Consider the following 57671-nt stretch of genomic DNA (forward strand, 5'->3'; position numbering starts at 1 on the left):
GTTAACGCCTTAGCGACCGGAAATAGAAATGATCATTTAAACTAAAAGCTTGCGACCCTTGCGTTAAAAACCAAAACAAAACTAATCAAATGAAAAAAAGAAGCAACATTTAGCTCCATGTTCTCTTAGTGTTCAAAAGAATATCCATTGCTATCATTCGCTGAGTGTTAACGCCTTAGCGACCGGAAATAGAAATGATCATTTAAACTAAAAGCTTGCGACCCTTGCGTTAAAAACCAAAACCAAACTAATCAAATGAAAAAAAGAAGCAACATTTAGCTCCGTGTTCTCTTAGTGTTCAAAAGAATATCCATTGCTATCATTCGCCGAGTGTTAACGCCTTAGCGACCGAAAAATATACGCAATCATTAAACTAAAACCTAGCGACCCTTGCGTTAAAATCCAAACCAAACTAATCAAATGAAAAAAGAAGACCCCTTCGCACGTTACAGCCGACAGATCTTTATTGAAGAAATAGGTCTTGAAGGTCAGCGGAAAATACTAAATGCTAAAGTACTCGTAATAGGAGCGGGTGGTCTGGGTAGCCCGGTAATTCAATATCTTGCCGGCGCCGGGGTCGGTACTTTAGGCGTGGCAGATTTCGATGAGGTTGAGCTTCATAATCTCAACCGCCAGGTAATACACCGCGAAGGCTCGGTAGGAAAATCAAAAGTAAAAAGTGCAGAAAAATTTGTTAAGAAATTAAACCATCAGGTAAACTTTATCGGGATCGACAAGAAAATCGATCATTCCAATGCAGTGGAAATCATTTCACAATTCGATATCATTGTCGATGGCTCGGATAATTTTGCGACCAGATATTTGATTAATGATATCTGCTCAGATTTGCAGAAGCCGCTTGTGTATGGAAGTATTTTGGGGTTTCAAGGACAGGTTGCCATCTTCAGCTGTAAAGGAAGTAAAGGGCTTAGAGCTGTTTTTCCTGAGCCACCCTCTGAAGATCATATTCCTGATTGCGATAGCTTAGGAGTGTTAGGGCCACTGCCTGGAATGGTAGGAAGCATGATGGCTGGCCAGGTTCTGAAGATCATTGCTGACTTGCCTTTGCAGCTTAACCAGATGACATTGGTTGATATGCTGAAATGGCAATTTTTTACCGTTGATTTTTAGGTGATTATGTTGGATTTATTGTAAATGTAATGCATTTCTCTATCTAATTTATAGGCTTTCATTTGGAAATAACAATAATTTGTTTACATTTGTGCCGGAAAAATAGTCTGATACAGGCAATTTTTTAACACAAATGACTGCACCTATGATGAAAAAATTTCGTCTTAATACCTTTTTGCATCCCTATGCAAGATTGCTAAACTTGCATGTAACGACCCTGCAAAACTTAATATATTTACAGAATTACTTTTTACATCATACCATTTTCAAAAGATTTTTTCCGTGTTCATCAAGCGTTAGAAATAATTTCAGAGCTTCGGATGTTACGTCAGAGTTCTTCAGCCGTCCTCCGCCATGATACTAGCTGTTAATTCAGCTCTTAATTAATTTTCATTATAATATTTTAACGTGATTAAATAGTAAGAAATACATCAATAATGAAGTTAAACAATCTTAGATAATTATTTTTTAGGTTTAGAGTTACTCTCAAGGAGTTAATCATAAACATTATTCAAATACAAACAATGAAAAAAATTATTACAATTGCTGTTTCATTATACAGCTTATCACTTATTGCTCAAGTTGGGGTTAATACAACTACGCCAAAAGCAACCCTTGACGTAACCGCCAGGACTACAAACGGCAGCAGACCTGAAGGGTTTATTGCACCTCGTCTTACAGGAGATCAAATTAAGGCAGCAGATGCACAATACGAAACTGCACAAACGGGTACTATTGCCTATGCAACATCGGCAGCTACTATGCCAAGAACTACTAAAACGGCGGGCATCACAGCACCCGGATACTATTATTTTGATGGTGCAGTATGGAAGAGCTTGAGTATGGGAGGTACTACTGCTTCAGTAGTGTCAGATTGTAACATAAATGGTTTTACAGGAAGCTATATCAACGGAACGGCGATAACGGCATCAAACAAATTTTCTGTAACTATTACTAACAATTCATTCTCAACTGCAAATATTGCCTTTCAAGCCTCTGATTTGGTATTGAGTGGCGTTTCAGGAATTACGGTAACTTCTGTAACGCCGCCAACTGCGTCTTTAACTTCTGGGCAGTCGCAGCTGGTTGAATACATGCTTAGCGGTACACCATCCTCTTCAGGGACTTTAATGGGAACCTGGGCAAAATTATCGTTAAACTGTTCAAAAACAGTTACTGTCATTCAACCTCCTATTACCTCACTGGATTGTGCAGGAGCTACCCAAAATGGAATTTTAACAGGAGGAATTGCGGCAAATAATGTTTCTGCGGTGATTAACTACGGTGGAGGGGATGGTTCTGCTTATGATGGTCAGACAATTTCATCTACAGGAGTTACCGGATTAACCGCTACTTTGGTAGCTGGTAATTTTGCTATCGGGTCAGGCTCCTTAACTTATACAATTACAGGGACTCCATCTGGCGGAGGAACAGCAGCTTTTCCAATCAGTATTGGAGGGAAAAGCTGTACGCTTAATATTACTGTTCACAACACACCAGCTATTACCTGTGGCAATACAATACAATCTCCTGCAGGTACTTTAATAAACAATACTGCTTATACAGGCTCTTATACGATGTCTTATACCGGTGCCACGGTTGGTGCAAGCTATCCTGCACAAACATTTACCGTAAATGGGTTAACATTACAGAGGAGTGCAGGAACCTTCACCTCTGCAAGTGGTACGATCACCTATACGCTTAGTGGTACCTACACAGGTGCGAGTAACCAGATCGTTACTTTTAATCCGTCATTGATTGCAGGCTCTACCTGTAACGTTGTATATGGAGATGCTATACGGGGCGCCCTTGCAGCAGCAGGATGCGCAAGCTGTACTACTTATGATGCCGCATCGGTAAATGATTGGATACCGGTCACAGCGAATGAATACGCTGCCGTTTACAATACTGCCAATATTGCCGGAGCTACTATAGTGGGTCAGGCAAATGCGCAAATGAATACTTCATCCGTAATTGACCCTACTGGTGGTTATACCTATGTAAGCAATGATAATGATGCTCCTGTACCTGCAAATAGTTATGTGATCGGTTTTTCTGCTATTATAGCTTCGAGCCAAAATAATGGTGGTAACAATGTAAAAGTGTCAGCCTCCCAAACATCTGGTTTTGTCAATATGGGGAATGCGTTCAACATCACTGGTAGTGGAAGAGTATATTTTGTTTGTAAGCGACCAAACACAACCACACCAAACACTTCGGGAAATGGTTATTTTGGAGCTTATTATTCGGTTACGGGATACTCTAAAGTAGTAGGATCTAATTCTAATACTTATTATTTTAACTATCCAAGTGGAGGTAATGTGAGTTCTGTTGGTTTTAGACAAGGTCAATGGGGTGGTGGTCCTTATGGCGTCCGCCTTCACCAAGGTATCACAACAACCATAAAATCTTGGTAATATGCTTTTAATGAGAAATAGTCCCCTATATCTAAAAGCTCGATATGTGGGTATATTGGTAATTAAGTTTTAATCTGTATATTTATATACATATATTTTAACTTTTACATTTATCAAGTAATAAATCCTAACCCCAAAGGCTTCAAAACCTTTGGGGTTAATATTTTGTCACTCGCTCGAATGTTTTGTTCGCAGTACGTGGGTTATTTAGTACTAAAAGAAATACTCATTTCAATTTGACTATAGTCCTTTGCCCCGACGAAAGCGCCTCTCATCGGGCGTGATAAGGATCTTATATCGGGCGTCATAAAGTATTCTCATCGACCGATGAGACCGATTCTCGAAATTACACCTCTAAATAATACTTTTTGGAAGAAGGTCACACTTTTATAATTTAAAAGAACATATTATCAGCAATATACCAACTACCTCTTGCTTAAGCAGCGCTACGGTTGGGATTGGAAATGCATATCTTTTCACTTTTGTTTGAAGAATTTGTATTTATATTATATATAATTTAATGTTTGTGGAGTATTTAACATGTAAATTGTCATTTTTTTTGGATGTTATTATATTTTATGTAAATTTGTAGCCATAAAGCAGTTTCATACGATACGCTTTTTACACACAGAATGATGAAAATAACACAACAAATGAGAAGAACCAAAAGAAAGACGGCGTCCCATTATATCGGGAAGCTTTTCTATTTTTTCATTATTGTTGGTTTTCATCTGCATGCACAATCATTCTCCGGAGACGATACCGGAATCTACATTGAAAAAGGAACTTCCGTATACCTAAAAGACGGAGTCACAGTATCCGGTCTGGAATATGACGGATACATTACTGAAAATTCATTCAAAACAGTTCCTGAAAATAAAAATCTTCTCTCAGATAAGAAGAAAAGCAATAGGAAATATGCTGAACTGAAGAAGCCTGCAAAAGCTCAGAATGTTCGTAAACCGGTAGACCCAGCCACTTCTAAAACCATTACTTTACCTTCTTCCGAGAACAGGTATAGATTGGGACTAGCAAGTGGTAACGGTGATATAGCCGTCGTTACAGGCAATCCTTCTGTAAAATATGCTGCAGTATACGAAAGGTTCAGCTTTGAAAAATACATCATAGTCAGGGAAGACGAGCGTATGTCTTATGCTACCACGCCCAGCCCTGTCTCAGGAATATTAACGATTCATTTCTCGCGCCCTCCTCCTTTTAAGAGTATTGTATAAACAGTAGTGTATTCAAAAGAATATAACACAATACTTTTAAAATCTTATAATGAAAAACAAAATTTATTTAATGACAATATTCTGCATATTGACAGGATATTGTGGCAACTTGCTCAGGGCGCAGACCGGGCCCGGCGGGGTGGCGGGAGCATCACTGTGGCTCAAGGCAGATGCCGGGCTAAGCAGCAGCGTGACGTACTTCAACGTACCTGCGGCCAACCGGACGGCGAGCAGCACTTATAGTGATTCCTCACTGACACCGGCGTATTCTACGCTGTCTTCATCCAGTGCATGGGCAGCCAGCTCGGCAGTGACCGGGCAATACCTCACCCTTGACCTGGGATCAGTTCAATCCGTCTATGGCATTGTAACGAAGGGACGCGGAAATTATTCGCAATGGGTGAAAAAATATACCGTAAGTTATTCGAATGATAATGTTACTTATACTCCGTTAGGAATAACATTTCCGGCGAATATAGATCAGAATACGGAAGCTACCAATATATTTCCGTCGGCAATTACAGCCCGGTACGTACGGATTACGGAAACGGATTATAGTGGGCACCCCTCTATGCGGGTGGATCTGATTAAAAATGTAAATCCGTTTTCGGCAGGGGATTCCTCGGTGCATCTCTGGCAGGATCAGAGCAGCAACGGCATGAATTTTATGAGAAGAGGAGCCGTTGCACCTGTATATCAAAATTCCGGTTCGGCAGGAACCAACTTCAATCCGGTGATCCAGTTTAACGGAAGCAATTATTTCGAGAACTATGTCTCTGTTCCTTCGGCAAACAATACCAATTATACAAAGTTTGCGGTATTTAACACGACGGGAGCCACAGGAAATATTATCTCCGCTGCAGATCCCGGAAATTCAGCCTTCTACTTAAGTGGCGGGAGCTTATATTTATACCATAATGGAAATTTGAGCAATCCTGTACCGGTAAGCAATAATGTTCCGGTCATTGGTACGGGCGTATGGAGTAATGGGACGTCCAACGGAACATACATCAAGACCAACGGTAAATCAGGGACCGCATTTACGAGTTCTACAGGGTATACTGCAGGAGGCCTGCAGATTGGTGCCTTTCAATCGGGTACAAATATTCCGGCTTCTTCTACCATAGCAGAGAGTATTGTATTCAGCTCGGCGTTATCACCTGCTCAGATCAATAAGGTAGAAAGTTATCTGGCGATGAAATATGGGGTTACACTCGATCCGCAGAATTATGTAGCGGGTGATGGTACCATTATATGGAACTCAGTAACGAATTCCGGTTACAACAACAACATCGCCGGGATAGGCTGGGATTATGACTCCGGATTAATCCAGAAGCAGTCGCAGTCGGTGAATGCCGGTTTTCAGCCGGTCATCGGAAATGGAAACATTGCCGCTACCAATGCCGGCAACAGCAACAGCTTCAATGAAGACGGTACCTTTATGGTATGGGGCTCCGATACAGGCAGCACCACTTTTTCTACGGCTTTTTCTTATGGCGGGCTAAACTACAGGATGGCCCGTACCTGGAAAGTGCAGAAAACGAAAACAATAGCAACGGTGAAGATCGCGGTACCCGTAAGCTTATGGCCGGGTGCAGTGACAAAACCTGCTTTACTGGTCGGCAGTACCACGGCCTTTGATGGGACAAGCATAATGTCGATGACAAAGGAAAACATCGGCGGAACAGATTATTACACCGTAACGGTGGACCCAAGCTCGGTTCAGTACTTCAGCTTTGCAGGATTAGTTACGGCTCCAGGGGGGATTGCAGGAGCTTCATTATGGTTAAAGGCTGATAATGGAGTTTCTTATAATGCAAGTAATCAGGTTTCTGTATGGAACGATCAGATAGGAAATCCTGCAATTACAAGTCAGGCAACAAAGGTTGGCTCAGGGGCTATTACTTATGCCGGTGCAGGAATGAATTTTAATCCTGCAATTAATTTTGATGGTACATCAGGTACTGAAATGACAGCTGCAACAAGTTCTTCTTCTACATGGAGTGGGGCTTTAACGATTTATGGGGTAGCCAAAATGAATAATGCAGGCAATCTTAATGCTGTTTTTGCATCTCAAAATAAAAGTTTACAGTACTTCAACAATCAATATTATGTCGATGGTGATGGTTGTCAAACGGCTGCCACATCTGTGGTGCCTGTAGGTACATCAAATTTAGCAATTGTTTCCTATAATGCTAATACGGTTACCACAGCATCACAATCATTTTTGAACGGGCAGTATCAGGCAAGTGCTTCTACATCAAATTGTACAGCCAGTCCCACTAATGGTTTTGAAATAGGAGGGCGTACTTCAGGAAATCAATCTGCTCGTGTGATTAATGGCTCATTGGCAGAGGTGATTGTTTACAACACACAGCATACAGGAAATAACCTTTCACGTTTGGCAATAGAATCTTATTTAGGTCTGAAATATGGAATCTCACTGTCACGTAATAACAATGGAAATGGTACTTCAGGAGAAGTAATTTCCGGAAGTATTAACGAAGGGGATTATGTAGCGTCTGATGGGACGACTAAATTCTGGAATTCTGATATTACTTATCAGAACAACATCGCCGGGATCGGAAGAGACGATGCCTCTGCATTAAGTCAGAAGCAGGCGCAGTCGGCGAGCAGCGGTATTCAGCCGGTCATCGGAAATATAGCTATTGCCGATACTAATGCCAATAACAGCAATGACTTCGCGGCCGATAAAACCTTTATGGTTTGGGGCTCCGATACAGGCAGTGCCAATTTTGTGACATCCTTTGCCTTTGGCGGTTTGAACAACAGAATGGCCAGGATCTGGAAAATACAGGAAACCGGAACCGTAGGGAAGGTAAGAGTAGCCTTAAAAGTGAGCGACCTTCCGGGAAGTATCACGAAACCTACACTTTTGGTCAGTGGTGACACGACCTTTGATGCTTCGGATTCTACGTTTTTAATGACCAAAGAAACCATTGGTGGAGTAGATTATTATGTAACAGATATTAACGCCAATATTGACTTCTCTTCAGGGCAATACTTCAGCTTTGCCGCTTTTGTAACGGCACCGGGTGGAGTTGCCGGAACGAGTTTATGGTTAAAGTCGGATTTAGGAACAGGAACAACTACGGATAATACAGCAGTCTCACAGTGGACTGATTTAAGTGGTAACGGAAATAATGCGACTCAGGGAACGTCTGGAAATCAGCCATCATACAAGAATAATCTCACTAGTAATATGAACTTTAATTCTGTTATGAGTTTTGATGGAGGTAATGACTATTTTAAATTGAATCCTGCTTCACAACCGTTAGGATCTGCTCCAAGAAGTATAATACTGCCTTTAAGAAGTAATGGATCTACAACAGCAATATCATGGGGTTCTAATGGAACAAATACTTTATATAGTATCAGAGTAAATCCTTTACTGACAGATTTTGGAAGTGCAAATGCCCAGAATTCAGGGGGAGGATCAATTACAAATACAAATATTCTTGCCGCCATCTACACCGGTAGTGGAGGTAATAATGAACTATATCAATATGGTAAAAGACTTGGAACTACTACCATTAACTTAAATACAAGTACAGGTCTTGCAGCATTAGGAGCTGAAGTCTGGACAGGAAATTATGATAATTTCTTTTGGGGTCAAATACCGGAAGTTATTATGTACAATAAAGCATTAAGTGCTGTAGAGCAGTCACGAATCTATAGTTATGTTGCCTTAAAGTATGGTGCAACCCTTGACCAAAGTACAGCACAAAGTTATGTATTAAGTGATAATACTGTTGTCTGGAATGCCACTTCAAACGTTGCTTACAGCAATAACATCGCCGGAATCGGCAGAGACGACGCCTCGGCATTGTCTCAAAAGCAGTCTCAATCGGTAAATGGAGGCATTCAACCGGTCATCGGAAATGGGGATATTGCTGATACCAATGCCAATAACAGCAATGCTTTCGCAACAGATAAAAGCTTTATGGTATGGGGCTCTGATACGGGAAGCAGTTCTTTTGCTACACCATTTGCTTACGGAAGCTCCAATTTTAGAATGACCCGAATCTGGAAAGTGCAGGAAACCGGAACCGTGAGTAATGTAAAAGTGGCTATACCGGCTTCACAGTTGCCAACAAGTGTGAGTAATCCTTCAATATTAATCAGTGGTGATGTAAACTTCGATGGTAATGATACCCGTATTGAAATGGAACAGAAAACAATTGGTGGTATACTATATTATGTAGCGAAGAATAGCGTGGACCTTGCTTCAGGGCAGTTCTTCAGTTTTGCCGGATACGTTACAGCACCGGGCGGAGTTGCAGGTGTTTCATTATGGTTAAAGGCAGATACCGGTACCAATACAACAGCCAACGACGGAACCATTACAAGCTGGATTGATCAGAGTGGAAATGGACGAAACTTTGGAGTAGGTAGTGGAACAGTGGTGTACAAAACTCCTGTAGGTACTCCAGGATTTAATTTTAACCCATCAATAAACTTTAACAGTACGTCGGCTGCACTATATAGTGGTAGTTCACTATTTCCTTCTTCGCCCACTTCGAGTGCGACACTATTTGGAGTGAGTAATGCTAACGGACTTTCACTGCTTAAAGTTAATAATAGTGGTGAAACCAATGCGTATGCATATTATGATTATCCTCATTTCGAAAGTAATAATTTATTTGCTAGACCTTCTTCATCGTCAGGGGTAGCTGTGAGCAATAACAATTTTACTAGCAGCATTAGTCGTATATCTATCGGAACCATGTCGAGTGGTTCATCTGTTGGAATTGCGATTAATGGAGGTACTTTCAGTACTGCTAACGGTAGTTATAGTACCAATACTGGAGCTATGATTATTGGATCTAATGCTTGGACGGGAGGTGATGATTATAATCCTGCCATTGGAAACACACCTGAAATAATTGCATATACAAGCTTGTTAAGTGGAACCGATCAGCAGCGGATCAACTCTTATCTTGGAATTAAATATGGTGTTACTTTGGACCAAGGAACAGCTGGACAAAATTACCTGAATTCCGGCTCTAATGTGATTTGGGACGCATCCGCAAATTCAGTGTATGGCAACAACATCGCCGGGATCGGAAGAGACGACGCTTCCGCTTTATTGCAAAAGCAGTCTCAGTCAGTAAATGCGGGATACCAGCTGATCGCGGGGATTTCCACGGTGGCAGCGACCAATGCAGCCAATACGGGAACCCTTAATAACCTGCAATTCCTGGTGTGGGGCGATAACAATGCTGCCAATACCGCTCCGTTTACGGCGGTTAGCGGCTACAACAGCAGGCTGAACAGGGTATGGAAAGTACAGAATACCAATACGGTGAACCAAAGTGTTCAGGTACTGGTTCCTGTGACTACCAGTACGGTTCCTGGCCTGGTGCCGGCTACCAGCAGCTTGCTTTGCGGTACCGATGCTACCTTTGCAGGCAGCTACCAGGTGTATAACCCTGCCGGAACCGTAACGGTAAATTCGGTAAGCTATCTTGCATTCAACGTGCCGGCATCTATGGTCAGCAAGCCTTCGTTCTATATGACGCTTGCCTTCTACGAGCAGTCGCCGGGCGGTGTCAGGGATGAGCTGCTATGGTTACGTGGTGATAAAGACCTTACCAGTACTATACTTTGGAAGGACCAGAGTTCAAATCACAATGACCTACAGTTCAGTACTTATGCCTGTAACGAAGCGCCAAGAGGGCAGATGGTGTTGGGGGAAACCCTTAACTTTAACCCGGTGTCCAGCTTTGGAGACAATAATAACTGGGTTTGGGGATATACACCTGCCAATGTTGCTACTCAAAGCAAAGCAGATGTAGCCGTTGTTTATAAAACTGATGGAGCTTATGCTCAGGATGTATGGGGTACCGATTGGGGAGGCCCGTTAGATGAACGTTCGTTAGCGACAGCACAGGTTGCTAATGGTAATACTGGCATTTCTTATAGTGGAGGTAATTCAGGTGCTGCAACCATCAATGTAGCTTCCTTTAACGGAGTAGCTTCCAATGGATCGAATGTACTGATTAACGGAAATAATGTTCTTAATTTTACAGGGTCTACAAATTATGTTGGTTGCCAAAGTATCCGTTTAGGAGACATAAAAGGCGCAGGTAATGTGTTCAAAGGCGTAATAGGTGACATGGTCGTGTACAACAAGAACATGAGTGCCATCGAGCGCATCCAGCTCAACAGCTACCTGGCATTGAAATACGGGATTACGTTGGGAAGAGACAATGACGGAGACAATACGCCGGGTGAGCAGATCTCAGCATCTCCGGCAGTATATGAAGGCGACTACCTGGCGAGTGACGGCATCACCAGGACCTGGTTGTCCGATGCGGTGTACCAGAACAATGTGGCGGGGATCGGAAGAGATGACATCTCAGCTTTCCATCAGCGCATCACCATGAGCCAGTCGGCAACACCGGACATCATTACCTTAAGTACCGACAGCAACTTCACCAATGTGAACCAGAGCGGTGCCAGCGGACATACCGATGTTGCCAATGACAAGTATTTCTTTGTTACCGGAAACAACAACGGGGCTCTTACTTACACCATAAAATCAGGATTAAGCAATGATCTGAATGCTTTGATGAACCGCATCTGGAAAGTGAAGCAAACCGGAACGCTTCAGGATGTGTACGTTAAAACCAGCAATACCAAAGCGACCTACCTGGTGTATAGTGCCGATGCTACCTTCTCCACGGGCGTTACTTATGTACCGCTATCGGGAGGGGCTACCGTATCCGGAACACAGATTCCGAACGGCAATTACTTTACCTTTGCAACATTTTTAGAAGCTCCGGGAGGGGTTTACACAGGCCTTAAGATTTGGCATAAAGCCGATGCCGGAGTGACTGCGACTTCAGGGGCAGTAACAGCATGGGTAAACCAGGCAGACGAAAAGCAAATCACCAATAGCACTTCTTATGAGCAACCGACATGGGTTGGAGGAAGTGGCAATGCCTTTAATTTCAATCCTTATCTGTCATTTGCCGGTTCAAGAAACAGCCTGCGAAATACAACGGCAAATCTATTCAGCCAGGATTCGGATATCACCAACTTTTTTGCCTCTAACGTTCTTCCTACAGCTAACGGCGGGCAGTTCTGGGGTATTCAGTGGATTGGAAAAACAGGAGGGGCGATTTATGATAATTTCGAATGGTTTAACGATAGTATATATACCGGGGTAGAATCAAAATATTATACAACCTCGCTGAAAGGTGCCGGGCAAAACATATTCACTTTCGCTCACAGCGGAGTTAATGACCGAACGAATGCTTATATTAATACCACTACGGTAATGAATAATATCAGCAATACGGGAAGGATTGGTGATGGCGGATATGTAATAGGAGATGATACCACTTTAGGAGGGGATAATTATTCCAACCTCTTCAATATGTCCGAATTGGTGGCATACAACAGGGTCTTAAATGCAACCGAATTAAATCAGGTGCAGAGCTACCTTGCCATAAAAAACGGGACATCTCTGGCACAGAACTATCTTGCCTCGGATGCTACATCAGTGTGGACCGCTGGTGCAGGCTACGACAACAGCATCATCGGTCTTGCGAAGGACAAAACCTCTACGCTTCACCAGCGTATTGCTAAGAGCCAGATGCCGGTGACGGATATTATTACGCTGAGCACCGATACCAACTTTACAAACGCCAACCAGAGCGGATCAGCGGGCCATACGGATATTGCCAATGATCGCTATTTTATGATTACGGGCCACAACGGGAAAACGACAACCTTTACGTTAAAGTCAGGGTTAAGCAACAGCCTGAACGCCATCATGAACCGCGTATGGAAGGTACAGCAGACCGGAACGGCTCAGAACATCTTTATTAAGGTAGACAATATAAGAGCGACGTACCTGATCTACAGTGCGGATCCTACGTTCTCTTCAGGCATTACCTATAAAGCGCTTACCGCCGGCGTTACACCGGGCGTTCAGATTCCTTCAGGAAACTACTTCACCTTTGCAGCGCCGCTTAACGGTCCGGGTGGAGTCACCGATAACCTGGTGAGATGGTACCGTGCCGACAGGGATGTAGTCACCGGCTCTACCCTTACCTGGAAAGACCAGACGGTTAACAGGGATGCGACCCAGGGTACGGCGGCCAACCAGCCGGCGTACAATACCTCCGGATCTTCCCTGCTGAATTTCAACCCGTCACTGACCTTCAATTCGTCACAGTCGAACTATATGTCGTTTAACGATTCGGGGATGGCCAGCGGAAGTGCGGCAAGATCCGTGTTCGGCGTGGGAAGAACTTCCATGCCGGGAGGTACGTTTGAGTGGGTGAGCAGCTACGGGACCAGTGCTTCCGCTCAGAACTTCGGATTGATGAGAACGGGCAACAATGTATTGGTAACGACCTATGGAAATGACTTTGTTCCATACAGCACCATCAATCCATATGCTTCCAATACACCGGTGATTTCCTATGGAGCTGCCGCGGGAAGTACCCTGTACGGAACCTATAATGCACTTCCGGTACAAGGCGGAACCTATACCGTTAATACCGTGTTGAATACCGGTAGAATCGGGACAAGACAAAGCCTTGGTGAATACTGGAACGGGGTTATCGGGGAAGTGGTACACTACAACAAGATCCCTTCCGCCGCTGAAAAAGCGCGCATTGACTCCTATTTAGGACTGAAATACGGGGTTTCCCTCGGAACGAACGCATCTCCGTTCTCCTATGTGGGATCAGACAGCAATACGTTCTGGACCGGTAGCACGACTTATCAGAATAATATAGCGGGAATCGGCAGGGATGATATCAGTGACCTCATCCAGAAACAGAGCCAGAGTGTGAATGCCGGCAGACAGGTCATCATCAGTCTTGCTAATGTTGCCGCCACCAATGAAGCCAACACAGGAAGCTTTGACACCAATCTTCAGTTCCTGGTATGGGGAGACAACAACACCGATATGGTGGGCAACACCTCTGCATTCACTGCGGTGTATCCTTACCAGGAGAGACTCAGCAGGGTATGGAAGGTGCAGAATACCAACAGCCTTGCCAAAGACCTCCAGGTACTGATCCCGGCTTCTTACATTAAAGATCTGAAGGTATCTTCACTGCTGTACAGTACGGATGCCGGATTTGCCAGTGGCAACCAGATCATCAGCAGTACCGCGACAAGCGTGGTAACGGTGAACTCCGTAGACTATAAAGCGTTTACGATTCCTGCGGCGCAGGTCAACCAACCGGTGTTCTACTTCACCATGGCGTACTATAAAAGGTCGCCGGGAGGAGTAATCGGTGAAAACCTCTGGCTGCGTGCCGACGATGGCGTTTCCGCGACCACCGATAATACGGCGGTATCCCAGTGGAATGACCAGAGTGCCAACAACAGCCACGGAACACAGGCCACCGCAGCCAGACAGCCATTGTACAAAAATAATGCGACGGATAATATGAACTTCAATCCGGTGCTGGCTTTCAATGCCACAAGCTCGCAGAACTTTGATATCGCAGGTGACCTGGGAATCGGTAGCCAGCAAGGCGTAGCCGTATTCGGGGTTTCCGATGCTGCTTCAGGAGCCCGTTATTTCCTTGAGCCTAAAACGACAGGAAACAACCTGTTGCAGTTCAGGTCTTCTTCACCGGGAAGTTCGACACTGACCCTGAGCAATGGTACTTCCGTAAGCAATACTTTAGCCGGAACCGGATCTTCGGTATTGTATTCAGGATGGCGTGGCACAGGCAGCCTCTTCAGTGGCGTGAATGCCAATGCAGGAACTTCAGCAGCCAGTTCGACCAACTGGACCGCCGGAAGCCTCAGCCTGGGAGCTGCCTACAACCAGACCGCTTTCACCACCGGGAAGATTCCGGAAGTGGCAGAGTACTCAAAAGCACTCACCGCCACGGAGCTCCAGAAAGTGAACAGCTACCTGGCCCTGAAATACGGAATCACGATGGATCAGACCACGATCCAGGATTACCTGGCCTCAGACGGCAATAAGAGCTGGACGAAAGATGCGACCTATAAGTATAACATCGCAGGGATCGGAAGGGATGACCTTACGGCGCTCAGCCAAAAGCAGAGCCAGAGCGTGAACACCGGCAGCCAGATACTGGTAGCATTAGGATCTGCAGCAGCAAGCAATACGGCTAATGCGAATACTTTCGGCGCAGACATGCAGTACCTGGTTTGGGGAGACGACAACGGATCCTTAACCACAAAGGTGGCCACAGGAAATGTAATGGCCAACGGACTTACCTATACCAAGCGTTTCAGCAGGGTATGGAAGATGCAGAACAAAGGCAGCTTTGCTTCTGACATCAAAGTTTACTTCCCGGTTTCGGCATTCGTGAATGTATGGCCAAGTTCTGTTAGCCTCATCTATGCTTCGACAGCGGCAAAGCTGAGCGATGGTACGGCTTCGGTAATTGCCAGTACCTCTACAGAAACCATTAATGGAGTAAGCTATTATGCTTTCCCTGTAGATGCGTCTACGGTTTCTTCGCTGAATTACCTGTCCTTTACGACAGCGACTTCGGTATGCTATAAGCCTGCGGTGACTGCCGGAACGGCCCTAAGCACCAAAGCCGGAATCACTGCCCTCGGAAGAGCCGGCACCAATGCCGACAACTGGCCGATGGTACGCAAAGGAGGATGGATGGCCCTTGAAGCCAAAACCAAAGGGATGATCATCAACAGGGTGAGGTTTAAGAATTTCGGAACGGATGCCGCACCGGATTTCAGACCGGTAGCCGATGACGACACCACGCCGATTCTTACCAATCCGGTAGAAGGAATGATCGTGATGGATCTTACCAACAGGATGCTGAAAGTCTATACCACCAAAGATGGCGGGACGACTTACGGATGGTATCAGATCGGTCAGCAGACCTGTCCGGATTAGCCTTCAGGAGTATCAGCACTTTACCGCACGGCACCCCGCTGTGCCGTGCGGAAAGGCTGATCTTTTTAATAATTTAAACAATACAAGAAACAATGAAATCAATACTAATTGCAGGAGGCCTGCTGGTATCCTTCACCTGCTTTTCCCAGGTGGCGGTCGGTAAAGCCTCGGTCACCAACACCTCGGTGTCCCTGGAATTCGGGAACAGCGAGAACCGCGGACTCATCCTGCCCTGGGTAAAGGTAGACCCTTCGACCAACACCATCCCCAATATGGTAGATGGGATGGTCATTTTCGATCCTTCGGACAGCAAAGTGAAAGTCGTCGTGGCCGGAACCTGGCAGGCCCTGAGCGCCTATGATCCCAATGCAGGAACACCCGCTTCGGTGGATACTGCACTACAGGATACAAAGACCGAAGTGCCATCAGCCATGGTACGGATTGGGAACACCGTCAATCCAGACCTTAGCGGAATTCTGGTCCTTTCCGACACCAACAAGGCGATGATTCTTCCCAAAGTGGCGAGCCCACACCTGAATATCGTCAATCCCGCTCCGGGACTCGTTGTTTATGACACCACGGCCCACCAGGTCGCCGTCTTCAACGGTCAGGCATGGAGTTTTTGGGGACCCAACTAACCCCGTATAATGTTTATTTTCCGGCCGGGCAGAATGAATCACCTGCCCCCTGCCGGTTTTAAAGAAAATCACAGAATGTTTCTGAATGAGAGATTCAATGAGAGGGAAAAGGTGAAAGACAATACGGATTTGCAGCAATAAAACAATACATCATTGGATGTTGTTTCCATCCTCAGCCCCGGTCTCATCCTCAACCTTAATCTCAACCTCACAACCCTTCGGTCATGTGGATTATCGGCTCTTTCCAAGAGGGTAATTGTGGAAGAGCATCATTTTTTTTCATTTGTGTTTGGCTCCGGCCCGGGTAAGGTAACTTCCCGGCCGGAGTTTTTTTGTGGTTTCGAGAACCTCAGCCACCGGGCATTTTCAAGGATCAGGCACGGGCGTGTTTGAATATCAGCTGCCAATCAATAAAAGTCACCATTTCCATCATCATAATAACCCGGAACTCCAAAAAAAAACTGCCGTAAACATTCCCCTACTATGCAGGGTGTCTAAAATTCAGGGAATTTTTGGTGGGGTTGTTTAAAGGAGATTGCCGTACTGTGGCTTCGAGTCGCCTCAGCCACCGGGCGCCCCAGTATCAGCCGCCATTGGAATTGAGAACAAGAATTAGTCCGAAGATTTTTAGGGTCTTAGAGTATGTGCGTATGGATATTCTACTGGCGACGACAAGCAGCCGGCTGATGGGGCCTGAGGCTCTTGAAGGCCCGCATCCCGGTTGCTGCCTTGTCTCGGAGGATTGGTAATAACAATGAAGACTTACCATGTGCCGAGGACAGTTCTTTTAAGTAAATAATCTGTTGTTTTCTATTTAACATATTATAAAACAACTTATTATTATTGGCAAATAAAGTCTATTTGTTTACATTTGTCGCATAAGAGAAGTCTGGTATCACGGATTCTTGAACACAGAAAGATGAAAAGACCAGTGCCCATATTTGCCAAGCCCCCTCGATTCCCGCTTTTCTGCGTACGGAGGTTGTTCTTTGTGGTGTTTTTCATCTCACTTTCCATCAAGTCGGAAACCCCTTTGCATGATCAGGATTCCGTGATCTTTGTATCTGACGGATCTTTTGTGTTTAGATTATCCCAGGATGGGATTTATACAGGTTCTCAGATTTCCTCTAAACGAAGGGTTCCCGGAAAACAGCAGTATAAGGCAGGACCCAAAGTTTCGGCAGCAACGAACTTGCCAACAGCCTGTAAAAATCCGGTTCATAAGATAAATCCGGCTATGGCCTTCGCTTCTCTTCAATGCCCGCAGTATATCGGAAGTTCAGCGAATACCCTTTCAACAGGGATATTGGGAAACACCCAGCCGAAGAAACATCATAAAATAACAGGCCCGGTTTTCACGGCTTTCTTGGCAGCATCTCTTTCAAAACAAAAACTCCAGTATTTCTATTATGAATCCTTTACTCTCCTGAAGATTACCATTGGGCACTTCAGCCGGCCTCCGCCCGTAGTTTTAAACACAAATGGCACGAATGGTCTTGAACAGATAACCCTAATATTTTCAACCACCCCGTCAAAAATTCGTTGAATTTTCGCCATCCCTCCGGAGGATGGGAATTCCCGGTTTTCGGTACGTTGAGCGGTCATCCATCTTCAATAGTTTACTCGGCGCGCTCTTCTAAGCGAAGCGGCTCTGTGAACTTAAAGCAGCAGGTAGGGAAAAAAAGACTTCGTGTCCTCCGTGTTCAACCCTCCGCAAGCTCTTCTAAGCGAAGCGGCTTTGTGAAACTTGAAGCGGCAGGTAGGGGAAAAAGACTTCGTGTCCTCCGTGTTACACCCTCCGCAAGCTCTTCTAAGCGAAGCGGCTTTGTGAAACTTGAAGCGGCAGGTAGGAGAAAAAGACTTTGTGTCCTTTGTGTTCAAAAGAAACAATACGCAGGAACTGAGTAATAAAATTAAATGATGGATGCATAGATACAACCACCCCGTCAAAAATTCGTTGAATTTTCGCCACCCCTCCGGAGGATGGGAATTCCCGGTTTTCGGTACGTTGAGCGGTCATCCATCTTCAATAGTTTACTCGGCGCGCTCTTCTAAGCGAAGCGGCTCTGTGAACTTAAAGCAGCAGGTAGGGAAAAAAAGACTTCGTGTCCTCCGTGTTCCATCCGCAGCGTGCATCACGACAGATAAAAAGACTTAGCGGCCTTCGCGTTCCAGAACCCGGGGCCCATGATTTAAAATAAAACAATAATCTTAAATACGAGAATAATGAAACAATTATTTACAACGGCGGGAGTGCTTTTCAGTATGACCGTATTCGCCCAGGTGGGGATTAACAATACGTCCCCGAAAGCGACCTTAGACATTACCGCAAAAACTACCGGAAGCAAGCCTGAGGGGCTTATCGTTCCGCAGCTGACCGGAGATCAGATCCGTGCGGCAAGTACAGGTTCGACGCCGGTTTATGGGTCGGCGCAGAAGGGACTTATTCTTTTTGCCTCTGCCGCAGATACAGCCCCCGCAGGAGCCACAGCCAACATTACCGCTCCGGGGTATTATTATTTCGACGGCAGTGTGTGGCAGAAGATCTTAGGAAGCTCTTCAGGAGATACCACCAATGATGCCTTTGTTAATGACACCAGCAATTCGATGGTAAAAATCGGAACAAAATCAGATGGTACGGCAAGAGCAACGGGAACCGATTTCGTCGTGACCGATAACGGCAGCGTAGGGATAGGAACAGCTTCACCAAAAGGGCCCCTAAACATCAGTTATAGTAATGCGACTACTGCTATTACAAATTCAACGCTGTCACCTGGAATTATTTTGACCGGACAGTCAAATGCCTCAGGTGGAGGCCCGGGACTATACTTTGAAGGGCAGAATAACAATACCGGAACCCGGGTTTTCAAGTTCAATTTGATAAAAGATGCTTCAGGAGATGGATTACTCAATGTACGTTCCGTTTCTGACGATGCCGTTTCCGTGATAAGGTCCATCATGTCTATCAATGCGAGAGGCTATGTCGGAATCGGAACAGAAGCCCCAAAATCGTATTTTCATGCTAATACACCTACAGCAGGAGGCCTGGTTGACGCAGGAATTTTTTCCATTAATAATTGTGGAGGATCCTGTGGACAGCCTACGGCAAGAAATATTGTTCTCAATAATTTAAATGGGACTAACGGTTTGTTTGCATCGATTGATTTTGTTCCCAGCCTAGATCCAACGGCACCATCCGGCGCTTCTATACAAGGGATCGACAGAGATGCCACCAATAACTATGCTGGTTTGGTATTTTATACAAGAAATGCTACCGATTATGCTTCAAGGATGATCATAAAATCTTCCGGTAGAGTGGGGATCGGGACAAGTGCAGAAAGCCCACAAGCCACCCTGGATGTTAAAGCAATCAGCTCAGCCGGTACCAGCCCCGAAGGGATTATCGCCCCAAGGCTTTCTTTGACGGCACTCCAGGGATACACGTATGGTACGAATCAAACCGGTGCGATGGTTTATGTGAATTCAGTCTCCGGAACGCCCGCAGGACAGACTGCCAATGTGACCGCAGTAGGTTATTACTATTTTGACGGGACCAATTGGTTGAAAATGACTACCGGAGCCTCAGTAACCGATGCTACGACAACGGCTAAAGGGATTGTGCAGTTGGCAGGAGATTTATCCGGAACCGCAGCATCACCGAGCATTGCCACCAGTGCCGTAACCTCCGCTAAAATAGCAGACGGTACCGTAGCCAATGCAGATTTAGCTTCGGGTACAGGGGGGATTTACAAAGGAGACGGTTCATTATCCGGGAATACTACCGTGACACAGGGGACCAATACTTTAGCTTTTACCTCTACAGCAACTGCGGGAACCAGCCATTTTACGGTAGACGGAACAACCTTAAATGTAGATGCTGTTAATAATAGAGTGGGAATAGGGACAGCTGCTCCAAAAACATATCTTCAGGTACAATCACCGGCGGGCTCTGCTACTCCGGTAGCTGCTTTTTCCAGTGTTAATTGTGGGGCAGGATGTGGTCAAGGGACGGCAAGAAATATTGTCCTTAATAATAATCAGGCCAATAATAGTCTCTTTGCTTCCGTCGATTTTGTTCCGGGGACAGATCCAACGGGTAGTTCCGGCGCAACCATACAGGGAATTGACAGAGATGCCACCAATAACTATGCAGGGCTATCATTTTATACAAGAAATGCTACCGATTTTGCTTCACGTCTGGCGATAAAATCTTCCGGTAGCGTTGGGATAGGAGCAGGAGCGGAAAGTCCGAATGCTACTTTAGATGTTAAAGCGATCACTGCCGGTACCAGCCCCGAAGGGATTATCGCTCCAAGGCTTTCTTTGACGGCACTCCAGGGGTACACGTATGGTACGAATCAAACCGGTGCGATGGTTTATGTGAATTCAGTCTCCGGAACGCCCGCAGGACAGACTGCCAATGTGACCGCAGTAGGTTATTACTATTTTGACGGGACCAATTGGCAGAAAGTGGCTAACGGTGCTTCAGTAACCGATGCAACGACAACGGCTAAAGGGATCGTACAGTTGGCAGGAGATCTAGCCGGAACCGCCGCATCACCGAGTATTGCCACCAGTGCCGTGACTTCCGCTAAAATAGCAGACGGTACCGTAGCCAATGCAGATTTAGCTTCGGGAGCAGGTGGAATTTACAAAGGAAGCGGTTCCTTATCCGGGAATACAACCGTGACACAGGGAACCAATACTTTGGCATTTAGTACCTCTGCCACCAATGGGTTTTCTGTGGCTGGGTCTACGCTTTCTGTAGATGGAGCGAATAATAGAGTGGGGATAGGAACTGCATCACCAAATACAAAACTGCACACCGTAAGCAGCACTGCATATGGGGCATTTCAGATGCAGGATGGTAGTGAAGCCAGCGGGAAGTTTCTGAGCAGTAATGCAACAGGACAGGCCACTTGGGTAAATAGCCCTCTGACACCTGTTGCTTTTGGAGCCTTAAACACTACAACTATGACAGTTTCCCCAAATACGTTTCTTAACAGTAGTGTCACTCTCACGCAAGGCAAATGGCTGGTATATGTGGGATTGCTTTTAACTACTACGGGTACGGCGACTACTACTGATAATGCTTGGATACGACTAACGCTTGGAAGTAATAATTCCGGAACTTCAGCAACCCAATCCGGTTTTAATTTCCTGGCCAGTAGCTTGGTATCCGGTTGGCTTTCAACCGTTAATGCTACAGGAAGTGCATCATCGAAAAAATGGACATTTATAAACGGAGTCATTCCTGTAAATGTAACCAGTTCGAGCCAGACCATTTATCTGTGGACCAGGGAAATTGGTATTACTGGTACCGATCCCGGAGCTACTGTAAACAACGCTGGGGAAAACTATTTCTTCGCGGTACCAGCTAATTAACAAACTCATATAATCCATGCTGTTGATTCAAAATCTACAGATGGTATAAAAGTAAAATAGAACCAAACCTCATAGGTTTCAGAAACCTGTGAGGTTTAAAAACCAACAATCATTTTTAAAATAATAAACGATGTCAAAAATTCTTCACAGAATCAAAGCGTATCTGTATGATAACGTTTTAACGAAAGACAATCCCAATGATTTCACGGCGCGCACGGCGAGCGAGCGCAGCCTTACTGTTCAGCAGATCTGCCACGCAGCTGTATCCCGTGGCGGGGCAGACATCTCCGCCTCTTCCATGGAGCACGCTACTGAGCTGTTCCTTAAGGAAATGGCCTACCAGCTTTGTGATGGCTTTTCGGTCAATACCGGTTACTTTACTGCAAGCACAACTATTAGAGGTGTATTCGACAGCCCTTCAGAGACGTTTAACAAAGACAAGCACAGCATCATTTTCCAGTTCAACCAAGGCGAGAAGCTCCGCGCCGAGATCCCTAACATCGAGGTGAATATCTTAGGCGTCGCCGATTCTTCTGCAGTGATCTTACAGGTAACGGACGTGAAGAGTGGCTCGGTGAATGATCTTCTGACGCCTGGCAGAAACCTTAAGATTATAGGCAGCAAGATCAAAGTAGCAGGTGACGACTCTTTGGTAGGTATCTTTTTCGTAGACACCGCAACACAGGGAAGAACGAAAGTAGAGCAGAGTGATATTGTGACCAATAATCCTTCGGAAGTTATGGTGGTAATTCCTGAATTAGCAGCAGGAACTTATAGAATAGAGATCGTAACACAATATGCAGGCAGTATTATTCTAAAGGAACCTCGCATCGCAACCTTTGACAGAGAATTGGCCGTAGAATAACAAGCGGATTGCATCGGTGCATGCAAGCGGATTGCAAGGGTGCTTGTAAGGGTATTGCAAGGAGGCTTGCAAGATGATTGCAAGGGAGCATGCAACCGGTTTGTTCTAACAAACATATCCTAATCCTAAAATTATATTATACAGTTAAGGTATATATCAGCGCAAAAGCATTCCATCATGAGGGATGGGTATTTTCATCAGTGTGTGCTCCGGTTGGGAAATCTTTTCCGGCCGGAGCTTTTTTGTAGGGTGGCTGAGCGGAAGGACTGGTGGCTTCGTGTGTGGCAGCGTAATAAACCACCCCGTCGCAAATTCCGATGGAATTTCCGCCACCCCTCCGGTGGAGGGGAATTGGGAATTGGGCGGTTTTAGATAACGAATGCTCCTGCTACTGTGGCTTCGGCTCCGCTCAGCCACCGTTGGCCTGGAGAGTTGAGAGTGGAGTACTGAAGGGGGTAAGGCGGTACAAAATTCCCCTCAGTGGAGGGGTGGCAAAAATTCAAAGAATTTTTGGTGGGGTGGTTGGGTTTAAGGAAGATTCCGGGTTGGTGGCTGAGCGGAGTAGAAGCCACCATTCAACGGGGGATCACGCTCCCTTGTCATCCCGTAGGGATCTAAGCCTGAATCTTTCCAGGATAATGTTAACGATGCCGAGATTCCTACGGAAATCACAGATTCGACGTAGTCAATGACAAAGTGTGTGGGGAGTTTTCGGGAGTTTTAGAGTATGAGCGTTTCGGCGTCTTAGGTTTATGGATATTTCTACAGAACGACAGAAAGTGGTCGACTGGCAGACCTTGAGGTTCTCGAAGGGTCATTACACGGTGGCTTTGACTCCGCTCAGCCACCATTGAACAGAGGACATCACGCTCCCTTATCATCCCGTAGGGATCTAAGCCTGAATCTTTCCAGGATAATGTTAACGATGCCGAGATTCCTACGGAAATCACAGATTCGACGTAGTCAATGACAAAGTGTGTGGGTAGTTTTCGGGAGTTTTAGAGTATGAGCGTTCAGCGTCTTAGGTTTATGGATATTTCTACAGAACGACAAAAAGCGTTCAGCTGGCGGACCCCTGAGGTTCTCGAAGGGTCGCGTTACAACTGGTGGCTGAGCGGAGTCGAAGCCAAAAATAACGGCTCCCAAATCGGAGCCGTTTATATATCGATTATTGTCCCTGTTGCAGCACGCCGCTGCTTTCTTCTTTTTTGGTCTGGTTGAGGATGTTGGCATCTTCCTTGGCCAGCTTGTTTTTCGTCGGAATCTTGTAATTGACGGAAAGACCGAAGTTTCTGGTGTCGTATTTACTTTTGATGTAAACCGATTCACCCGTAGGAGGATTTGACCGTACCTGCATCACCTGTCCGTTGAAGATATCATTCGCAAATATGGAAACGGTTAAGCGATTATCCATGAATTTCTTTGTCACCGTGAGATCAAAAGAATTGTTGAACGGTTTCTCGGCCGTGAAATAGAAATATCCCGCTTTTGGGGTAAGGTAACTGTAATTGGCCGTCAGCTTAATATCTTTCGGTAAAATGATCTGCGTCATGATGTTGAAGATCCAGAAGCCTTTGTTATTCAAATTGTCAATATCATGTTTCTGGTACCCGGCGTATAAGTACATGAAATTAATTTTATCGGGATTAAAATTAAACTTCATGATCTCACTCAGCGGTTTGCTGAAGATCATAAACGGAACAGGCAATCCGACATTGAAATTATGAATTCTCATGTCTGAAATATTAATCTGCTCGTTGAATAAATTCCTGCCGTCTTTCCTGATGATCTGTGCCACCTGGTTTTTTGCTGAACTCACACTATAGCCGATGAATGCATAATCGAAAGCTGAAATCTTCAGTTCATAATTATCGAAGATCGTCGGCTGGAGATTCGGGTTACCGGTCACTTGGGTGTTAGGTCCCTGGAAGGTCACGTTATTCGGGTTTAGCGCAGAGATACTGGGTAAGCTTATTTTTTTGTTATAATTGGCTGCTACATAAACCTGGTTCATGAGGTTGTACTGAACACTGGCATTCGGGAATAATTTAAACTTATTGAAAGGAATAAGATCGGCTTCCGTAAGCACATTATTTTTGTCGTAATATCTGGTAATCCCCGAAATGTCATAGTTCTCGGCACGGGTTCCCAGGATGAAATCAAATTTTTTCAGCTTTGCCTGGAATTCAAGATAGGTAGATGTTGTTTGCCTTGTGTAATCGAGATTGGTGATGCCTTTGCTTTCAGTATCAAACTTCTGATGTTCGTACAACCCGCCCAAGCTTACTTTTCCCCCGTCAAGAAGGTTGAGTGGCTGTGAATAATCCACTTTGAAATTGGCAATTCTCATGTCGGATTTATTATCTAAAACATTTCCCAAAGAGATCCGTGGTTCCGGAGTGTTTATATCTTCATAGGTTTTATCTCTGAAAATATTATCCTGCGCAAACTTATTATCGGATTTGGTATATCCAAACTGGAAATCCAGTTTCTGAGCTTTGTCGGTAAAGCGCTTTTGGTAAGTCGCGACGGCTTCCTGTCTTGTGGTAAGGGTATGGGCCGCATCGGATGCGTCAAAACGGAAATTCCGGTACGTATACGCCGCAGGGTCGGATCCGGGGATCTGTTGTTTTTCCTCGCCGATACCGTCGCTTAAGGTATAATTGTCATTGTTGTTATGGTAAATATTATAGTTTAATAACAATCGGTCTTGTCCCAGATCAAAAGTGATCCCCGATTTGGCGAAGTAGCCTCTTCCGAATCTGTCGGTATTGCTGGTCAAGAGATCGTCCTGTTTGCCACTCAGCATACTTTCACGGTAGTTCTGACCAATATTTAATTGCCATCCGAAGATTTTATTTCTTGCATTTAAATTTAACGAGTTGCTCGTTCTGCTTCGGAATTTATCATAGTTCGTGAATGAGTAGTTTCCGGAATACGTAGCCGTTAAATATTTATTGGCGTTCTTATTGGTGATGATGTTCATGATGGCGCCTCCTGAAGTAGCGGGAAATTCGGCCCCCGGCTGGGTAATCACCTCAATTCTGTCTACGGAATTGGCGGGCATTCCTTCAAGGAACGAGTTAAGCTCATTGGAAGTGATATTTAAAGGTCTTCCGTTGAGGTATACATCGAGCACTTTTCCCTGGTACATCATTCCGGCGATATCAGTAGATACCAGCCCCGGCAGTTTCTTAATCCCTTCTAAAACATTACCGTTATTAAGCTGTGGCTGCTCCGAAAAGTCGAAAATCGTACGGTCGGCTTTCTGCTCAACGGCTTTTTTAGTTTTGGTGATGGTGACCCCTTCAATTTCTTTTTCTTTAACCTGGTTATTGGTCTTTTCCTGAGCGTACGTAAAGACTGCACCCAGAAACGATAAAGCAATAATTGTTTTTTTCATAATGTCTTGTCGTATCAGGTTAGACGCATGAAAATGTTTTTTGTTACAGGGGTAACTTATTTTATATACTTTAAAACAGATTCGGGTCTGTATTTGGGGCTTCGTTTCAGAAAATCCACGAAAAATGCGGTATGGGTAGCTCCCATAAGCAGGATGATGCGGTCATTTTCATTAATACTGATCTTATTGAAGTTGGAAAACATCACGAGGTTCCGGTGATACATCTTTGCTGCTTCGTAGGCTCCTTCGTTCCCGTCTTTTGTGGAGACATAAGTGAGCATATCTGCATTGATGTTGATCAACATATCGAGCATCTGCGAATCATTATTGAGTTTAAACAATTGGCGGAAGGTCATTTTATCCTCAGGATATTTTTTCTCGGCAGCGTCTACAAGTTCACCATATTGCTCATAGGTTTTGTCATCCCGTTTGTTTTTGAGATGATAGTAGAGGCTGTAGTCGTAACCTTCCTTATAATCTATACCGAAGATTTTAGATGTATGGGAAAGTCTTCCGATTTCGAAGGCCAGTAATTCTATTTCGCCAGGATTTTCATACTTCTTTTCAGGATCGTCCAGGTATTCTGAATAGGCTTTAAGAAGCTTTTCATTGTTTTCGGGCAATTCTTCCACAACGATAATGGTGGGTCTGAAGGCGGCGATCTCTTTTGCAACCTCATGGATTCTCCGTTTATTTTCTGCGCTGTGCTCATCAAATGCTGTTGTATTGGCATCAGATGTCGTTCCCATATGGAATGTAGCGATATTTAAGACAGGAACAGCGTCATCCAATTTATCTTTAAACGGAAACTGCTGTGCTTGTACGGAAACTGCGAAAGCAAGGGTAAGCAAAGTTATATGTATGGTTTTCATAGTAAATGGTTATAGAAAAGGGAAGGTTTGTGACATAAGCAATAAGTTTGTTTAAACTTTTTATCTAACCACAAAAGCCAGAAAAGATAATCTTAAAGCATTGATTAGAATATGCAAAGTTCTCAAAAGAATAAAATCAAAGATTTTTTTAAAACTATTGTGATCTTTTTCATTTATACTCATCAACAAAGTTGATTCTCAAAAATAATATGCCTTATTTCAGAGCATCGAATTCTACATAATTGAAGTCAGGGGAAGAAGTGAATAGCTGTCTCAAAACGGATGCGTGGCCATTGCCGACAATCACCAGCAATCTATCTTCCGGATTATGCGGAATATTCTGAATATTTCTGAATATCCTCAGGTTCCGGTTATACCAGTATAAGGCCAGCATATCGGCGCCGTCATATTTTCTCAGCTTAAAATCTCCACTCAGATAAGCCCCATATTCATGTTGATGATATTCTTTTCCGTTCATATATTTAAAGAGATCCAGCAGCGATTTGAAGTTTTTGGGTTCTGTGCTTTTAAAGAAAGCATCATATTGTTTCGAAACAGGATCATTACTCAGGAAATCATAGTCTGCACTCAGATTCTTAAAATATAATGAGTCTGTCTTTCCGAATTTTTCCTGCAGATCATCCAGCACCGAATTCGCATCAACGCTATACAGCTCGTTTATTCCAAGATCTTTTGCAATGCGCATGGCAAGCTGATAACGCTCGTCTCTTTTATCGGTATGCTTACCTTCTTTATATTCTTTTAATTTCTGGTTGGCGTTCCAGTCGGGATCTGCTTCGATGGCAATTTTCGTAGGCTTGAACTTTTTAATGTAGTCTACAAGCTCAGTGACTTCTTTTGCCGTTTTAGGGGATAGTACATCCACCTGATCTCCTTTTTCTGTTTTATGGGCATCGAGATCCGGATAATCGAAATGGAAGGATCCTACGACGAGTACTTTTGTTTTAGAACCTGGAAAATATTCTGCGGGCTTTTTCTGTGCGGTAATGATTGTTGATAAGCAAAGCAAAAATGCGCATACTAATGTTTTCATAATTATTGGTTTAATGAATGATTACTCTGTACTGTTCTCTGCAAAATTATCGTTTGCCATTAATAAGAAGTAATGCATTTCGGCCAACCGCAATAAAACAACCACGAAATAGATTGATCGGGAAAAAAGAATAGTTTATCGAAAATGCAGGGTACATTTTCGCAGAAAATCTATTTTTGCTGTATGAAAACCAGTAAACTCCTTTATCTGCATATTTTCTTTTGGGTGATCTATATCATCGGGGCGGTTCTGATTCCCTATTTTGTATTCTATTCCAATGCTACCATATTTAATATAACCTTCTTTATCACCAGTATCATCTGCTTTTACGTTAACTATTTTATTGTCGTTCCCAGATTTTTTGAAGCTGACAAAATTTATAAATCCATTGTTGCTTTTTTCCTGAGCGTAAGTTCTTTTGTGTTGGTAAGATATTTTGCAGAGGAATGGTTTCTGCCTACTTATTTCGGAATCAGGAATTATTCGGAAGATACCGATTTCGGCTTTTATTTCTTCGACAATATTTTTTACAGCAGCACCACGATCTTTATCAGCACTACGTTCTGGTTCTTCAAATATTCCATCATTGCAGAAGAAGAAAAATCTCAGCTCATTGAAGCTAAAAAAACCGCGGAATTACAGGCGCTGAAAACCCAGATCAATCCTCATTTTATCTTTAATTCTTTAAACAATATCTATTCTCTTGTATATCAGAAATCGGATAATGCACTGCCTGCTATTGAAGAGCTGAGCAGGCTGCTCCGGTACAGCACGAAAGATCTCGGTGAAGACCAAATTGCTCTGGAAAAAGAGATTGGCTATATCGAAAGTCTAATGGCGTTGGAAAAACTCAGGATTAAAAATCCGGAACTGCTGGTGTTTGAAAAGAAAATCCTTCATCTGAATCTCAGCATTTCACCGATGATTCTGGTTCCGTTTGTTGAAAATGCTTTTAAACATGGTGACTTCAGGAATAAAGGCTTTACCATGAGAATTTCCGATGAGAATAAGATCTTGCACTTTTATCTTTCAAACTATAAAACAGGAAAGATGAAAGATACCGTATCAGGAATTGGTATTGACAATGTAAGGAAAAGGCTGGAAATTTTATATCCTCAAAGATATACCCTTGATATTAAAGACCTGGAAAAGGAATTTGTAGTAGATTTGAAAATTAATTTAAGAGATGAAAACCATTAAATGTATTATTGTGGATGATGAGCCGCTGGCCATTTCTCTGCTGGAAAATTATATTCAGGAAATTCCTTTTCTTGAGCTGGTCCTCTCCTCTGAAAATTCCATTGAAGCTTTGGAATATATTCAGAATCATGAATGTGATCTTGTATTTCTGGATATCCAGATGCCGGAACTTACCGGGATCAATTTCATGAAAATCCTTGGCAATAGGATGAAGTATATTTTAACAACCGCTTATTCCGAATACGCTTTGGAAGGCTATGAACATCATATTGTCGACTATCTCTTAAAGCCGATCTCCCTTGAACGTTTTCGTAAAAGTGCGGTAAAGGCGCAGGAGCGCTTTTCATTAGGTAAACAGGCGCAGGAGTATTTCTTTGTAAAATCTTCCGGAAAACAGCACCGGATCGGTTTTGAAGATATTTTATATATTGAGAGCATTAGAGATTATGTCAATATAAAAACTGCTGAAGAGGAATTCATCATTTTAGATACTTTAAAGTCAATGGAACAGCAGCTTCCTGAAAGCTCTTTTGTAAGAATTCATAAATCTTTTATCGTTAACATTAATCATATTAAAAACATCGGAACTAAAAAGATCATTATTGGCCCTGACCACGAGATCCCGATCGGTGAGAATTATAAGATGAATTTTTTAAACCGCCTCAAGTAAAAAAGCAACCCCGATCCGGAGTTGCTTTTTCTATCATTAATTAAATCTAACAATTAATTTTTTTCTTGTTGCTTGATAAGGTTTAGTGCAGAACCTGCCTTAAACCATTCGATCTGCTGATCGTTATACGTATGGTTTGCCATAATGATGTCTTTGCTTCCGTCTGCGTGTACGAATTCCAAAGTCAGTTGTTTTCCAGGAGCAAATTGCTCAAGATCTAGGAAATTAACTGTGTCATCTTCCAACACTTTATCATAGTCAGCTTCATTAGCGAAAGTTAACCCAAGCATCCCTTGTTTTTTAAGGTTCGTTTCATGGATTCTCGCGAATGATTTTACCAATACTGCTTTTACGCCAAGGTGTCTTGGTTCCATCGCAGCATGCTCTCTTGAAGAACCTTCACCATAATTCTGGTCTCCTACAACGATTGAAGGAACTCCTGCAGCTTTGTAAGCTCTTTGTACAGCAGGAACTTCACCATATTCACCGGTAAGCTGGTTTTTCACTTTGTTGGTTTCCATGTTGTAAGCGTTTACGGCTCCGATCAGCATGTTGTTGGAAATATTATCTAAGTGACCTCTGTATTTCAACCATGGTCCTGCCATAGAAATGTGGTCGGTTGTACATTTTCCGAATGCTTTGATCAAAACTTTAGCACCTTCAATATTTTTACCGTCCCAAGCCGGGAACTCTTCTAATAATTGAAGTCTGTCTGAAGTAGGACTTACATTTACCACAACGTGAGATCCGTCTTCAGATGGAGCCTGGTATCCGTTGTCTTCTACAGCGAAACCTTTTGATGGCAATTCAGAACCTTTTGGCTCGTCCAACTTGATCTGCTCACCTGATTCGGTCGTTAAAGTATCTGTGATTGGGTTGAAGTCTAATCTTCCGGAGATTGCTACTGCAGCAACCATTTCAGGAGAAGCTACGAATGCATGGGTATTTGGGTTACCGTCTGCTCTTTTAGCAAAGTTTCTGTTGAAAGAGTGAATAATAGAGTTTTTCTCTCCTTTTTCAGCACCTTCTCTGTCCCATTGTCCGATACATGGTCCACAAGCATTGGTAAAGATTCTTGCATTCTCAAATTTTCTGAAAGAATCTAAGAATCCGTCTCTTTCAGCAGTATATTTTACCTGCTCAGAACCTGGGTTGATCCCTAAGATTGCTTTAGGTTTTACGCCTTTGGCAACGGCATCTTCCACGATAGAAGCAGCTCTTGATAAATCTTCGTAAGAAGAGTTGGTACAAGATCCGATCAACGCCCATTCAACTTCAAGTGGCCATCCGTTAGCTTCTGCTTTTGCTCTGAATTCAGAAACAGGTGTCGCCAAATCCGGAGTAAAAGGTCCGTTTAAGTGAGGGGTAAGTTCAGAAAGGTTGATTTCTATTAACTGATCAAAATATTGTTCAGGGTTTGCATATACTTCAGCATCACCTGTCAAGTGTTCTGCAATCTGATCTGCAGCATCCACTACATCCTGTCTTCCGGTAGAAGCAAGATATCTTCTCATGGAATCATCATATCCGAAAGTAGAAGTGGTAGCACCGATTTCAGCACCCATGTTACAGATTGTTCCTTTTCCTGTTGCGGAAAGAGATTCTGCACCTTCTCCGAAATATTCTACGATACATCCGGTACCTCCTTTTACGGTAAGGATACCTGCAACTTTAAGGATAACGTCTTTCGCAGAAGTCCATCCTGACATTTTACCGGTAAGTTTTACCCCGATAAGCTTAGGCATTTTAAGTTCCCATGCCATACCTGCCATTACGTCTACTGCATCAGCACCACCTACACCGATAGCGACCATTCCTAACCCTCCTGCGTTTACCGTGTGAGAGTCAGTTCCGATCATCATACCGCCCGGGAATGCATAGTTTTCCAGTACTACCTGGTGGATGATTCCGGCTCCCGGCTTCCAGAAACCGATTCCGTATTTATCACAAACAGAACTCAGGAAGTTGAAAACCTCCGAGTTTTTATTGATACCTTCTTGTAAATCTTTATCAGCACCAACCTTTGCCTGGATCAGGTGATCTGCGTGAGCAGTTGAAGGAACGGCTACTTTAGATTTTCCAGCCTGCATAAACTGCAGAAGCGCCATCTGTGCAGTTGCATCCTGCATTGCTACTCTGTCCGGTGCGAAGTCTACATAAGAATTTCCTCTTTCATAAGCCTGTGTAGCATTACCTTCCCAAAGGTGAGTGTATAATATTTTTTCTGATAATGTAAGAGGTTTCCCCACGATCTGTCTTGCGGCTGCAATCCTTTCAGGGTAACGCTCGTACACTTTTTTGATCATATCGATATCAAATGTCATATCTCAAAAACGTTTTAAAATTATCAAACAATTATAAATGTTCCCAAAAGTACGAATTTTTAATATTTTATAGGGGTTATATTATTTAGATTCTTTATAAATATGAATTTTATAATTTCTATTTTTCAACGTATTTTTGCAGACAATATGGGTATAAAAAATATAATTCAGGTTTTAAGTTTGTTGATTTCGGTTGCTGTATTTTCTCAAAAATCAACTCCGAAAAAAGCACCTGTAAAAAAGAAAGTGATCGTTGCGAAGGAAAATACTGTTTTACCTGTTATTAATGAAGACCTTCCTCTTTTAATTCCAAAAAAGAAAGATGGTAATTTCGGGTATGTCGATCAGAAAGGAAGATTTGTTATAAAACCAGAGTATCATATCGCGGTTTTCTTTTATGAAGACTGCAACCTGCTGAATGCTCCGGATGAAAAACTGAGGAAATTCGGAACGGCGGATTATGCAACGGTGGAGAAAGACGAAATCTCATACAGAGTAGATAAAAAGGGAAAAAGAGTATACCGTTTCAGGCAGGAAGATCTCGGTAAATGTGTGCACAAAGAATATACACAACAGCTTTATCAGGCTTATGTTTTAAATGGATTCTACGGAATTATTGAGAAAGCTACTTTTAAAGACCCGGCAGATTACAGGCAGTTTCAGATCTATCCTCAATACGATTATCTGTTCATTCTTGAAGGTGATGATGTGGCCAATCCTATGATTATTGCCTCAAAAAACAATATGTTTGGAGTTATTGATGTTCACAATAGAATTATCATCCCTTTTGAGTATGACGACATCAAACGTAACTTCAGCTGGAAGCTCGGAAAAATGTTTGATGTTTCCAAAGATGGCAAAAATTATTATTACATCGACTCAAAAAACAGGACTTATTAGAAAGAGGTACTGAAAAAACAGGGTTACATTAAAAAATAATTCAAAATTCATTCTTAACGGTTGATCTTCTGTGCCAATATTTTTGTACTTTTGCGGCAGATATAAAGGGGTGCTTTAATAAGCTGAGATTATACCCAATGAACCTGGAACGGGTAATGCTGTTTAGGGAATTTAAAAAATGTAACAATAGAACAGTATAACATGTTTATTGTTAGACTGGTAAACTGATACATTTTTACATTAATTTAATCCGCCCCTTTTATTCATTAAATGTTAAAATTTATAGAATGAAAGGATTATTTTTTTTAGGCCTTACCATAGGCTCAGTGGCCTTTATCCAGGCACAGAATACCGATTCCTTAAAAATAAAGGAAATTGAAGCCGTTAACTTTACGAAAAGACTTCCTGTTGCCAAAGAGATCATTAATATTCAAAGAGATTTAGACAGTAAAAATCTTGGGCAGGATCTTCCGATTCTCCTTAAAAATCAAACGTCTGTTATTTCAACTTCCGATGCAGGAAATGGTATTGGCTATACCGGTTTCAGGATCCGTGGGGTTTCGGGAAGTGGCATCAATGTGATGATGAATGGAGTGCCGTACAATGATTCTGAAAGTCAGGGTACTTTCTTTGTGAATGTTCCTGATCTTACAAGCTCTGCGTCGCAAATTGTCATTCAGCGGGGTGTGGGAACATCGAATAATGGAGCTGCGGCTTTCGGAGCAAGCATTAATGTGCTTTCAAAAGATCCTGAAGACAAATTTTATGTAAAAACAGATGATAGTTATGGATCATTTAATACCTATAAATACTCGGCAGAAATAGGTTCCGGGAAATTCTGGGGAAATCGCCTTTCGGTGATGGGAAGATATACGCATATCAATTCTGATGGATATATCGATAGGGCATTTTCAAAGCTAAATTCTTACAACTTTACGGCTTTGTACGAAGAAGGAAATACCAGAATCCGTCTGATGGCTTTTGGTGGTAAAGAGAAAACCTACCAGGCCTGGAACGGAATCGACCGAAAAACTTGGGAAACTGATCCCAAATTCAATTATTCCGGGGCGATATACGATGCCAATTGGGAAAATATTGTAGGCTTTTACGATAATGAAACAGACAATTACCGTCAGAATCACTATCAGTTGCTTTGGCAGCAAAAATTTAATGATAAATGGAATCTTGAAACTACCTTTCACTATACAAAAGGAAAAGGATATTACGAAAATTATAAACAGGGTGATCCATTTGCCAGATATAATTTGCCGGATTTTAATGGGGAAGAATATTCAGATTTTATCAGAAAGAAATGGCTGAATAACGATTTCTACGGAATGGTATCAACTCTTTATGGAAAACTGGGAATTATTGATTTAAATTTTGGGGCAGTGGCAAACCAGTACTACGGAAGGCATTTCGGAAATGTGACCGGCGTTTTCCTTCCGCAAATTGATGAACATGAATATTACAGAAACCGCTCGGTTAAGAACGAAGTGGCAGGTTTTGCAAAAGCATTGGTAAGAGTACATGATTTTGAATTCTTCGGAGATCTTCAGCTGAGAAATGTTGATTACGATACGAAAATCATTACCTCAGGAGATGATGAAGGCGCCAATTTGGATAAAAACTGGCTGTTTTTCAACCCGAAACTGGGAATCAATTATAAAATTGGTAATGGAAAAATCTTTGTTTCCTACGCCCATGCTCACCGTGAACCGAACCGTGACGACCTTTTGGCAAACAATGATGTAAAAGCAGAAAAACTGCATGATTTTGAAGCCGGTCTGGAAAGGCAGTTTGGGCCTGTGTCTTTTACCGCAAACTTATATTATATGTATTATGTTAATCAGCTTGTCCTGAATGGTGAGCTGAATAACGTAGGCGCATTCATCAGAACCAACTCAGGGAAAAGTTTCCGCAGCGGTATCGAGTTGGGTGTCCTTGCCAAAATTTCCAAGCAATGGGAACTTACCGGGAATGTGAGTTTCAGCAACAACCGAAATTTAGACTTTAAAGTGGAAAATGAAAGTGGTGTGCAGGATCTCGGGAATACTCAGATTTCCTTCTCACCAGACGTGATCGCCAATCTCGGGATCAGATTTAATCCTGATAAAAACTTTCAGTTTGCCCTTACCAACCAATATGTCGGAAAGCAGTATCTCGACAATTCTGAAGACCAAAATCTCCAGCTGAAAGATTATTTTCTTACCGATTTTAATGCTCAATACCAATTCAAAATTCATAATAATGACATCGCCCTCAAGCTCTTGGTAAACAATATTTTCAATAAAAAATATGTGAACAACGGCGCTGTGTACGATGGCTCTCCTTACTATTTTTCCCAGGCGGGAACCAACTTTATGTTTGGGATCAGCTGGAAAATTCAGTAATTTATCAGGCTATATTGAAATAATTATAGTAAAAAGTAAAGTTAGATTTTTAAGGCTGCTTCGGCGGCCTTTTTCTTTTTAAGAAGCTGATCCCGCTATCCACTGTATCTTTTGGGTTACGGCCTCCTGAACTGCGTTCGTAAATTTTCAATTTATACTCCGGCCGCAACCCAAAAGGATGCCGTTTCTATCGGGGCTAGGGTAGTGTCGCGATAACAATTCAAAAGTTTAAACCGGACTTCTAGGTGACATCCGTACTCATTGCCACACTGAAATAAAATCTCACAAAAAGTCATGAAAAAGTCATAAATTTGCCACCAAATGAATATTTCAGCTTACATTTTAGAATATTTGAAACAGTTCGGAACCGTTACCGTTCCGGATTTTGGGATATTTTCGTTGGAAAAGTCCAAGGCAATTATCAATTCCGAAAATGGGAGCATTCTTCCTCCTGCAAGTAAAATTGTTTATACACCCGATTACAGGGTAAAATCTGACGATCTGGCTGCTTTTATTGCCAGTCATAAGCAGATGACTCTGGAAGCATCGGGAACAGATCTGCAGATTCAGACCGATTTCTGGAAGAAAAAACTGCAGGCCGATCAGATGCTGGAAATTCAGGGGCTGGGTACGATATTTATTGAAGATGGTGAAACTCATTTTAAAGGAAACCGGTTGCAATCAGATCATCCGGATTTTTATGGGTTGGAGGAAATTAAATTTTCAGATATCAGCAACAAAGAATCTAAAACTGCCACTGCCGGAAAACCAGAAAAAGATTACAAGTTTAATAAGTCTATTCTCTGGATTTTCCTTATCATTATTCCTGTTGCGGGAATTTTGTATGTAGCGTTTACACAGCAGGAACTTCTGTTTGGGAAAAAATCATTTGATCCCGCCACGGTTTCGGTACAGACTACAACGCACAGGATTCCTAAAGATACGCTGAAAGCACAGAAAGTGATTCCACCCATACCAGCGGATTCTTTAAAAAAAGATTCCCTAAGAAAAGATTCTGTAGTAAAACAGAATATTCAGCCCGCATCAGGCCCTGCGGTAAAAACAAAGGCCCCCTTATACAACACTAAAAAGAAATGGCAAAAATAAAAAAAGCGTCAGAATCCCTGACGGTAATGACCAATATTGTCCTTCCCAATGATACCAATCAACTGAGGAATCTATTCGGAGGCGAACTGTTGGCAAGGATGGACCGATGTGCATCTATCTCAGCGACAAGACATTGTGAGCGAAGAGTAGTAACTGCTTCGGTGAACCATGTTTCATTCGATTATCCGATTCCTGAAGGCGGAATCGTCGTAATGGAATCTAAAGTGTCAAGAGCATTCTCTACTTCCATGGAAATTTATGTGGACGTATGGCTCGATGATCCTATCAACCGCAAAAAAATTCAGACCAACAAAGGAATTTACACTTTTGTTGCGGTAGATGAGTTTAACCGTCCTATCCCGATTCCGGAAATGGAACCGGAAACTGATCTCGAAAAAGAAAGATACGCGGCAGCTTTAAGGAGAAAAGAACTGTCTTTGATCCTTTCCGGAAGAATGAAGCCGTCTGAATCGATTGAGCTTAAGAAGCTTTTCCAGGAAGATTCTAAATAATTTCTTTCAGTGAAAGGCCACAAAAAATTAATGTTACAATTACCGATAGAACCGACATAAATGCTTGTCGGTTTTTTATTGCTGATTCCGAAGAGGTTTCCAAATAATTGTTGCTTTTACTAAACATTTTCTCTGGAAAGAATATCGGTACTGCAAAAAGACAAAGAAGTATGAAATTAACTCCTGCTTCAAGCCATAAAAAGTTCTTGCTTCCAAAACCATCCGGCCCATTCCCTGAATAATGAATGGGTATAGTCTCCGGCACAGACGGAAATTTTACACTTAACACAATGACAGATGCTAAAAGCAGCAGTATGGAGATTCCGAAAATAATTTTATGTAGCTTCATGAAAGGGAATTGAAAAAATCTATCCTGCAAAAGCGGTTTCTAAATCCTTGTGACTTACCTTTGCATCACAAATATAACGAATAATGTCTTCCATGAAAATATTACTTCTTGATAAAAATCATCCTCTGATTACGGAACAGCTTTTAGCCAAAAAATTTATTCTTGAAGAAGATTTCACCTCTTCCTACGATCAGGTTTGTGAGAAAATTGGAAATTATGATGGGGTAATTATCCGAAGCAGAATCCCTTTAGACAAAAACTTTTTGGAAAAAGCAAAAAATCTGAAATTCATTGCAAGAGTAGGAGCGGGCATGGAAAATATTGATATTCCTGTAGCGGAAAAACTTGGTATTCAACTGATCAACTCTCCGGAGGGAAACCGTGATTCTGTGGCGGAACATGTTGTCGGTATGCTGCTCATCCTTATGAACCGTCTTTTTATTGCCTCTCAGGAAGTAAAAAGCGGCATCTGGCTTCGTGAGGAAAACAGAGGCGATGAGTTGCTGGGCAAAACAGTTGGCCTTATCGGCTATGGAAATATGGGAAAAGCAACAGCAAAGAGACTTTCCGGTTTTGGATGTAAAGTGATTTTCCATGATATTCTTCCGGGTCTTTCTGACGAATATGCGACACAGGTTTCTCTGGAAGAACTTAAAGAAAAAGCAGAGGTTCTAAGCCTTCATATTCCGCTGACTGACGAATCGTATTATCTGATCGACGGTCCTTTCATTTCAGATATGAAAAATGACTTCTATTTCGTAAATACTGCCAGAGGAAAAAATGTGGAAACAAAAAGTCTGGTTGAGGCCATAAAAGCAGGTAAAGTAAAAGGAGCCTGTCTTGATGTTCTGGAATACGAAAAGTCATCTTTCGAAAAGCTGGAAGCCGAAAATGAAGATCTGCAGTTTCTCCTTGAATCTGAAAAAGTAATTGTTACACCGCATATTGCCGGCTGGACTATTCAAAGCAAGGAAAAGCTCGCCCAGGTAATTGTTGATAAAATCCTTGCGCAATTTTCAGATCATTTTCAGTCAATTCATTAAGTTTAGAAATCGATCCTTTGAGTTTTATTTTATGTTAAATAATTCATAATTTATAGCCAATATTCAGTAATTATTTTGAGTTTTATTAAATTGCCACTCATTTTTGAAATTCATGAGGATGCGTAATTTTGTACTTATTATCACGGCCTGCCTGGCTATTTTTTCCTGTAAAAACAAATCTGAAAATCAAGAAGCTGTCGTTGAAAGTACGACCAATCTTCCCAATTACGGAAATGTAGATTTAAGCAAAGTTTTTACTGCAGCAGACAGTCAGATTCCTGATAAAGCATCACTTACAAGATATATTGATCAATACTACAAAAGAGTCTGGGAAAGAGGAAATCTTAGTGGCGGAATTCTGGTGGCAAAAGGAGACGATATTCTTTATGAAAATTACAGAGGTTTTGCAAGAGAAGGCAATCAAAATCCTATAGACAGGAATACACCTTTGCATGTGGCTTCAGTGTCGAAAACACTTACGGCAATGGCGATGCTTAAACTTGTAGAAGCGGGTAAAATAAAACTTTCAGATCACCTGACGCAGTTTTTTCCGGGATTTCCCTATCCTAATGTAACCGTTAAGACGTTGCTCGATCAAAGAAGTGGCCTTCCGAAATACGAATACTTTATCACAAAAATACAGCCGGCACCCGCTGAGCTTTCCAAAGCTTTCATTACCAATCAGGATATTTTGAATATGATTATTAAATACAAACCTGAATTGGCAAGAGAAACAGATACCGGATTTATGTACTGCAATACAAATTTTGCCATGCTGGCGCTGCTGATTGAAAAAGTAACGAAAACACCTTTTCCACAGGCTATGAAAGAAATGGTTTTCGATCCTTTGAAGATGAAAAACACCTTTATTTTTCAGGAAAAAGATATTCCGACGGCGTCGCAGTCATTTTATTACGGAGGAAACAGATTATATCCCCTGGACCGGCTAGACCTCATTTATGGAGACAAAAATGTGTATACAACGCCAAGAGATCTTTATAATTTTTCCAAAGCCATGTTTTCGAAAGATTTCCTAAAACCGGAACTGATGGAGCAGGTTTTCACACCGTACAGCAACGAAAAGTTCGGGATGAACAATTACGGACTCGGCTTCAGAATGAAAATTTTTGACAATGGCGAAAAGCTTACCTATCACAATGGCTGGTGGCACGGAACAAACTCGGTTTTTGCACATTTGCTGAAATCAAAAGTTACGATTATTGCTATCGGAAACAGGTATTCCGGTAAAGTCTATACGGCACTTGCCCTTTCCGGATTGTTTGAAGATTTTCCGCCCCAGAAAGATAAACTTCACAGCGTCATGAGCGATGATAAAGATACATTAAAAGGTCATGGTGAAGTTTATGGAGAATAATGTTTATTTTTGCGTAAACATGTTCATGAAAAGACTTCTTTTATTATTGGTCATTGGTTTTCTTTTGCAATCTTGTGCAAGAGTAGGATCACCTGTAGGAGGGCCGAAAGATTCCTTGGCTCCCCAATTTTTAGGTTCAAATATAGATACGACACGGATCAATGTTCCAAGAGATATTAGGGAGCTGCGCATTGATTTCGATGAGTACGTTACGCTGAAAGATATTTATAAGAACCTCAGCATTTCTCCACCAATTAATAATATTACCAGAATTATTCCTTCGAATATTGCGAATAAATTTGTTCTTATTCAGTGGAAAGATACGTTGCAGGCAAATACAACTTATAATTTCAATTTCGGAAACGCTATTGCAGATAATAATGAGAATAATATTTTAAGGTATTTCAATTTTGCATTTTCTACGGGTGACAAGCTGGATGATCTTTATATCAGTGGGGATGTAAGAGATGCATTATCCATTAAAAAAGCGACAGAAAATAAATTTGTTGTAGGTCTTTATCAGGTAAAGGATACCATAGATTACAAGCAAAAACCATATTACATTACAAAAGTCGATGATGACGGTTACTTTGAGTTGAATTATCTTGCTCCCGGAAAATACAGAATTATTGCTTTTGAGGATGAGAACGGAAACTCAATGTTTGATCAGGGAAAAGAAAAAGTTGGTTTTCAGAAAGATCCTGTAGTGGTAGAGAAATCGATTTCAGGACTGAATTTAAAGCTTTATCCGTCTAAAAAGCCAGTGAAATATCTTGAAATGAAGGAAGCGCCGGGAGGGGTTTCAATGGCTTTCGAGGGCAGGCCCGACAGTGTAAGGGTAAAATCTCAAAATGAAAAACTCACCGATTATCAGGTGACGCATGCTCCAAAATCGGATACGGTAAGAATCTGGTTTGATGCTGTAAAAAGCAATATCGGACAGAATGCTGTGGAGAATTTAAAATTTGGGTATAATGCTGGTGTGGGAACGAAAAAAGATACGCTTTACAATGCTTCTCTTTTTTACCGTTACAATGCCAAGAATACAATGGATGTAAACAGTGATAATGGTGGAGGAATGCTGGCTCCAAAACAGGATTTTAAACTCAGCTCAAACTATTACATCAATAAAATTAATACCGATAAATGGATTTTTAGAGCGGAAGGAGACAGTCTGAATACATTGCCTTTTACGGCAAAAATCTCTGAAACAAATCCTTATCAGATCATTGTGAATGCAGATTTTATTTCAGGTAAAAAATATCAGCTGACAGTCCCGAAAGAAACAGTATCTTCATTTTATGCTAGAAATTACCAATCAAAACGTTTTGATTTTGAAGTCGATAAAGTTGAGAATTATGGAAGTTTAGCCTTTAAACTTGAAAATGCTCCCTCTTCAAGTTACTGGATTCAACTGATGGATCCTTCTGACAAGGTCCTTTATCAAAAATATACTAAAGGCAGTGAGGTTAAGTTTGATATTCTTAAACCTGGTGAATATATTGTAAGGATATTGGTTGATAATAATGAGAATAAATATTGGGATGAAGCAGATTTTCAGAACGATGTATTTGCAGAAGATTCTTACATTTATTACAAGACGGCGGTCGTAAGGCCTCTGTGGGACAGTAATGAAAACTGGGATCTTAAAGATACGAGGGTGTTGGATACTTCAAAAATAAGTACTCCTAAAACGGATGACTCGTCGACGCAATCTGAAATATCACCAAATAATGCGACCCGACCAGATTTAAGGACGGATAAAGCTGTGCTGACGCCCACCAGATAATCATGAAAACATTTAAAAAAATACTTTTCTGGTGTTTGATAGGGTTCGCACTTATTCAGTTTATTACAACTGATAAAGTGAATGAGCCTGTTGACCATAAAGCGAATTTTATAGAAGTAAAAAAAACACCGCAGAAGATTGCAACCCTTATTAAAGGTGCCTGCTATGACTGCCATTCCAATGAGACGGTATATCCGAAATATGCATATGTAGCACCCATTTCCTGGTCCGTTAAAAGCCATGTGAATGAAGGGAGAGAACATCTCAATTTTTCAGTTTGGGGAACTTATAATGAGTATCTTAAAAAAAGTATGCTGGAGAAATCGATTCAGACCATCCAAAATAAAACGATGCCGATGCCTGGCTATATCGTTTATCATGACAAAGCCAATTTATCTGATGCGGAAAGAGCTTTACTGATAAAGTATTTTGACGAAATGCTCACTTCGAAACAATACTGATTCATATAAAATACTAAAAATCCCGCCGGATAAAATGCAATATTGATTGATTTAGTCGACGGGAGAATTGATTTAATGAAATGAAATTTTAAATATTCTTCAGATACTCTTTAAAAAATATTTTCTGCGAATCAAAAGCAATATCTTCAAGCTTTAATTCTTCTAAAGTAATCCACAAAGCTTCTGATATTTCAGACGTTTCGAGATTGACCTCAAATTTTTCCGGAACGCTATATTCATAAAAAAGATCAATCGTATTATAATCTATTTCTTTGTACTGATAGACATTCGGAAGACTTCTCAGATATTTTAAATTTGAAATATCGATATCAAGCTGTAGCTCTTCATAAAGTTCCCGCTGGCAAGTTTCTTCTGCACTTTCCCGTGGATCTATAAATCCTCCTGCCAGGTCAAGTTTGCCTTTTTTAGGATCTCTGTTTCTTCGGGTAAGATAAATTTCATTTTCAAAACGTATAACCACAGCTACGGCTCCGGCTACATTATTATATAGAGTGAAATTGCAGTTGGGACAGCTCCATTTCTTTTCGCCATCCCAGTTTAAAGATTCTTTGCCACAGCTTGGGCAATATTTCAATATTTTCATTAGACCGTATTAATATTTCTCGGATGATACGTTAAAATAACGTCCCGAAGTTCTTCTGTTTTCAGATGGGTATAAATTTCCGTTGTGGTAATACTGGAATGACCCAACATTTCCTGAATATAACGAAGATCTGCACCGTTCTGTAATAAATGTGTTGCAAAAGAATGCCGGAAGGTGTGAGGAGAAATTTTCTTGCTAACCCCCGCTTTATCCGTCAGTTCTTTTATAATTAAAAATACAATTACTCTTGACATTGAGGTTCCTCTGCTGTTCAGGAAGAGCGTGTCTTCATGTCTTTTTGTGACTTTAATTTTTGAGCGAACTTCAGAAATGTAGCTTTGAAGCAATTTAGCCGTATAATCTGCTAATGGCACGAAGCGGGTTTTGTTTCCTTTACCAAGAATTTTGATATAATGCTCCCTGAAATTGATATTGGAGATTTTCAGCTCTATCAGTTCCGAAACACGGAGTCCACAGCCATAGAGTACCTCGATAATGCACTGGTTTCTTTTTCCAAGATCAGAATTCAGCTCAATAGCACTGATAATTTTGTTGATGTCCGGAAGGCTTAATGTATCCGGCAGATAAAGGCCTAGCTTCGGTCCTTCAAGTAATGTCGCAGGATTATCCGTTCTGAATTCGTCCTCCACAAGATATTTGAAGAATGCTTTTATGGAAGAAATCCATCTTGCCTGTGAGCGTTCGCTGAATTTTTGTTTAGAGAGATTAAAGATGTATTCCTGGAGATTTTCATAACGAATGGTATCAGGTCCTACATTTTCCAGATCTTCTTCTGCGTATTCTTTTAGTTTTTTGATGTCCCGGATATAGGCATCGAGAGTGTTTTCTGAAAAGTTTCTTTCGAAGCGAAGAAAGATTTCAAAATCCTTAATTTTTTCATCCCAAGTCATGTTGTGTTATTTTTTTAGTTCACAATCCGAAATCTGGACTATTTCAATATTGTGGTTTCTTAAAAATGATATTCCGTCGTCATCTGAATACTCATTGATATATACAAGTCTTGTAATTCCTGCCTGTAAAATAAGTTTACTACATTCTTTACATGGGGAGAGCGTTAAATACAACGTGGCTCCTTTTGCAGACTGTGTGGAAGCTGCCAGCTTTAAGATTGCATTGGCTTCCGCATGAAGTACATACCAGTGTGTTTTGCCTTCGCTGTCTTCACAGCAGTTTTCAAACCCTGAAGGGGTACCATTATAACCATCTGAAATAATCATCCTATCTTTTACGATAAGAGCTCCTACCTGCTTTCGTTTACAGTAGGATAGTTTTGCCCATTCCTGAGCCATTTTTAGATAAGCTTTATCAAACTTATTCATACAGCAGCATTGTTTTTTCGAAATAATTTGTATTAAGGAAGCAGTTTTTAGAAGTTCGGTTTTCTTTTTTCCAGAAACGCAGAGACTCCTTCTTTTTTATCGTCCATGTCAAAAAGCTCTCCGAAATATCTGATTTCGGTTTCAAAACCTTTCTCTGTATCCGATAAATTTACAGCATGAATAGCTTTGGATATTGCCATTGGGGAATTGCTGGCAATAGTAGTGGCTAATTCTCGTGTTTTGGTTAGTAGTTCTTCAATTGGGTATACTTCATTTACCAATCCGATTTCCTTTGCTCTGTGAGCCGGAATCATTTTGGCAGAGAAGATCATTTCATTGGCAATACCTTTTCCTACTAGCTTCGGAAGTCTTTGGGTTCCTCCATATCCCGGAATTAATCCTAAGGTCACTTCAGGAAGCCCAAGTTTTGCATTTTCCGATGCATATCTGATGTGGCATGCCATAGCAAGCTCCAGACCGCCGCCCAGTGCAAATCCGTTTACGGCTGCAATGACAGGCTTGGTCATATTTTCTATTTTGTTGAATAATGAGTGATGTCCGTTTCTGGAAAGTTCTTCTGCTCTGTCCTGTCCGAAATCACTGAATTCTTTAATATCAGCTCCGGCCACGAAAGACTTTTCACCGCTTCCTGTAAGAATGATCACTCTGCATTCTGCATCAGCGTTTAATTCTTCCAAAGCAGAACTAAGTTCACTGATCGTTTTTGCATTTAATGCATTCAGACTTTCAGGACGGTTAATAGTAATAACAGCTATTTTATTTTCCTTGTTCAATAATATATTTTCGTAACCCATTTTTCAACTTATAAAATATTATTCTTTGCAAATTATAAATTTTTTACAAAAAAAAGGAAAAAATGTTAACTTTTTTTCCTTTTGATTGAAATTGCTGTTCAATATAGTTATTTGGAATGATTCATCATATTAGCATCAATGACAACATTAAGTTGCGTGGCTACTTTCATACCCAGTTCAATATTGGCTCGGAAGAAGTGACATAACTGACGGTTAATGATTTCATCTTTTTTAGGCCCTGTAATTCCTTTCATACTTCCAACAATATTACTCACAAGATTTTGTCTGTCTTCCGGACTCATCGCTTTGGAATATAGCAATCCGGGCTGTGTGTAATGGTCATCATCATTTTCATTTCTGCTGTAATTGGCTACGTGAGCGCTGTCCAGCTCATATTCATAATTTTTATAAGTAGGATCAGGTTTGATTTCGTCAAAACTATTCGGGTGATAATTCGGTTTATCCTGATAGTGGCTGGAGTCAGCCATAAAGCCATCCCGCTGATAATTGTTCACCGCAAAAGGACATCTGTTTACTTCCAGATGATGTGCATTGACACCGACTCTGTACCGGTGGGCATCTGGATAGGAGAATAATCTTCCCTGAAGCATTTTATCCGGAGAAAAACTGATTCCGTTGATCAGGTTACTTGGTGAGAACGTAGATTGCTCTACGTGTGCGAAATAATTTACAGGAACTTCATTCAGCTCTATTTCTCCCACTTCAATTAAGGGGAAATCACCCTGAAACCAAACTTTTGTAATGTCAAAAGGATTCCATCTGAAATCTCTTGCCTGCTCTTCGGTCATCACCTGAATGTACATGGTCCATTTCGGGAAATTTCCTTCTTCAATCGCATTGCACATATCTTCCTGCGCAAAATCAGGATTTTCACCTGCCATTTTTACGGCTTCAGCATCGGTAAAGTTCTTGATTCCCTGCTTTGTTTTCATATGGAATTTTACCCATACTCTTTCATTTTTGTCATTGATCATCGAGAAAGTATGAGATCCGAAACCATGCATATGGCGGTATCCGTAAGGTGTTCCTCTGTCTGACATTAAAATCAGAACCTGATGCAGCGATTCAGGATTAAGGCTCCAGAAATCCCACATCATTGTAGCACTTTTCAGATTGGTTTTCGGAACTCTTTTCTGGGTATGAATAAAGTCAGGGAATTTTTTGGCATCTTTAATAAAGAAAACCGGCGTATTGTTTCCCACCAGATCCCAGTTTCCGTCTTCGGTATAAAATTTCAAAGCAAAACCCCTCGGATCTCTCGCTGTATCGGCACTTCCTTTTTCACCCCCAACGGTAGAAAAGCGGGCAAACATTCTACATGAGTTTCCTACTTTTGAAAACAATTTTGCTTTTGTATATTGGCTGATGTCGTGTGTTACCGTGAACGTTCCGTAAGCTCCGGTTCCTTTGGCATGAACAATTCTTTCAGGGATTCTTTCTCTTACAAAATGGGCAAGATTTTCCTGTAAAACGAAGTCCTGCAATAATACCGGACCTCTGGGACCTACTGTCTGAGAATCCTGATGCTCATAATAAGGAGCGCCGTTACTTAACGTTAATTTTTTAGAATCCATATACTTATGATTTGTTTTGCTGATATTGATCTTGGATCAGTTTATAATGTCGTATTAAATATCAAATTTACTTTAATTTTTAATTACAAATAGCAAAAACGTTTTATCTTTGTCATAGATAATATTAATCAGATGAATATTCAGCAATTGGAGTATCTTATCGCTGTAGATAAGTATAAACATTTTGGAAAAGCGGCTCAAGCATGCTTCATTACGCAGCCTACATTAAGTGCAATGATACAAAAATTTGAGGATGAACTTGATGTGAAGGTGTTCGACAGAACTACTCACCCGATCCGTACGACTGATGTAGGGCTACAGATCATTGATCAGGCCAAGGTGATTATAGAATCTGTCAATGAACTGAAAAATAAAGCCAATCTTCTGAATAATATTTTAGGAGGTACAATCAATATAGGAATCATTCCTACCGTGTCATCTTTTATCCTTCCTACTGAGATTTTTAAATTCCTGGAAGATAATCCGAAAATTCAGATGAATGTAAAGGAAATGACGACAGATAATATTATCAAAGCACTAAAAGCTGGTGAGCTTGATGCGGGAATTATTTCTACTCCTTACGATTCTGCAGACGAATTTTATCAGGATTTCTTATTTAATGAAGAATTAATGATTTACAGCTCAGATACGGAAGCGAACAAAAAAAACTCTTATGTGGTTCCTGAAGAGCTGAACGTAGAGAAAGTATGGCTTCTGGAAGAAGGAAACTGCCTGAGAAACCAGTTTGAAAACATCTGTCATCTAAAAGAAAATACGTTAAAGCCTAAAAATTTAGATTTTCTTGCTTCCAATATTCAGACATTGGTGCACATGGTGGATAAAGTCGGTGGAATCAGTATTTTGCCAGAACTAGCACTAAGTCAGTTGTCGGAACAGCAGAAAGAAAATGTATTTAGATTTAAAAAGCCTTTTCCATACAGGGAAATCAGCATTATTTACTATAAGCCGACATTTAAGCAAAAGATCATTGATGAATTGTCACATTCTATCAGAACATCTTTAGAGAAAAAACTTAATTATCACGAAAATCCGAAAGAATTCGTAAGCATAAAACCACAATAGTTTTTTATTGTTAAAGGCTTGATAAACCGCTAATTTCAAGAAAATTATAATTAGTAAGCAAAAATTTGAGTATTAAAAAAATAGTACTTAAATTTGCGCACGTTTACGAACGAGGAAAAATTTGACCTGATTGCAACCTCTATAAAAAAATGCTAAAACAGTATTTCTTTTTAGCCTTTCCGACAATTATTCTTATTTTTCTTCGTGAATTTTAATCTTTAAACAAATAGAATAATATGTCTTATTTATTTACGTCTGAATCCGTTTCAGAAGGACATCCGGATAAAATTGCCGATCAGATCTCTGATGCATTAATAGATCACTTTTTAGCATACGATAAATCTTCGAAAGTAGCTTGTGAAACCCTTGTTACAACAGGGCAGGTGGTACTTGCAGGTGAAGTAAAATCTGATGCTTATCTTGATGTGCAGACTATTGCGAGAGAAGTAATCAACGGGATTGGATATACGAAAGGTGAATATATGTTTAATGGTGATTCTTGTGGCGTGATCTCAGCGATTCATGAGCAGTCACCGGATATCAATCAGGGAGTTGACAGAGCCGTAGAAGACGAATCTTTTGAAGCAAAAGCTAATGCGCAAGGAGCCGGCGACCAGGGAATGATGTTCGGGTATGCTACCAATGAAACGGCCAACTACATGCCTTTGGCACTTGATCTTGCACATACTATTCTTAAAGAGCTTTCCGCGATCAGAAGAGAAGATTCCGAGATCAAATATCTTCGTCCGGATGCAAAAAGTCAGGTAACAATTGAATATTCGGATGATCATAAACCAATCAGAATTGATTCTATCGTAGTTTCTACCCAGCATGATGATTTCGGATCTGAGGAAGAAATGCTGAACAAAATCAGAGAAGATATTAAAAATATTCTGATCCCGAGAGTGGTGGCTTTGCAGTCTGATGAAATTAAAGCATTGTTTAATGATCAGATCAAATATCACATCAATCCTACCGGGAAATTTGTCATTGGTGGCCCTCACGGAGATACAGGTCTTACAGGAAGAAAAATCATCGTTGATACGTATGGTGGAAAAGGTGCTCACGGTGGTGGTGCTTTCTCTGGAAAAGATCCTTCAAAAGTTGACAGAAGTGCTGCGTATGCGACAAGACATATTGCTAAAAACTTAGTGGCTGCGGGTGTTGCGGATGAAGTTTTGGTACAAGTTTCTTATGCAATCGGTGTTGCTGAACCTTGCGGTTTATACATCAATACATATGGAACGGCGAAAGTTGACCTCCATGACGGAGACATTGCAAAAAAAGTTTCTGAAATATTTGACCTTAGACCTTACGCGATTGAGCAGAACCTGAAACTGAGAAATCCTATTTATCAGGAAACAGCTTCTTACGGGCATATGGGGAAAGAGCATTATGTAGCTGATAAAACGTTCAATAAAGGGCAGAAAAATGAGCTTACACTTACCGGGTTGGAATTCTTTACCTGGGAGAAATTAGATAAAGTGGAGGAGATTAAAGCTTCTTTCGGAATTTAATTTTTAAATTTATAATAAACTAAAACGTTTCATAATAAACGCTGCTTTATCTTTCCGGTAAAGCAGTTTTTTTTAATTTTACATTAAATAAATTAAAATGATAAACACCAGATTTGCAATCACGATTCTTTCTATATTTTTCTTTGGTATTTTTACAAAAGCCCAGCTAACTGTACATAAAATGGTAACTGTGGGTTATACTTATCAAAACCAGAGTTTCGGTGATGTGGGAGGAAAACTGCTTTTTCTGAAAAATGATGATGTGATCTACAGGCTCGGTGCCTCTGCATTAATGGGTTCTGCAAATTCCAAGTTTGCGATTATGCCGAAAGTTTCTGCTGATGTTTTACTGAACTTCCAAAAGGATGTGGATTTTTATCATTCTTATTATTTTTTAATCGGCGCTGAGGGAACCAACAAATATGTTGCTCCAAAAGTCGGTTTTACGCTTTTTGGAATGCTTGATCTCACAGGCGGCTACGCTTTTCCGGTCGGAAATAGTGGAATTAACGGCAAAGAATTGAAAGGGCTGAATATTAATTTTACACTAAATATCCCTACTGTATTCATTCACGACATGTTTAAATGATTTTTTTTTAATTTTTCTCTTAAAAATTTAATAATAGGTTAACAGTTATTAAAAAATCATTATATTTACATCATTAAAAATTGTATCCGCCTATTGATTAGACTTTACTCTGAAGAATTGTTTTGTATTTACAGCTGAAGCCAGGTAAAAAATCTGGAAAGTATATGATCAGCATAAATAGTATTGAGAAGAGTTATGAAATCAAAATCGGATAGTTTACTAATTTCCCTTTATCAAAAAGGAGACGAAGAGGCGTTGTCTACCCTTATTCACCGCCACCAAAGAGAACTGTTTACATTCATTTTTTACAAAATTAATGATGAAGATCTGGCAAATGATGTTTTTCAGGATACATTCATGAAAATTATCGTTATGCTGAAAGAAGGACGTTATAACGAAGAAGGAAAATTCATTCTGTGGGCAAAAAGGATCGCTCATAATCTTATTATCGATCATTTCAGAGCAAAAGCAAAAAATATCAAGGTTTCGGAAACAACTTTTGAAACTGATGAATATTCTATTTTTGACCTTTTGAAAGAACCTTCCGAAAATATTGAAGATCAACTGGTTACCAATCAAATTCAGGAAGATCTTTTGCGAATGCTTCAATTTCTGCCTGAAAATCAGCAGGAAGTGATTAAATTAAGATTTTTTGACGGGCTGAGTTTTAAAGAAATTGCCGATCATACCGATATGAGTATCAATACGACATTGGGAAGGGTAAGGTATGCGCTGATCAACCTGAGAAAAATCATGGATGAAAATCATATTGTCTTGACACGATAGATAATAATTTCGGAAAATTCTCGTTTTAAGGAAAAACATTTAATCGCCTATGAGAAAAAATGATTCCTTAAAAGTGAAAACTTTGAAACCAAAAAAACAAACGATTGAGTTTTTGCTCAATTTTTCGAAGAATCTTGGGGTTGTAAAAACCAAGAACAAGAATTATCCGATTTCCAAAAATTAAAATTAATTTTGTGCTGTATGAAAATTCAGCACATTTTTTTTGATCTCGACAATACGCTTTGGGATCATCGTCGCAATGCCTATTTAACGATTAAAGATCTTTTTGAAAAAGAAGAAATTACATTAAAATATAACATCGATTTTGAACAGTTTCATGCCGTTTATCATGAAATTAATGAGAAACTTTGGGAAGATATCCGGGATGGAATTATTGACAAAGAATATTTGAGAAAGCACCGTTTTTATGATACCTTCAGACATTTCAATGTTGATGATGAACAGCTGTCAATGTATTTTGAAGAACATTTTCTGGATAAAATTCTTAATCATAATGAGCTGGTAGAAGGAACAATCTATATTTTAGAGTATCTTAAAGCAAAAAATTACATATTGCATATTATTTCCAACGGTTTTAAAGAAGTTACAGAAAGAAAATGCATCTTGTCAGGAATAGCTCAATATTTTCAAACCATTACGAGTGCAGATTCCGTTGGCGTAAGAAAACCAAGACCTGAAATTTTTGAATATTCTTTGAAGCTTGCAGATGCATTAAAAGATGAAAGTATTTTGATAGGAGATGACTGGATAGCGGATATTATTGGGGCGCAGAATTTTGGAATGGATGTAATTTTCTTTGATGTTCTGCACGAAAACAGAAAAGAAGAAGGATTGAAGGTGATTACCCATCTTTTGCAGATAAAAGAGTATTTATAAAAGTTTCGGCGGCACCAAAGGTGCCGCCGAAACTATATTATCAGGTTCAAAATATTAGAATCCTAAACTTTCTCTCACTCTTTTCATTGTCTGAGTAGCAATTACTCTCGTTTTGGCTGCTCCTTCCTGAAGTTTTGCTTCCAGTTCCTCAAGATTGTTCATATAGTAAGAGAACAGTTCTCTTTCCCTTTCAAATCTTGTTAAAATTAAATCCAGCAGTTCCTTTTTCGCATGGCCATAACCGAAGTTTCCGGCTAGATATCTTGTTCTCAATTCTTCCGTTTGCTCAGGTGTTGCAATTAATTGATAAATAGCAAATATCTTGTCTGTTTCAGGATCTTTGGGTTCTTCCAGCGATTTGGAATCGGTTTCGATGCTCATGACCTGCTTTTTTAGTTCTTTTTCAGGTAAGAAAATATTGATGATATTTCCTCGCGATTTAGACATTTTATGTCCATCAATTCCGGGAACATACTTGGTGTTTTCCTGGAGCTCAGATTGAGGCAAAACAAAAACTTCACCCATTTGATTATTAAATCTGGAAGCTACATCACGGGCAATTTCCAGATGTTGTAGCTGGTCTTTTCCAACAGGCACGATTTCAGCATCATACAACAAAATATCTGCGGCCATTAAGATAGGATAGGTAAATAAACCTGCATTAACATCCTGTAACCGGTCTGCCTTATCCTTGAATGAGTGTGCTAATGTCAGTCTTTGGTACGGAAAAAAACATGATAAATGCCAAGAAAGTTCACAGGTTTCGGGGATGTCACTCTGTCTGTAAAAATAAGTTTTTTCGGTATCCAGCCCACAAGCAAGCCAAGCCGCAGCAATTTCGTAGGTGTTTTGTTTAAGCTCTTTTGCATCTTTAATCTGCGTTAAAGAATGAAGATTTGCTATGAATAAAAATGATTCATTTCCTTCCTGTTTTGATAGCTCAATTGCAGGAATAATTGCACCCAAAAGGTTTCCCAAGTGCGGTGTTCCGGTGGCTTGAATGCCGGTAAGAATTCTTGACATTGTTTAAAATTTATATTTAAAATTAATGAATTGCAAATTTAATTAATTCTCTAAAAGATAGAGTAGTCTAAAGTAAGTTTAAATTTATTAATCGTAAGGTTTTAAGATTGTAATTTTAATATCAGAGAGCAAAGGTAATATATTTACTGCGCAAAGCTTGAAAACACTGCTTCATCAAATCAACTTGTTGATTCGTTCTTTGCTCACTTGAATTTAAAAACTTGCATGAAAATATCACCCTAGAAAAATTACGGAATAAGGACTTTCTCTCCTCCAAACTTAGGCTCAACACCAAAAATCAAATCCCAATAAGCTTTTGCCTTAGCCAAATATTCTCTCATATTGGTTTTGAAACCTGCATATTGATTTACATCTAATGCGTTATAGCCGAAGACGTCCATTCCGTTTTGCCTGGCCAGAAATACCGCTCTTTCATTATGAAACTTCTGGGAAACAATAATTATTTTCTTTTGTCCGAAAATTTCTTTTGCTCTCACTACAGAATCCAATGTTCTGAAACCTGCAAAATCCAGAAAAATTCTACCCTTTGGAATTCCGCGTTCCATTAAAGCAAATTGCATGTCTTCAGGCTCATTATAATCTTTTCTGCTGTTGTCGCCGCTTACAATGATATACTGTATTTTTCCACTTTTATACAATTCTACAGCAGCATAAATTCTGTTATAGAAATAGGCATTTGGAAAACCGTTGTTGAGTGTTTTACTGGTTCCCAGCAGAAGTGCTGTTTTGGCTGCGGGAAGATCTGAAGTCTCATAAGAAACGTAAGGATTGCTGCTTGCTTTAATGCTGTAATTTGCCCAGGCTATAAAAATAATTCCTGCCACAAAAAGAAGCAGGAAAAATTTAAATACGTTTTTAATTAATTTTTTCATCCGGTGTAAAATTCTTTAAAATTCCAACCCGTTCGGGAAAGCTTTTTTTCTGAAAATTAATAATAATGCGGCGCCCACCGTAATCGCTGAGTCGGCAACATTAAAAATATACTTAAAAAATTCAATATGTTTTCCTCCGATCAAAGGCCAGCTTTCAGGAACATTCCAGTCTACAAGGGGAAAATGGAGCATGTCAACCACGCAGCCTTTCATAAAAGTAGAATAACCCTCACCGAAATTTGTAAAATGGGAAATGCCGCCGTAGCCTATCCATCGGTCAATACTTTGATCATATACGGTACCGCTGTCGAAAATTAAGCCGTAAAACATTCCGTCAATCAGATTTCCGATCGCTCCTGCAAAGATCATCGCCATTGGGATCAGAAGATAGTTGGATTCTCCACGCTGTAACCATTTTTTGAACAAATAGATCATTCCGCCAATCAGAAAAATTCTTACAATAACCAGGAAATATTTACCAATTACGCCTCCGAAATGAAGACCGTACGCCATTCCCGGATTTTCTACAAAAGTAAGTCTGAACCCCGGAAATACAGAAATACTGTCATTAAGCTCAAAGTGTGTTTTTACGTAGATTTTTGATATCTGATCAATCAGCAAAATAAGAAAAGTGACAAATACTATCTTTTTCATTACAGTCCTTTTGGTTTTGAAGGTTTTCCTATCTTTTCATTTTTCTTGTCAACGATTTTCTTGATCGTTTTCTGATTGTGATGCGTATTCTTGGTATGGAATTTCTCGAACTTAATGTTCATTTCCTTTAAAACGCTTTTCAGTGCGTTTAGTTCCATTGCATTTTTAGTGTGTACAATAATGGATTCCACTTTTTTAAGTTTAAGTTATTTTTTTGACAGCTCATCAAGCCTTTTTCTTTCTTTGGGAGACAGATCATTGATTCCGTTTTTGCCCATTTTGCTTAAAAGCCGGTCGATTTCTTTTTCCCTGTCGCGTTTATCAGAATTAAACTGATCATCGATTGTATAGTTTCGGTGTTTGTCAGGAAAAAACCTGTCCCTTATCTGGTCTCTGTTGAAAAAAACCAGAATGGCTATTACAATAATGATTACAATTACCAATTCGCTCATGGATATATACTAAAAATTAGGTTTATAAAGTATTTGTCAAAAATACAATATAAACCCAAATTTATTTGATAAACCTTTCGGTTATTTCTGCATATTTTTCGCTTCGATGCTCAGCGTAGCATGAGGAACAGCCAAAAGTCTTTCTTTAGGAATCAGCTTTCCTGTAACTCTGCAAACCCCGTATGTTTTATTTTCAATTCTTATCAGAGCGTTCTTAAGATCACGGACGAATTTTTCCTGTCTTCCTGCCAAAATAGAATTCTGTTCTTTGCTTAACGTTTCAGCACCTTCTTCAAACGCCTTAAACGTCGGTGAAGTATCATCGGTACCATTATTCTGATCATTAATGAAACTTTCTCTAATAAGTTTCAGATCATTTTCTGCTTTTTCTATTTTTTCCTTAATGATGGCTTTAAATTCTTGCAAATCTGCATCACTGTATCTTACTCTTTCGTCTGACATAATCATTTTCTCTTTTTTAATAAAATTATGAAATGGAATTTGAAAAACAATAACTATATGTTAATTTTTTCAACATTTATCTTAAAATTAACCTCATCTATTTCGATTTCGTTAAAATTTAAAAGTGAAGATACAATTTCTATTTTATTTGACAAGACCTCGGATGAAATATATTCTTCATTTTTCTTGATGTCATTGATAAACGGAGAATTTTCTTCAATAAAAATATTTATCCTGTCGGTCAGCTCAAAATCTTTATCTTTTCTAAGATTCTGAATTCTGTTGATAAATTCTCTTGCAATACCTTCAGATTTTAACTCATCTGTTAGCTTCAAATCTAGTGCCACAGTCGTTTTACCGTCGGAAGTTACCGTCCATCCCGGGATGTCTTTTGTAGAAATTTCAACATCTTCAATTGTAATTTCATAACCTTGGATGTCTAATTTTCCTTCTTTTTCAAGCGTAGAAATCTGTTCAGTATCAAAATTGGAAATTTCTCCACCAACCATTTTCATGTCTTTTCCTAATTTAGGACCTAGCGCTTTGAAATTTGGTTTTATCTGTTTTACAATAAGATGCGCCGCTTCTTCTGCGTTAATTAACTGAATTTCTTTAACGTTTACTTCCTGTTTGATCAATTCAGAAACCGCAGAAATCTGCTCTTCTGTTTTTAAATCCAAAACCGGAATTAAAACTTTCTGTAAAGGCTGACGAACTTTTACATTTTCTTTCTTTCTCAACGAGAAAACCATACTTGTAATGTTCTGTGCTAAATGCGTTTTTTCAACCAAATCTTGATCGATAAGACTTTCATCAGCAACAGGGAAATTTGTCAGATGGATCGATTCTGCGGTTTCTTTTCCAGTTACTTTATTTAAATCCTGGTATAATTGATCCATAAAGAAAGGAGCGATAGGTGCAGATAGTTTGGCAACCGTTTCAAGACAAGTATATAAAGTCTGATAAGCTGAAATTTTATCTTCAGAATAATCTCCTTTCCAGAAACGTCTTCTGCATAATCTTACGTACCAGTTTGATAGATTATCATTCACAAAAGTATTGATAGCTCTGGCCACTTTTGTCGGCTCATAATCTTCGTAGAAAGCTTTAACTTCTTTGATTAATAAATTTAATTCAGACAAAATCCATCGGTCGATTTCCGGTCTGTTTTCAATTTCTTTTTCAGAATAATTGAATCCGTCAACATTCGCATACAATGCAAAGAATGAATAGGTATTATAAAGTGTTCCGAAGAATTTTCTTCTCACTTCATCAATTCCTTCGATGTCAAATTTGAGATTTTCCCAAGGATTTGCGTTCGATATCATATACCAGCGTGTTGCATCCGGACCGTAAACAGCAAGTGTTTCAAACGGGTCTACAGCATTGCCTAAACGTTTTGACATTTTCTGTCCGTTTTTATCCAAAACAAGACCGTTACTCATTACATTTTTATAAGCCACCGAATCAAAAACTGCCGTTCCGATTGCATGAAGCGTATAGAACCAACCACGAGTCTGGTCAACACCTTCCGCAATGAAGTCAGCAGGAAATGCCTTATTTGTATCAATTAATTCTTTATTTTCAAAAGGATAATGCATTTGTGCATACGGCATAGCACCAGAATCAAACCAAACGTCAATCAGGTCGCTTTCACGTTTCATTGGTCTTCCTGAATCGGAAACTAAGATGACCTTGTCAACTACATTTTTATGTAGGTCAACCAATTCGTAATTGGATTCAGACATATTTCCGATGATAAAACCTTTGAAAGGATTTTCTTTCATTAATCCTGCTTCAACGGATTTTTCGATCTCATTATATAATTCTTCTACAGAACCGATGATCTTTTCTTCAATTTGCCCTGCGGCGGCATCTGTTCTCCAGATCGGCAATGGGATTCCCCAATATCTTGAACGGGAAAGGTTCCAGTCGTTTACGTTTTCCAACCAGTTGGCGAAACGGCCTTCTCCCGTAGCTTTTGGCTTCCAGTTGATTTCTTTGTTTAAATCTACTAGTTTGTCTTTCACAGCAGTCATTTTCACAAACCATGAATCCAACGGATAATATAATAGAGGCTCATCTGTTCTCCAGCTGTGCGGATATGAGTGGACGTATTTTTCTACTTTGAAAGCCTTGTTTTCTTTTCTTAATTTTAAAGCAATTCTTTCATCAACAGAAAGATAAGTTTTCAGATCTGAAATGATCGACTTGAGATTTTCCTTCTGAATTTTCAATTCCGCAACTTTTTCTGCTTCACTAAGGTATTCTCCTTTTACATATTCATTCGCAAAACCGTATATTTCATCGCTTACCTGTGGTAAAAATCTTCCCTGTAAATCTACCAGTGGAACAGGATTTCCGTTTTTATCCAGAACAAGCATTGGCGGAACTTCAGGAGTTGCATCTTTAGCCACTTTCGCATCATCAGCTCCGAAAGTAGGTGCTGTGTGAACGATACCTGTTCCGTCTTCCGTTGTTACGAAGTTTCCTGAAATTACTCTGAAAGCATTTTCCGGGTTTTGCTGAGGTTTAGCATAATCTAAAAGTTGTTCATATTTAATTCCAACCAGATCAGCACCTTTAAATTCTGCTAAAATCTGATAAGGAATAACTTTACTTTCTGAAGTGTAATTTGCGAAATCTTCTTCTGTACCTGCACTGTATTTTTTTGCAAACTGTTTCCCAATTAAAGCTTTCGCCAAAACTACATTTACCGGTTCAAAAGTATATTGATTGAACGTTTTAACCAAAACATAATCGATTTTCGGGCCTACTGTCAACGCTGTATTGGAAGGTAACGTCCACGGAGTTGTCGTCCATGCTAAGAAATGTACATCCCCAAAACCTTGTAAAAATGATGGTAACGTTTCAGGTAATGTTTTAAACTGTGCTACCACCGTGGTGTCAGAAACATCACGATAAGCTCCCGGTTGGTTGACTTCGTGGG

41 protein-coding genes (1 of these 41 cut by a window edge) are annotated in these 57671 nt (G+C 40.7%); 23 read left to right on the forward strand and 18 right to left on the reverse strand.

Annotated elements, in window-relative coordinates; genetic code table 11:
- Positions 1-420 precede the first annotated feature (420 nt).
- The 8 genes from BMW64_RS14285 to BMW64_RS14325 all read left to right on the forward strand — a co-directional run bounded on the left by BMW64_RS14285 (position 421) and on the right by BMW64_RS14325 (position 22559).
- Positions 421-1131 (forward strand): HesA/MoeB/ThiF family protein, encoded by a 711-nt coding sequence (locus tag BMW64_RS14285; protein WP_090000631.1) that lies wholly within the window; start codon positions 421-423, stop codon positions 1129-1131.
- A gap of 524 nt (positions 1132-1655) precedes the next feature.
- Positions 1656-3548 carry a hypothetical protein gene (locus BMW64_RS14290; RefSeq protein ID WP_090000632.1) on the forward strand — a complete coding sequence of 631 codons (1893 nt, stop codon included), beginning with the start codon at positions 1656-1658 and terminating at the stop codon, positions 3546-3548.
- Positions 3549-4201: 653 nt separating this feature from the next.
- Positions 4202-4780: a hypothetical protein gene (locus BMW64_RS14295; RefSeq protein WP_090000633.1), complete on the forward strand. Its 579-nt coding sequence runs from the start codon at positions 4202-4204 to the stop codon at positions 4778-4780.
- A gap of 49 nt (positions 4781-4829) precedes the next feature.
- Positions 4830-15671 carry a discoidin domain-containing protein gene (locus tag BMW64_RS14300; protein WP_090000634.1) on the forward strand — a complete coding sequence of 3614 codons (10842 nt, stop codon included), beginning with the start codon at positions 4830-4832 and terminating at the stop codon, positions 15669-15671.
- Positions 15672-15763: 92 nt separating this feature from the next.
- On the forward strand, positions 15764-16309 hold the full coding sequence (locus BMW64_RS14305) for a hypothetical protein (RefSeq protein WP_090000635.1): 546 nt from the start codon (positions 15764-15766) through the stop codon (positions 16307-16309).
- A gap of 919 nt (positions 16310-17228) precedes the next feature.
- A complete protein-coding gene (locus BMW64_RS14310) occupies positions 17229-17855 on the forward strand; it encodes a hypothetical protein (RefSeq protein ID WP_143052708.1) in 627 nt (208 codons plus the stop codon).
- Between the two features lie 680 nt (positions 17856-18535).
- The gene (locus BMW64_RS14320; RefSeq protein WP_090000638.1) at positions 18536-21694 is read left to right on the forward strand and encodes a beta strand repeat-containing protein; all 3159 of its coding nucleotides are present in this window, start codon (positions 18536-18538) and stop codon (positions 21692-21694) included.
- 130 nt (positions 21695-21824) lie between these two features.
- Positions 21825-22559, forward strand: coding sequence for a DNA-binding domain-containing protein (locus BMW64_RS14325; RefSeq protein ID WP_090000639.1), 735 nt, complete (start codon positions 21825-21827; stop codon positions 22557-22559).
- A 175-nt stretch (positions 22560-22734) separates the two neighbouring features.
- Here BMW64_RS14325 and BMW64_RS21040 read toward each other — a convergent pair whose 3' ends face one another.
- The 4 genes from BMW64_RS21040 to BMW64_RS14340 form a co-directional block, all read right to left on the reverse strand.
- Entirely contained in the window at positions 22735-22860 is a 126-nt protein-coding gene (locus tag BMW64_RS21040) for a hypothetical protein (RefSeq protein ID WP_262484227.1), read from the reverse strand.
- 867 nt (positions 22861-23727) lie between these two features.
- Positions 23728-25962, reverse strand: coding sequence for an outer membrane beta-barrel family protein (locus BMW64_RS14330; RefSeq protein WP_090000640.1), 2235 nt, complete (start codon positions 25960-25962; stop codon positions 23728-23730).
- A 56-nt stretch (positions 25963-26018) separates the two neighbouring features.
- Positions 26019-26834 (reverse strand): DUF5694 domain-containing protein, encoded by an 816-nt coding sequence (locus tag BMW64_RS14335; protein ID WP_090000641.1) that lies wholly within the window; start codon positions 26832-26834, stop codon positions 26019-26021.
- A 214-nt stretch (positions 26835-27048) separates the two neighbouring features.
- Positions 27049-27888, reverse strand: a complete 840-nt coding sequence (locus BMW64_RS14340; RefSeq protein ID WP_090000642.1) for a DUF5694 domain-containing protein — start codon at positions 27886-27888, stop codon at positions 27049-27051.
- Positions 27889-28071: 183 nt separating this feature from the next.
- On the opposite strand from BMW64_RS14340, the gene BMW64_RS14345 reads away from it, so the two are divergent.
- Together BMW64_RS14345 and BMW64_RS14350 are read left to right on the forward strand one after the other, a co-directional pair.
- On the forward strand, positions 28072-29088 hold the full coding sequence (locus tag BMW64_RS14345; RefSeq protein ID WP_090000643.1) for a sensor histidine kinase: 1017 nt from the start codon (positions 28072-28074) through the stop codon (positions 29086-29088).
- Positions 29075-29758 carry a LytR/AlgR family response regulator transcription factor gene (locus BMW64_RS14350; protein ID WP_090000644.1) on the forward strand — a complete coding sequence of 228 codons (684 nt, stop codon included), beginning with the start codon at positions 29075-29077 and terminating at the stop codon, positions 29756-29758. The genes BMW64_RS14345 and BMW64_RS14350 overlap by 14 nt, the downstream gene beginning before the upstream one ends.
- A 53-nt stretch (positions 29759-29811) precedes the next feature.
- On the opposite strand, the gene BMW64_RS14355 is transcribed toward BMW64_RS14350, so the two are convergent.
- Positions 29812-32082 (reverse strand): aconitate hydratase, encoded by a 2271-nt coding sequence (locus tag BMW64_RS14355; protein WP_090000645.1) that lies wholly within the window; start codon positions 32080-32082, stop codon positions 29812-29814.
- Between the two features lie 102 nt (positions 32083-32184).
- Between BMW64_RS14355 and BMW64_RS14360 the strand changes: the two genes are divergently transcribed.
- From BMW64_RS14360 to BMW64_RS14375, 4 genes are all read left to right on the forward strand, one after another.
- The gene (locus BMW64_RS14360) at positions 32185-32982 is read left to right on the forward strand and encodes a WG repeat-containing protein (RefSeq protein WP_090000646.1); all 798 of its coding nucleotides are present in this window, start codon (positions 32185-32187) and stop codon (positions 32980-32982) included.
- A gap of 287 nt (positions 32983-33269) precedes the next feature.
- A complete protein-coding gene (locus BMW64_RS14365; RefSeq protein WP_090000647.1) occupies positions 33270-35375 on the forward strand; it encodes a TonB-dependent receptor in 2106 nt (701 codons plus the stop codon).
- 321 nt (positions 35376-35696) lie between these two features.
- Positions 35697-36482 carry a hypothetical protein gene (locus tag BMW64_RS14370; RefSeq protein ID WP_090000648.1) on the forward strand — a complete coding sequence of 262 codons (786 nt, stop codon included), beginning with the start codon at positions 35697-35699 and terminating at the stop codon, positions 36480-36482.
- Entirely contained in the window at positions 36470-36994 is a 525-nt protein-coding gene (locus BMW64_RS14375; RefSeq protein ID WP_090000649.1) for an acyl-CoA thioesterase, read from the forward strand. Before BMW64_RS14370 ends, BMW64_RS14375 begins: the two co-directional genes overlap by 13 nt.
- Here BMW64_RS14375 and BMW64_RS14380 read toward each other — a convergent pair.
- Positions 36987-37343, reverse strand: a complete 357-nt coding sequence (locus tag BMW64_RS14380) for a DUF1648 domain-containing protein (RefSeq protein ID WP_090000650.1) — start codon at positions 37341-37343, stop codon at positions 36987-36989. The genes BMW64_RS14375 and BMW64_RS14380 overlap by 8 nt on opposite strands.
- 92 nt (positions 37344-37435) lie before the next feature.
- Here BMW64_RS14380 and BMW64_RS14385 point away from each other — a divergent pair, with 92 nt between their 5' ends.
- The 4 genes from BMW64_RS14385 to BMW64_RS14400 all read left to right on the forward strand — a co-directional run bounded on the left by BMW64_RS14385 (position 37436) and on the right by BMW64_RS14400 (position 42011).
- Complete coding sequence (locus BMW64_RS14385; protein WP_090000727.1) at positions 37436-38386, forward strand: 2-hydroxyacid dehydrogenase; 951 nt, start codon at positions 37436-37438, stop codon at positions 38384-38386.
- Between the two features lie 112 nt (positions 38387-38498).
- Entirely contained in the window at positions 38499-39761 is a 1263-nt protein-coding gene (locus tag BMW64_RS14390; protein ID WP_177175302.1) for a serine hydrolase domain-containing protein, read from the forward strand.
- 25 nt (positions 39762-39786) lie between these two features.
- Positions 39787-41550 carry an Ig-like domain-containing domain gene (locus tag BMW64_RS14395; RefSeq protein WP_090000652.1) on the forward strand — a complete coding sequence of 588 codons (1764 nt, stop codon included), beginning with the start codon at positions 39787-39789 and terminating at the stop codon, positions 41548-41550.
- Positions 41551-41552: 2 nt separating this feature from the next.
- Positions 41553-42011 (forward strand): heme-binding domain-containing protein, encoded by a 459-nt coding sequence (locus tag BMW64_RS14400; protein ID WP_090000653.1) that lies wholly within the window; start codon positions 41553-41555, stop codon positions 42009-42011.
- 88 nt (positions 42012-42099) lie between these two features.
- On the opposite strand, the gene BMW64_RS14405 is transcribed toward BMW64_RS14400, so the two are convergent.
- The 5 genes from BMW64_RS14405 to BMW64_RS14425 form a co-directional block, all read right to left on the reverse strand.
- Complete coding sequence (locus BMW64_RS14405; protein WP_090000654.1) at positions 42100-42615, reverse strand: NUDIX hydrolase; 516 nt, start codon at positions 42613-42615, stop codon at positions 42100-42102.
- On the reverse strand, positions 42615-43526 hold the full coding sequence (xerD, locus tag BMW64_RS14410) for a site-specific tyrosine recombinase XerD (RefSeq protein WP_090000655.1): 912 nt from the start codon (positions 43524-43526) through the stop codon (positions 42615-42617). Before xerD ends, BMW64_RS14405 begins: the two co-directional genes overlap by 1 nt.
- 6 nt (positions 43527-43532) lie before the next feature.
- Positions 43533-43955, reverse strand: a complete 423-nt coding sequence (locus BMW64_RS14415; protein ID WP_090000656.1) for a deoxycytidylate deaminase — start codon at positions 43953-43955, stop codon at positions 43533-43535.
- Positions 43956-44002: 47 nt separating this feature from the next.
- Complete coding sequence (locus BMW64_RS14420; protein ID WP_090000657.1) at positions 44003-44770, reverse strand: enoyl-CoA hydratase/isomerase family protein; 768 nt, start codon at positions 44768-44770, stop codon at positions 44003-44005.
- A gap of 107 nt (positions 44771-44877) precedes the next feature.
- Positions 44878-46365: a catalase gene (locus tag BMW64_RS14425; protein ID WP_090000658.1), complete on the reverse strand. Its 1488-nt coding sequence runs from the start codon at positions 46363-46365 to the stop codon at positions 44878-44880.
- A 132-nt stretch (positions 46366-46497) separates the two neighbouring features.
- On the opposite strand from BMW64_RS14425, the gene BMW64_RS14430 reads away from it, so the two are divergent.
- From BMW64_RS14430 to BMW64_RS14450, 5 genes are all read left to right on the forward strand, one after another.
- Entirely contained in the window at positions 46498-47448 is a 951-nt protein-coding gene (locus tag BMW64_RS14430; protein WP_090000659.1) for a LysR substrate-binding domain-containing protein, read from the forward strand.
- A gap of 236 nt (positions 47449-47684) precedes the next feature.
- A complete protein-coding gene (gene metK / locus BMW64_RS14435) occupies positions 47685-48965 on the forward strand; it encodes a methionine adenosyltransferase (RefSeq protein WP_090000660.1) in 1281 nt (426 codons plus the stop codon).
- 97 nt (positions 48966-49062) lie between these two features.
- Positions 49063-49554, forward strand: a complete 492-nt coding sequence (locus BMW64_RS14440; protein ID WP_090000661.1) for a hypothetical protein — start codon at positions 49063-49065, stop codon at positions 49552-49554.
- 195 nt (positions 49555-49749) lie between these two features.
- Positions 49750-50340, forward strand: coding sequence for an RNA polymerase sigma factor (locus BMW64_RS14445; protein WP_090000662.1), 591 nt, complete (start codon positions 49750-49752; stop codon positions 50338-50340).
- A 201-nt stretch (positions 50341-50541) separates the two neighbouring features.
- Positions 50542-51237, forward strand: a complete 696-nt coding sequence (locus tag BMW64_RS14450; protein WP_090000663.1) for a YjjG family noncanonical pyrimidine nucleotidase — start codon at positions 50542-50544, stop codon at positions 51235-51237.
- A 54-nt stretch (positions 51238-51291) separates the two neighbouring features.
- Here BMW64_RS14450 and trpS read toward each other — a convergent pair whose 3' ends face one another.
- From trpS to ileS, 7 genes are all read right to left on the reverse strand, one after another.
- A complete protein-coding gene (gene trpS / locus BMW64_RS14455) occupies positions 51292-52260 on the reverse strand; it encodes a tryptophan--tRNA ligase (protein WP_090000664.1) in 969 nt (322 codons plus the stop codon).
- A gap of 248 nt (positions 52261-52508) precedes the next feature.
- Positions 52509-53153, reverse strand: a complete 645-nt coding sequence (locus tag BMW64_RS14460) for a SanA/YdcF family protein (RefSeq protein ID WP_090000665.1) — start codon at positions 53151-53153, stop codon at positions 52509-52511.
- A gap of 15 nt (positions 53154-53168) precedes the next feature.
- Positions 53169-53807 carry a lipoprotein signal peptidase gene (locus BMW64_RS14465; RefSeq protein WP_090000666.1) on the reverse strand — a complete coding sequence of 213 codons (639 nt, stop codon included), beginning with the start codon at positions 53805-53807 and terminating at the stop codon, positions 53169-53171.
- Positions 53807-53998, reverse strand: a complete 192-nt coding sequence (locus BMW64_RS14470; protein ID WP_089858127.1) for a DUF2683 family protein — start codon at positions 53996-53998, stop codon at positions 53807-53809. Before BMW64_RS14470 ends, BMW64_RS14465 begins: the two co-directional genes overlap by 1 nt.
- A 15-nt stretch (positions 53999-54013) precedes the next feature.
- Positions 54014-54259: a DUF6576 domain-containing protein gene (locus BMW64_RS14475; protein WP_090000667.1), complete on the reverse strand. Its 246-nt coding sequence runs from the start codon at positions 54257-54259 to the stop codon at positions 54014-54016.
- 81 nt (positions 54260-54340) lie between these two features.
- Complete coding sequence (locus BMW64_RS14480; protein WP_027378898.1) at positions 54341-54721, reverse strand: TraR/DksA family transcriptional regulator; 381 nt, start codon at positions 54719-54721, stop codon at positions 54341-54343.
- Positions 54722-54774: 53 nt separating this feature from the next.
- Positions 54775-57671 carry the 3' portion of an isoleucine--tRNA ligase gene (ileS, locus tag BMW64_RS14485; RefSeq protein ID WP_090000668.1) on the reverse strand. The gene runs 574 nt beyond the window's last position, so 2897 of the gene's 3471 nt are visible here — the last part of the coding sequence; the start codon falls outside the window, past its right edge — the gene reads right to left on this strand; the stop codon is at positions 54775-54777.

Source organism: Chryseobacterium taichungense, from assembly GCF_900109935.1.
Lineage (GTDB): Bacteria > Bacteroidota > Bacteroidia > Flavobacteriales > Weeksellaceae > Chryseobacterium > Chryseobacterium taichungense.

Bases quoted from the DNA above. Each gene is read 5' to 3' on its own strand.
- BMW64_RS14295 (WP_090000633.1), top strand. From the start codon at position 4,202: ATGAGAAGAACCAAAAGAAAGACGGCGTCCCATTATATCGGGAAGCTT.
- BMW64_RS14395 (WP_090000652.1), top strand. From the start codon at position 39,787: ATGAAAAGACTTCTTTTATTATTGGTCATTGGTTTTCTTTTGCAATCT.
- BMW64_RS14385 (WP_090000727.1), top strand. From the start codon at position 37,436: ATGAAAATATTACTTCTTGATAAAAATCATCCTCTGATTACGGAACAG.
- BMW64_RS14310 (WP_143052708.1), top strand. From the start codon at position 17,229: ATGAAAAGACCAGTGCCCATATTTGCCAAGCCCCCTCGATTCCCGCTT.
- trpS (WP_090000664.1), bottom strand. From the start codon at position 52,260: ATGTCAAGAATTCTTACCGGCATTCAAGCCACCGGAACACCGCACTTG.
- BMW64_RS14370 (WP_090000648.1), top strand. From the start codon at position 35,697: ATGAATATTTCAGCTTACATTTTAGAATATTTGAAACAGTTCGGAACC.
- xerD (WP_090000655.1), bottom strand. From the start codon at position 43,526: ATGACTTGGGATGAAAAAATTAAGGATTTTGAAATCTTTCTTCGCTTC.
- BMW64_RS14365 (WP_090000647.1), top strand. From the start codon at position 33,270: ATGAAAGGATTATTTTTTTTAGGCCTTACCATAGGCTCAGTGGCCTTT.
- BMW64_RS14450 (WP_090000663.1), top strand. From the start codon at position 50,542: ATGAAAATTCAGCACATTTTTTTTGATCTCGACAATACGCTTTGGGAT.
- BMW64_RS14415 (WP_090000656.1), bottom strand. From the start codon at position 43,955: ATGAATAAGTTTGATAAAGCTTATCTAAAAATGGCTCAGGAATGGGCA.
- BMW64_RS14300 (WP_090000634.1), top strand. From the start codon at position 4,830: ATGAAAAACAAAATTTATTTAATGACAATATTCTGCATATTGACAGGA.
- BMW64_RS14330 (WP_090000640.1), bottom strand. From the start codon at position 25,962: ATGAAAAAAACAATTATTGCTTTATCGTTTCTGGGTGCAGTCTTTACG.
- BMW64_RS14325 (WP_090000639.1), top strand. From the start codon at position 21,825: ATGTCAAAAATTCTTCACAGAATCAAAGCGTATCTGTATGATAACGTT.
- BMW64_RS14400 (WP_090000653.1), top strand. From the start codon at position 41,553: ATGAAAACATTTAAAAAAATACTTTTCTGGTGTTTGATAGGGTTCGCA.
- BMW64_RS14380 (WP_090000650.1), bottom strand. From the start codon at position 37,343: ATGAAGCTACATAAAATTATTTTCGGAATCTCCATACTGCTGCTTTTA.
- BMW64_RS14340 (WP_090000642.1), bottom strand. From the start codon at position 27,888: ATGAAAACATTAGTATGCGCATTTTTGCTTTGCTTATCAACAATCATT.
- BMW64_RS14480 (WP_027378898.1), bottom strand. From the start codon at position 54,721: ATGTCAGACGAAAGAGTAAGATACAGTGATGCAGATTTGCAAGAATTT.
- BMW64_RS14460 (WP_090000665.1), bottom strand. From the start codon at position 53,153: ATGAAAAAATTAATTAAAAACGTATTTAAATTTTTCCTGCTTCTTTTT.
- BMW64_RS14285 (WP_090000631.1), top strand. From the start codon at position 421: ATGAAAAAAGAAGACCCCTTCGCACGTTACAGCCGACAGATCTTTATT.
- BMW64_RS14440 (WP_090000661.1), top strand. From the start codon at position 49,063: ATGATAAACACCAGATTTGCAATCACGATTCTTTCTATATTTTTCTTT.
- BMW64_RS14355 (WP_090000645.1), bottom strand. From the start codon at position 32,082: ATGACATTTGATATCGATATGATCAAAAAAGTGTACGAGCGTTACCCT.
- BMW64_RS14420 (WP_090000657.1), bottom strand. From the start codon at position 44,770: ATGGGTTACGAAAATATATTATTGAACAAGGAAAATAAAATAGCTGTT.
- BMW64_RS14350 (WP_090000644.1), top strand. From the start codon at position 29,075: ATGAAAACCATTAAATGTATTATTGTGGATGATGAGCCGCTGGCCATT.
- metK (WP_090000660.1), top strand. From the start codon at position 47,685: ATGTCTTATTTATTTACGTCTGAATCCGTTTCAGAAGGACATCCGGAT.
- BMW64_RS14290 (WP_090000632.1), top strand. From the start codon at position 1,656: ATGAAAAAAATTATTACAATTGCTGTTTCATTATACAGCTTATCACTT.
- BMW64_RS14465 (WP_090000666.1), bottom strand. From the start codon at position 53,807: ATGAAAAAGATAGTATTTGTCACTTTTCTTATTTTGCTGATTGATCAG.
- BMW64_RS14390 (WP_177175302.1), top strand. From the start codon at position 38,499: ATGAGGATGCGTAATTTTGTACTTATTATCACGGCCTGCCTGGCTATT.
- BMW64_RS14475 (WP_090000667.1), bottom strand. From the start codon at position 54,259: ATGAGCGAATTGGTAATTGTAATCATTATTGTAATAGCCATTCTGGTT.
- BMW64_RS14430 (WP_090000659.1), top strand. From the start codon at position 46,498: ATGAATATTCAGCAATTGGAGTATCTTATCGCTGTAGATAAGTATAAA.
- BMW64_RS14360 (WP_090000646.1), top strand. From the start codon at position 32,185: ATGAATTTTATAATTTCTATTTTTCAACGTATTTTTGCAGACAATATG.
- BMW64_RS14405 (WP_090000654.1), bottom strand. From the start codon at position 42,615: ATGAAAATATTGAAATATTGCCCAAGCTGTGGCAAAGAATCTTTAAAC.
- BMW64_RS14445 (WP_090000662.1), top strand. From the start codon at position 49,750: ATGAAATCAAAATCGGATAGTTTACTAATTTCCCTTTATCAAAAAGGA.
- BMW64_RS14320 (WP_090000638.1), top strand. From the start codon at position 18,536: ATGAAACAATTATTTACAACGGCGGGAGTGCTTTTCAGTATGACCGTA.
- BMW64_RS14335 (WP_090000641.1), bottom strand. From the start codon at position 26,834: ATGAAAACCATACATATAACTTTGCTTACCCTTGCTTTCGCAGTTTCC.
- BMW64_RS14305 (WP_090000635.1), top strand. From the start codon at position 15,764: ATGAAATCAATACTAATTGCAGGAGGCCTGCTGGTATCCTTCACCTGC.
- BMW64_RS14345 (WP_090000643.1), top strand. From the start codon at position 28,072: ATGAAAACCAGTAAACTCCTTTATCTGCATATTTTCTTTTGGGTGATC.
- BMW64_RS14375 (WP_090000649.1), top strand. From the start codon at position 36,470: ATGGCAAAAATAAAAAAAGCGTCAGAATCCCTGACGGTAATGACCAAT.
- BMW64_RS14425 (WP_090000658.1), bottom strand. From the start codon at position 46,365: ATGGATTCTAAAAAATTAACGTTAAGTAACGGCGCTCCTTATTATGAG.